At 69.7% G+C, this 53,674-nt stretch carries 43 protein-coding genes; 22 read left to right on the top strand and 21 right to left on the bottom strand.

Annotation, left to right across the window (positions count from 1 at the left end):
* Positions 1-477 precede the first annotated feature (477 nt).
* The 3 genes from ABZU75_RS20370 to ABZU75_RS20360 all read right to left on the bottom strand — a co-directional run bounded on the left by ABZU75_RS20370 (position 478) and on the right by ABZU75_RS20360 (position 3,101).
* The gene (locus ABZU75_RS20370; protein ID WP_355556213.1) at positions 478-1,179 is read right to left on the bottom strand and encodes a type II CAAX endopeptidase family protein; all 702 of its coding nucleotides are present in this window, start codon (positions 1,177-1,179) and stop codon (positions 478-480) included.
* A 121-nt stretch (positions 1,180-1,300) separates the two neighbouring features.
* Positions 1,301-1,759: a CPBP family intramembrane glutamic endopeptidase gene (locus tag ABZU75_RS20365; RefSeq protein ID WP_355556210.1), complete on the bottom strand. Its 459-nt coding sequence runs from the start codon at positions 1,757-1,759 to the stop codon at positions 1,301-1,303.
* Positions 1,760-1,868: 109 nt separating this feature from the next.
* On the bottom strand, positions 1,869-3,101 hold the full coding sequence (locus tag ABZU75_RS20360) for an MFS transporter (RefSeq protein WP_355556207.1): 1,233 nt from the start codon (positions 3,099-3,101) through the stop codon (positions 1,869-1,871).
* A 94-nt stretch (positions 3,102-3,195) separates the two neighbouring features.
* Here ABZU75_RS20360 and ABZU75_RS20355 point away from each other — a divergent pair, with 94 nt between their 5' ends.
* Complete coding sequence (locus ABZU75_RS20355) at positions 3,196-3,675, top strand: helix-turn-helix domain-containing protein (protein WP_355556204.1); 480 nt, start codon at positions 3,196-3,198, stop codon at positions 3,673-3,675.
* Positions 3,676-4,182: 507 nt separating this feature from the next.
* Here the strand turns inward: ABZU75_RS20355 and arfB are convergent.
* Complete coding sequence (gene arfB, locus ABZU75_RS20350; protein WP_350961584.1) at positions 4,183-4,605, bottom strand: alternative ribosome rescue aminoacyl-tRNA hydrolase ArfB; 423 nt, start codon at positions 4,603-4,605, stop codon at positions 4,183-4,185.
* Between the two features lie 319 nt (positions 4,606-4,924).
* Between arfB and ABZU75_RS20345 the strand changes: the two genes are divergently transcribed.
* Entirely contained in the window at positions 4,925-6,967 is a 2,043-nt protein-coding gene (locus ABZU75_RS20345) for a cellulose binding domain-containing protein (RefSeq protein ID WP_355556200.1), read from the top strand.
* A gap of 109 nt (positions 6,968-7,076) precedes the next feature.
* Here the strand turns inward: ABZU75_RS20345 and ABZU75_RS20340 are convergent, their stop codons facing one another.
* From ABZU75_RS20340 to ABZU75_RS20315, 6 genes are all read right to left on the bottom strand, one after another.
* Positions 7,077-7,697: a TetR/AcrR family transcriptional regulator gene (locus tag ABZU75_RS20340; protein ID WP_355556197.1), complete on the bottom strand. Its 621-nt coding sequence runs from the start codon at positions 7,695-7,697 to the stop codon at positions 7,077-7,079.
* Positions 7,698-7,703: 6 nt separating this feature from the next.
* Complete coding sequence (locus tag ABZU75_RS20335; RefSeq protein WP_355556194.1) at positions 7,704-8,084, bottom strand: hypothetical protein; 381 nt, start codon at positions 8,082-8,084, stop codon at positions 7,704-7,706.
* Entirely contained in the window at positions 8,081-9,046 is a 966-nt protein-coding gene (locus ABZU75_RS20330; RefSeq protein WP_355556191.1) for an ATP-binding cassette domain-containing protein, read from the bottom strand. The genes ABZU75_RS20335 and ABZU75_RS20330 overlap by 4 nt, the downstream gene beginning before the upstream one ends.
* 253 nt (positions 9,047-9,299) lie before the next feature.
* Positions 9,300-11,723, bottom strand: coding sequence for a carbohydrate-binding module family 20 domain-containing protein (locus ABZU75_RS20325; protein WP_355556188.1), 2,424 nt, complete (start codon positions 11,721-11,723; stop codon positions 9,300-9,302).
* 245 nt (positions 11,724-11,968) lie between these two features.
* The gene (locus ABZU75_RS20320; RefSeq protein WP_355556185.1) at positions 11,969-12,883 is read right to left on the bottom strand and encodes an IS982 family transposase; all 915 of its coding nucleotides are present in this window, start codon (positions 12,881-12,883) and stop codon (positions 11,969-11,971) included.
* Positions 12,884-12,953: 70 nt separating this feature from the next.
* Positions 12,954-13,949, bottom strand: a complete 996-nt coding sequence (locus ABZU75_RS20315) for a zinc-binding dehydrogenase (protein WP_355556182.1) — start codon at positions 13,947-13,949, stop codon at positions 12,954-12,956.
* 160 nt (positions 13,950-14,109) lie between these two features.
* On the opposite strand from ABZU75_RS20315, the gene ABZU75_RS20310 reads away from it, so the two are divergent.
* Complete coding sequence (locus tag ABZU75_RS20310; protein WP_355556179.1) at positions 14,110-14,739, top strand: helix-turn-helix domain-containing protein; 630 nt, start codon at positions 14,110-14,112, stop codon at positions 14,737-14,739.
* A 425-nt stretch (positions 14,740-15,164) separates the two neighbouring features.
* Here the strand turns inward: ABZU75_RS20310 and ABZU75_RS20305 are convergent, their stop codons facing one another.
* The gene (locus ABZU75_RS20305; RefSeq protein ID WP_355556176.1) at positions 15,165-17,558 is read right to left on the bottom strand and encodes a glycoside hydrolase family 3 C-terminal domain-containing protein; all 2,394 of its coding nucleotides are present in this window, start codon (positions 17,556-17,558) and stop codon (positions 15,165-15,167) included.
* A gap of 354 nt (positions 17,559-17,912) precedes the next feature.
* On the opposite strand from ABZU75_RS20305, the gene ABZU75_RS20300 reads away from it, so the two are divergent.
* The 4 genes from ABZU75_RS20300 (at position 17,913) to ABZU75_RS20285 (ending at position 21,794) form a co-directional block, all read left to right on the top strand.
* Entirely contained in the window at positions 17,913-18,506 is a 594-nt protein-coding gene (locus ABZU75_RS20300) for a TetR/AcrR family transcriptional regulator (RefSeq protein WP_350919575.1), read from the top strand.
* A 107-nt stretch (positions 18,507-18,613) separates the two neighbouring features.
* Positions 18,614-19,447, top strand: coding sequence for a hypothetical protein (locus tag ABZU75_RS20295; protein WP_355556173.1), 834 nt, complete (start codon positions 18,614-18,616; stop codon positions 19,445-19,447).
* A 225-nt stretch (positions 19,448-19,672) separates the two neighbouring features.
* On the top strand, positions 19,673-21,220 hold the full coding sequence (locus ABZU75_RS20290) for an alkaline phosphatase D family protein (protein ID WP_355556170.1): 1,548 nt from the start codon (positions 19,673-19,675) through the stop codon (positions 21,218-21,220).
* 43 nt (positions 21,221-21,263) lie between these two features.
* A complete protein-coding gene (locus ABZU75_RS20285) occupies positions 21,264-21,794 on the top strand; it encodes a hypothetical protein (protein ID WP_355556167.1) in 531 nt (176 codons plus the stop codon).
* A gap of 112 nt (positions 21,795-21,906) precedes the next feature.
* On the opposite strand, the gene ABZU75_RS20280 is transcribed toward ABZU75_RS20285, so the two are convergent.
* Together ABZU75_RS20280 and ABZU75_RS20275 are read right to left on the bottom strand one after the other, a co-directional pair.
* Positions 21,907-23,121: an ROK family transcriptional regulator gene (locus ABZU75_RS20280; protein WP_355556164.1), complete on the bottom strand. Its 1,215-nt coding sequence runs from the start codon at positions 23,119-23,121 to the stop codon at positions 21,907-21,909.
* Between the two features lie 39 nt (positions 23,122-23,160).
* Entirely contained in the window at positions 23,161-24,570 is a 1,410-nt protein-coding gene (locus ABZU75_RS20275) for an FG-GAP repeat protein (protein WP_355556161.1), read from the bottom strand.
* Positions 24,571-24,665: 95 nt separating this feature from the next.
* Here ABZU75_RS20275 and ABZU75_RS20270 point away from each other — a divergent pair, with 95 nt between their 5' ends.
* Positions 24,666-25,895, top strand: coding sequence for a cytochrome P450 (locus ABZU75_RS20270; RefSeq protein WP_355556158.1), 1,230 nt, complete (start codon positions 24,666-24,668; stop codon positions 25,893-25,895).
* A gap of 6 nt (positions 25,896-25,901) precedes the next feature.
* Here the strand turns inward: ABZU75_RS20270 and ABZU75_RS20265 are convergent, their stop codons facing one another.
* Complete coding sequence (locus ABZU75_RS20265; protein ID WP_355556155.1) at positions 25,902-27,329, bottom strand: MFS transporter; 1,428 nt, start codon at positions 27,327-27,329, stop codon at positions 25,902-25,904.
* 115 nt (positions 27,330-27,444) lie between these two features.
* Here ABZU75_RS20265 and ABZU75_RS20260 point away from each other — a divergent pair, with 115 nt between their 5' ends.
* From ABZU75_RS20260 to ABZU75_RS20240, 5 genes are read left to right on the top strand one after another with little or no spacing between them, the layout of a single operon-like run.
* Positions 27,445-28,395, top strand: a complete 951-nt coding sequence (locus ABZU75_RS20260) for an STM4015 family protein (RefSeq protein WP_355556152.1) — start codon at positions 27,445-27,447, stop codon at positions 28,393-28,395.
* Positions 28,392-29,507: an STM4014 family protein gene (locus ABZU75_RS20255; RefSeq protein ID WP_355556149.1), complete on the top strand. Its 1,116-nt coding sequence runs from the start codon at positions 28,392-28,394 to the stop codon at positions 29,505-29,507. The genes ABZU75_RS20260 and ABZU75_RS20255 overlap by 4 nt, the downstream gene beginning before the upstream one ends.
* Before the next feature lie 32 nt (positions 29,508-29,539).
* Complete coding sequence (locus ABZU75_RS20250; protein WP_355556224.1) at positions 29,540-30,346, top strand: STM4013/SEN3800 family hydrolase; 807 nt, start codon at positions 29,540-29,542, stop codon at positions 30,344-30,346.
* 29 nt (positions 30,347-30,375) lie between these two features.
* Positions 30,376-31,749, top strand: a complete 1,374-nt coding sequence (locus ABZU75_RS20245) for an STM4012 family radical SAM protein (RefSeq protein ID WP_355556221.1) — start codon at positions 30,376-30,378, stop codon at positions 31,747-31,749.
* Positions 31,750-31,805: 56 nt separating this feature from the next.
* Positions 31,806-32,693, top strand: coding sequence for an STM4011 family radical SAM protein (locus ABZU75_RS20240; RefSeq protein WP_355556217.1), 888 nt, complete (start codon positions 31,806-31,808; stop codon positions 32,691-32,693).
* 101 nt (positions 32,694-32,794) lie between these two features.
* Here ABZU75_RS20240 and ABZU75_RS20235 read toward each other — a convergent pair whose 3' ends face one another.
* The 6 genes from ABZU75_RS20235 to ABZU75_RS20210 form a co-directional block, all read right to left on the bottom strand.
* Positions 32,795-33,982, bottom strand: coding sequence for an acyltransferase (locus ABZU75_RS20235; protein ID WP_355556147.1), 1,188 nt, complete (start codon positions 33,980-33,982; stop codon positions 32,795-32,797).
* Entirely contained in the window at positions 33,975-34,715 is a 741-nt protein-coding gene (locus ABZU75_RS20230) for an alpha/beta hydrolase (protein WP_355556144.1), read from the bottom strand. Before ABZU75_RS20230 ends, ABZU75_RS20235 begins: the two co-directional genes overlap by 8 nt.
* Before the next feature lie 285 nt (positions 34,716-35,000).
* On the bottom strand, positions 35,001-35,657 hold the full coding sequence (locus ABZU75_RS20225; RefSeq protein WP_355556141.1) for a response regulator transcription factor: 657 nt from the start codon (positions 35,655-35,657) through the stop codon (positions 35,001-35,003).
* A 49-nt stretch (positions 35,658-35,706) separates the two neighbouring features.
* On the bottom strand, positions 35,707-37,020 hold the full coding sequence (locus ABZU75_RS20220; protein WP_355556138.1) for a histidine kinase: 1,314 nt from the start codon (positions 37,018-37,020) through the stop codon (positions 35,707-35,709).
* 130 nt (positions 37,021-37,150) lie between these two features.
* Positions 37,151-37,747: a TetR/AcrR family transcriptional regulator gene (locus tag ABZU75_RS20215; RefSeq protein ID WP_355556135.1), complete on the bottom strand. Its 597-nt coding sequence runs from the start codon at positions 37,745-37,747 to the stop codon at positions 37,151-37,153.
* Positions 37,748-37,808: 61 nt separating this feature from the next.
* The gene (locus ABZU75_RS20210; RefSeq protein ID WP_355556132.1) at positions 37,809-38,456 is read right to left on the bottom strand and encodes a helix-turn-helix domain-containing protein; all 648 of its coding nucleotides are present in this window, start codon (positions 38,454-38,456) and stop codon (positions 37,809-37,811) included.
* Between the two features lie 91 nt (positions 38,457-38,547).
* Here ABZU75_RS20210 and ABZU75_RS20205 point away from each other — a divergent pair, with 91 nt between their 5' ends.
* The gene (locus ABZU75_RS20205; RefSeq protein WP_355556130.1) at positions 38,548-38,922 is read left to right on the top strand and encodes a DoxX family protein; all 375 of its coding nucleotides are present in this window, start codon (positions 38,548-38,550) and stop codon (positions 38,920-38,922) included.
* A 131-nt stretch (positions 38,923-39,053) separates the two neighbouring features.
* Here ABZU75_RS20205 and ABZU75_RS20200 read toward each other — a convergent pair whose 3' ends face one another.
* Positions 39,054-39,707: a biliverdin-producing heme oxygenase gene (locus ABZU75_RS20200; protein ID WP_355556127.1), complete on the bottom strand. Its 654-nt coding sequence runs from the start codon at positions 39,705-39,707 to the stop codon at positions 39,054-39,056.
* A gap of 283 nt (positions 39,708-39,990) precedes the next feature.
* Between ABZU75_RS20200 and ABZU75_RS20195 the strand changes: the two genes are divergently transcribed.
* The 8 genes from ABZU75_RS20195 to ABZU75_RS20160 all read left to right on the top strand — a co-directional run.
* Positions 39,991-40,266, top strand: coding sequence for a hypothetical protein (locus ABZU75_RS20195; RefSeq protein WP_355556125.1), 276 nt, complete (start codon positions 39,991-39,993; stop codon positions 40,264-40,266).
* Positions 40,267-40,268: 2 nt separating this feature from the next.
* A complete protein-coding gene (locus tag ABZU75_RS20190) occupies positions 40,269-41,876 on the top strand; it encodes an iron ABC transporter permease (protein WP_355556122.1) in 1,608 nt (535 codons plus the stop codon).
* Positions 41,873-42,928, top strand: a complete 1,056-nt coding sequence (locus ABZU75_RS20185) for an ABC transporter ATP-binding protein (RefSeq protein WP_355556119.1) — start codon at positions 41,873-41,875, stop codon at positions 42,926-42,928. The genes ABZU75_RS20190 and ABZU75_RS20185 overlap by 4 nt, the downstream gene beginning before the upstream one ends.
* Before the next feature lie 264 nt (positions 42,929-43,192).
* Complete coding sequence (gene lon, locus ABZU75_RS20180; protein ID WP_355556116.1) at positions 43,193-45,562, top strand: endopeptidase La; 2,370 nt, start codon at positions 43,193-43,195, stop codon at positions 45,560-45,562.
* 177 nt (positions 45,563-45,739) lie between these two features.
* Positions 45,740-46,903, top strand: a complete 1,164-nt coding sequence (locus tag ABZU75_RS20175) for a Fic family protein (protein ID WP_355556112.1) — start codon at positions 45,740-45,742, stop codon at positions 46,901-46,903.
* Positions 46,904-47,673: 770 nt separating this feature from the next.
* Positions 47,674-49,320 carry a hemopexin repeat-containing protein gene (locus ABZU75_RS20170; RefSeq protein ID WP_355556109.1) on the top strand — a complete coding sequence of 549 codons (1,647 nt, stop codon included), beginning with the start codon at positions 47,674-47,676 and terminating at the stop codon, positions 49,318-49,320.
* 160 nt (positions 49,321-49,480) lie between these two features.
* Complete coding sequence (locus tag ABZU75_RS20165; RefSeq protein ID WP_355556106.1) at positions 49,481-52,258, top strand: DUF6603 domain-containing protein; 2,778 nt, start codon at positions 49,481-49,483, stop codon at positions 52,256-52,258.
* A 5-nt stretch (positions 52,259-52,263) separates the two neighbouring features.
* Positions 52,264-53,674, top strand: a 1,411-nt coding sequence (locus ABZU75_RS20160) for a hypothetical protein (RefSeq protein ID WP_355556104.1), incomplete at its 3' end; no start/stop codon positions are given.

Below are 53,674 nucleotides of genomic sequence, written 5' to 3'. Positions count from 1 at the left end.
CAAAGTCGGTGATATCTGAGTGGTCACCCGCCGACAGCTCGACCTGCACCCTGCCCGATCCTCTGTGGCTCTCCCATGAGGTGATGTCGCCGACCTCCGCATCGATCAGCTCGAACTTGGCGAGCGTCATCGATTCTCGGCCGCGAAGGTCGACAGCGCGAAGGTGGAAGCGAGGCTTGCGCGCGAAGCGGAAGTGAAAGCAGGGCGCGCTGGCGATGTGGCACGTGGGACGTGCGGCCCGGTGCGCGAGCAGACGGGGCAAAGCTGAGGAAGGCACAGAAGGCGCACGACGAAGCATCTGCTGCTCGGAGCGCGGCGTAAGATCGCGCGGACACCGATCGCCGCGCCGCGGAAGCAGCGCTCGGCCCGGTGACGTGCGAGAACTACGCCGCGCGGCTCGCCGCCGTACGTACCCGGCTCGAACAGATCCAGAGCGCTTCGCGAACGTCGACCCCGCCTGAAGCTTGCTCGCCAGCGTTATCCCACTGCGTAGATGAAAAGGAACGAGCTGTTGTAGACGATGTGGAGCACAACTCCTGGCCAAACCGACTTGGTGCGGCATAGCAGCCAGCCGCAGCAGAGCCCGACGACCAGCGCCGAGGGAAACACCAGATTGATGCCGTGCCATAGAGCGAAGATCAACGCACTGGCCAAGACGGCGACCCAGGTTCCCCATCGCTGAAAGAAGCGGGTGAGGATTCCTCGAAACAATAGCTCCTCGCCCAGCGGAGTCAACACCCCACCAAAGGCGATGGTGCCGACCAGGGTAGCGAGGCCACCAGCGGCTGAGGCGCGCAGCTGGCCTTGGGCATCGTCGATACCTGGAAAAAGCGTGGCGACAACCGTGTCGAATGTGAGGATCACCGCTAAGCAGCCGGCTGCGAGGGCAACGGCAATGAGCAGCCACTTCGGCTCGACGCTCCGCAGCCCGAAGGGCCGGACGTCACGAATCCGCACCAGCACCACGATGGCGAAGACGGCGAGCGGTGCCACCCCGGAGAACGCGAGCTGCACTACCCCCTCCAGTGCCGGCGTCGGCGCTGGAAACGCGACCAGCAGCGTCAGACCGCCCGCGTAGAGCACGACCGCCGCGACCAGCGCGACCACCAACTCGATCCAGCCGGGGCGAACATCCGCACCCGCCTGGCTCGCTTCCCGTCTTTCGTTCTGTTCAGTCATGACACGCATTGCACATCGTGCCCTAAGGGCACAGTCAAGCGCTTCCAGACCGGCGGCTGCGGCCTGCGGATGAGATGCGGCAGGACCACATCCACCAGCAGCGAGACCAATGCCTACGTTTCTACGCTCGGCGCGTTCGACGGGCGAGTGTGAAGCCGACGATCACGACGGTGGCGTAGGTGATCCATCCGGGCCAGCCCATGGCCGATCCGTTGACGGTGTCGATCGTCGCACCTGGGACGAGCAGTGAGGTCATGACGAGTGCAGAGGTTGCGTTGTTCACTCCGTGGGCGAGCGCTGTGGGCCACAGGGAACCGAGGCGCACGGTCAGCAAGTAGAGGAAGCCGCCCACCACGATGCAGGCCGCAACCATTGCCAGTTGTCCAGCCCAAGGTGCGACATCGGGATAGTTGTAGCCGAGGAGGATCAGCGGTGCGTGCCACAGCCCCCAGATGATGCCTCCGGCGATGATCGCGACCGGTAGCCCCCAGAGTTGGTGGATTCGCGGCATGAGGTATCCGTGCCACCCGATCTCTTCACCAAGGGCGAGGATCAGGTTGATTGCGCCGCCGAGGACCATCGCGGTCAGCAGCCTGCCCCTGAAAGCGAGCCATACCTGCGGGAGCGGAGTGTCTACTGGGAGCTCGTGATCGATCGCGGCCTGTCACCGGGAGTCGCGGCTGGCCTGTTCAGTCGGCGGCGGCCGGTGGCGGGGTACAGGGCCGGGTGCCCGCCCAGAGCAGGAGCGCGAGGCAGCTGATCGCGGTCCCCAGTGCGCACACGGCACCCCAGCCGGCCGCCGCATAGAGAGCGGTCGAGGCGATGGCTCCGAAGGCGCTGCCGAGCGAGTAGAAGACCATGTAGCCGCCGATCAGTCGGCTGCCCGCGTCCGGGCGAAGTGTGTAGATCAGGCTCTGGTTGGTGACGTGGACCGCCTGCACGGCGAGGTCGAGGACGATCACGCCGACCACCAGTGCCCATAGTGACTGTCGGGCGAAGGTCAGGGGTAGCCACGAGGCGACGAGCAGGGCCAGGCCGATGCCGGTGGTCCGCTGGGAGAGCCCGCGATCGTTTAGGCGGCCGGCTGCGGTCGCAGCCAGGGCACCTGCGGCTCCCACCAGTCCGAACGCGCCGATTGCCGTGTGGGACAGAGACAGCGGAGGCGCGCTCAGCGGCAGCGCGATGCAGCTCCACAGGGTGCTGAAGGCGGCGAAGATGAGCAGGGCGAGCAGGGCACGGAGCCGAAGGAGGCGCTCCTGCGCGAACAAGGAGAGCGTGGAGCGCAAGAGCTGTCCGTAGTGCATGGACGGTGCAGCGGGGTCACGGGGCGGCAGGACATGGTGCAGTGCCAGGGCGAGCACGCAGGTGAGGGCCGCCGAGGTGAGGTAGACGGAGCGCCAGCCGGCGAGGTCGGCCAGGAGGCCGGATACGGTGCGGGCAAGCAGGATGCCGGTGACCACACCGCTGGTCACGAGGCCGACGACGCGTCCGCGTTGCGCCGGTGGGGCGAGCGAAGCAGCGAAGGCCACCAACGTCTGAGTCACCACCGCGAGGAGTCCCACAGCGGCCATACCCGCAAGCAGGAGCGCCGCGATGGTGGCGGTGCCGACCACCATCAGCGCCGCCGCCAGCAGGAGCAGCTGCATCACGATGAGGCGCCTGCGGTCGATCAGGTCGCCCAGCGGCACGATGAAGAACAGTCCCAGCCCGTAACCAAGTTGTGTGAGGGTGACGACGGCACCGAGTGTCGCCGGGCTGATCGCGAAGTCACGGCCCAGTGTCACCAGGAGGGGCTGCGCGAAGTAGACGTTGGCCACCGCAGTCCCACAGGCGATGGCGAAGAGCAGGGTGACGCCTCGGGGTAGCGCGAAGCTGGGAGTGCCCGCGGTCCTCGGTGTCGTGGTCTCGTCGTTACTGGCCACTCGGCGCCCTTCGGAAATTGGTTTCATCTTGCTACCAGATGGACGGTAGTCGTTCTGGTAGCATGTTGCAACCAATGTAAATATGGAGGGTGCCATGGTCAGGCGGACACGTTTCAATGACAGCGACTGTCCCGTCGCTCGATCAGTCGACGCGATCGGCGACTGGTGGTCCTTGTTGATCGTGCGGGACGCGTTTGACGGCAGCCGCCGCTTCGGAGAGTTCCAACGCAGCCTCGGCGTCGCCAAGAACATCCTCACCACGCGTCTGCGCGTCTTGGTCGCCGGCGGCATCCTGGACGTCGTCCCGGCCTCCGACGGCAGTTCCTACCACGAGTACGTTCTGACGCCGAAGGGCAAAGACCTCTTCCCCGTCATCGTGGCGCTGCGGCAGTGGGGCGAAGGACACTTCTTCGAGCCCGATGAACCGCATTCGGAGATGATCGACCGCCAGCGCGGGCGGCCCCTGCGCGTACTAGAGGTCCGCTCCGCAGATGGGCGACGGCTCGACCCCGATGACACCACCGTCAACAAGGTCAATCAGCCCAGAACGCTGACCGGGACAAGGTCCGAGTAGCCTTCTGACGCAATCGTGGCGCGACGGCCTCAACCAGCTGGCCCCACTTCTTACCGCCATAACGCCGACCAAGCGGCGAGTGGACCCGAACGACCTTCGCGGATTTCGGTCAACGGAACCGATCCTCCTCGATCGACCCCACGTCGACAGTTCGGGCTCTCGTGCCCCACGCGTTTGACGAACTCCTGCCAGTCGCACGTGGACTGAGTAAGCGCACAACGGCACATCGCAGGACCCCGCACAGGAAACCCCGAACCACCCACCCGCTCTCAACCTCGCTGGAGCCTGGAAACGCTCATCGGTGAGAAAACCTCAGTGGCTACATATGCTCGCCGTGCTTCGCCGCCTATCTGGCCACGGATCCACGGCAGGTGACGTTGCGAACTATCTACGATCCCAGACTATTCGTGTCGACAGTGTTAAGGCGCCCGGGGCTCGAACCCGGAACCTACGGATTAAAAGCGCTCTTTTCGTTCCCTCTGCTCAAACGGCGTAGTGCTTGCTCGGTCAGTGGTGGTCCCGGCGCAGGCGTTTGAGGTCGGAGCGTTGCTTCTTGGCGGTGATCCGCCGTTCGATCGCGCCCCTGCTCGGTTTGGTCGGGCGACGCTTCTTGGGGGGCGGGGCGATCGCCTCGCGGAGCAGCTGGGCCAGGCGCATCTCCGCGGCCTCGCGGTTGCGCAGCTGGGAGCGGAACTCCGAGGCGGCGATGGTGATCACGCCGTTCACCAGGCGGGAGGCGAGGCGTTCGAGGGCACGGGCCTTGAGGACGTCTCCGAACGCACCGGTGGCGGCCAGGTCGAAGCTGAGCTCGACCCGGCTGTCGGTGGTGTTGACCCCCTGGCCGCCGGGGCCCGAGGAACGGGAGAACCGCCAGCCGAGCTCGGCCTCGGGGACCGAGACCGAACCGCTGATCTGGAGCGGACCGGGCATGGCGCTGACTTCCTTCTCGCAGGGGGTGTGTTCTCAGGGTACCGAGGAGTGACAAGCATGGATCAACTGGTTTTATGCCCCGTTTCTCGATGTGCGATGAGCTTTGAAGCGGTACACGGTTGATCTTCCGGCCCTTGACGCTGCTCCCGGACCGGAGAAAGCACAGGCCGCACGGGGTCGGCGATCACCATGACAGCCGTACCGGCTGAAACTTTCACCGGCGGTTGACGTGCGTGGCGCCAGCCCACAAGATCATGGTGCCTCCCTGGTCAGGAGGGGGCGTCGACTGAATTCCGCTACCTATGACTGAGGTGTGCCGATGCCCAAAGTCCCGTTACGGGTCGCGTCCGCCGTCCTGCTGACGCTGGCCGCACTGAACGTTCCCACCGCGTACGCCGCCGACGACGTCACCCCGGTCACGGTGACCGTCAACGCACGTGCCGCACTCGCCACCGTCCCCGAAACCGGTATCGGCGCCAACCATGCGATCTGGGACAGCCAGCTGGGCACCGACGAGACTGCCGACCGGCTCAAGGGCGCGGGCGTGAAGCTGCTGCGCTATCCCGGCGGCTCCTACTCCGACATCTACCACTGGGCCGACCACACCGCTCCCGGCGGCTACGTGGCTCCCAACACCGACTTCGACACCTTCATGCGCGGTGTGCGGCGCACCGGGGCGCAGGCGATGGTGACCGCCAACTACGGCACCGGCACCGCCGCCGAGGCCGCTGCCTGGGTCCGCTACGCCAACGTCACCAAGTCCTACGGCGTCAAGTACTGGGAGATCGGCAACGAGAACTACGGCAACGGCCACTACGGCGACCCCTGGGAGGCCGACGACCACGCCGACAAGAGCCCGGCCGAGTACGCCCGCCACGTCGTCGCGTACGCCGATGCGATGAAGGCGGTCGACCCGGACATCAAGATCGGTGCGGTCCTGACCACGCCCGCCAACTGGCCGGATGGACTGGTCGCCGGCGGCGACGAAGGAACCTGGAACAAGGTGGTCCTGTCGATCGCCGGACCGAAGATCGACTTTGTGATCCTGCACTGGTACCCCGGCGCCTTCGACAGGGCCGGCCAGGTCCCCGACATGATCCATCTCACCCGCCGGCAGATCACCGAGTACGCGGGACCAGGGTCGGAGCGGATCGGCATCTCGATGACCGAGTTCAACACCGGGACCAGCAGCAACGGCACGAACACCCAGCCCGGTGCGCTCGCCGCCGCCGACGCCTACGCGACGCTTCTCGCGAACGGTGTGTTCACGGTCGACTGGTGGAACACCCACAACGGCATCGGCAAGGTCACGCAGGTCGAGGGACATACCGACTACGGCGATTTCGGCCTGCTGTCGAGCGGGACGTGCACCTCCGACGGCAGCGTGTGCGAGCCGGCGATGAACACGCCCTTCGCGCCGTACTACGCGCTGCGGATGGTGAGCGCGTTCGCCCGGGCCGGCGATCGGTTCGTCGGGGCCGCCAGCGACCAGGCGAAGGTCGGCGCGCATGCCGTCCGCCGCCCCAACGGCGATCTGGCGGTCCTGTTGATCAATACCTCGTCCGACACGTCGCTCCCCGTCACGATCGACTATTCCGGCTTCAGCCCGGCCTCCGGGGCGCCGGCCGTGCTGACCCACACCAACGGCGCCACCGACCTCGCCGGCTCGACCTCGGGGAGCGCGACCAGCCGGACGCTGCCGCCGCTGTCGCTGACCACGATCGTGGTGCGTCCCGCCTCGGCCCAGACCGGGCTGCCGGGCGCGCCGGGGCAGCCGACGGTCTCGAACGTGACGGACAAGACCGCCATGATCTCCTGGCCCGCCGCCTCCGCCGGGACGCGTCCGATCGTGAAGTACGAGGTCCACCGCCACAACGGAGTGGTCGGCGAGCAGCTCGGTGAGACCGCCGGCAACTCCTTCACCGTCGGCAACCTCAAGCCGGGCACGCGCTACACGGTCAACGTGATCGCGAGGGACAGCGGCGGCGGTGTCTCGCCGGCCTCCCCACCCCTCACGTTCACGACCGGCACGCCCGCCTCCAGTTCCTGCGCGGTACGGCTGAGTGACCAGTCCGACTGGGGCAACGGCTATGTCGGCGCCATCGACATCACCAACAACGGCGCGCCGATCAACGGCTGGACCCTGAACTTCAGCTGGCCCAGGACGTGGCAGAGCCTGGGCAGCGGCTGGAGCGCCGTCTGGACGCAGAACGGCTCGAACGTCAAGGTCGTCAACGAGCCCGGCAACGGCTCGCTGCCCACCGGCGCGTCGACCATGATCGGCTTCGTCGGCAACTACAGCGGCCCGAACATCCTCCCCGCCGTCTTCACCCTCAACGGAACCGTCTGCACGACGCGGTGACACCGTCCGGGGCCGTCCCGCGTGGACGGCCCCGGACACGCCCACGGCGTGTCGCAACCCGGTGAACCTATGTGGTCAGCGCAGTGGTGAGTTTTCGAGACCGCCGCGGTCAGGTCATGGGCCGATCCGAGACGGCTGCCCCTCGCAGGAAGAGGTCGACGACTTCGTGGACCAGCTGATCGGCGGGAGGCGGAACGGGACGCTCCTGCGGGGGCATCGCCACATCGGCGGGCATGGGCTGGAGCATGCCGGCCAGTTCCATGAAAGCCATGGCCAGGAAGCTCGGATCAGCCTTCCGTAGCTCGCCCGCCTCCACTGCTTGGGCCATCAGGTCGGTGACGGGCGTGATCAGACTACGCACGTAGGCGCGCGAGATGTCGGCGCGCTGTGCGTCCTCCAGGTGGCGGGTGGCGTAGTAGATCTGGTCACCGAGAACGGAGTCGTACGTTCCCCGCGCATAGTTGTCGGCGAGGGCGAGGAGGCGGTTGCGGAGATCGCCGTCGCCTTCCAGTGCCTGTTGGAGCGCGGCGGAGGTCTCCTCGATGTAGTGGTGGGCGACTTCCATGAACAGGGCGGGCTTCCCGCCGGGGAAGTGGTGGTAGAGGCTGGCCTTCCTCACGTCCACGGTTTTGGCGATTTCATCGAGGGAGACCCCGAGGTAGCCGTGTTCGGCGAGGAGGCGGGCGAATTCATCGCGGGCGCGGACGCGGGTATCGGCTTGGCGTGGCATGGCGGTTCAGACTCCTGTACGGGTACGGCGGATAAGGGCGAGGCGGGCCGCGACAGCGCCCGCGGCAAGAATGCCAGCGGTGACGAGAGCGCCGGGGAGAAGGTTCTGCTCGCTCCAGGGTGAGGTGAGCAGGCACAGCGGCAACACCACGTCGATGTAGCGTCCGCCGGGTGTGGTCGCGGAGGCGACCGTGGAGAGCTGCGCCTCGTAGACGATCAGGAAGAACGCGCTCATGAACAGTGGTGAGTAAAGCAAAGAGGGTGTGCGGGCGCAGGCCCTGAGCGAGCGGGCGGTCAGGGCCCGGAACGCGGCGAACGATGCCGGCGCTGCGGACAGGGGCATGCGGTCGGCATCGAGGGCGGTGATGGTGGCCGGGGCGGTGTTCATGCGGCGGATTCGCCTTTCGGCGCGGTGGCGAGGCGGAGGAAGACGTCCTCCAGGCTGGGCTCGTCGACGCTTAGGGAGTCGGCGTGCAGTCCAGCGGAGGCGAGGGCGAGCAGTATCTTCCCGTCGGCGCCGGGGTGTGCAAGCCGGGCGCTCAAGGCGCGGGCATCGGGTCCGGTCAGGGTGGCCTGCTCGCCCCGGCCGGTGAGCAGCTGCAGGGCGTGGCTTGTGGTATCGGCGTCACGGAAGCGCAGGGTCAGGACGCGGTCGCCCGCCTCCGCCTTGAGGGCGTGGGGGGCGGCGGAGGTGACGAGGCGGCCTTCGCGCAGGATTCCCACGCGGTCGCAGAGCTGGTCGGCCTCCTCCAGATACTGGGTGGTCAGCAGGACGGTCACGTGGTGGCTGGCGGACAGGGTGCGGATTTCCTCCCACAGGCGGCGTCGGCTGACCGGGTCGAGGCCGGTGGTGGGTTCGTCCAGGAAGAGGACCAGGGGGCGCTGGACCAGCGCGACGGCGAGGTCGACGCGGCGGCGCTGGCCTCCGCTGAGCCGGCTGACGGGAGTGTCGGCGAACTCCTTCATGGAGAAGGACACGAGGAGTTCGGCACCGCGGTCACGGGCCTGCCGGGCGGTGAACGACTGCAGCCGACCCTGCAGGTGTAGCAGTTCGCGGGCGGACATGAGGGGGTCGAGGGCTGTTTCTTGCAGGACGATTCCGATGCGGCGGCGTACGGTCTCGGGATCGCGGGTGATGTCGGCGCCCGCGACGTGGGCGGTGCCCCGGGAAGGGCGGAGCATCGTGGTGAGCATCCGGACGGTGGTGCTCTTGCCGGAGCCGTTGGGGCCAAGCAGTCCGTAGACCTCTCCAGCGTTCACCTGAAGATCGAGCTGGTGCACCGCGGAGCGGTCTCCGAAGTCCCGGCCGAGTCCGGCTACATGAATGGCCGGTGGGGTGGTTCTGTCCATTTGCAAAACCTACCTATTGGTAGGTAGGTTTTGCAAATAGTCGCCCTGTGCCGAGGTGGACCGGCGGCCATCACCACCCGGCGAGTCGATGGCAACGGCGCAGGCGAGGTCGCGCAGCTCCGGCGTCACGCTTCGCAGGGGAAAGAACAGACCGAAGCCCGGAAACAGGCCGGCAGGTCACGGGTGATCCGTGGTGTCGACGCCGACGGCGGCCGGTCCGTGAAGGTCCGGCCGCCGTCGGTCTGACGGAGGGCTACTTCCAGGTGTCGTTGCTGGTGTGGGTGCCGGTGGCCGGGGTGGTGAGGGTCCGGTTGGCGCCGGACTCCCAGGTGACGGCGCCGTCGGGGTTCTTCTTGATGTACTTGTACTCGACGGCGGTGTTGGGGGGCAGGTTGACCGCTACCCGCCAGATCGGGTAGTCGGCCGAGGACAGGGCGATCGCCTGGCCGGGGTTCCAGCCGCCGAGGGCGGGGATGTTGCCGACGACGAAGACGTTCTGGCCGTAGTAGGTGGTGACGTTGGCGTTGAAGGAGGTGGCGATCTGCGAGGCGGTGTCGCCGCGGAAGGTCTCGGTGACGGCGTGGGTCCCGCTCGCGGGGGTGGTGAGGGTCCGGTTGGCGCCGGACTCCCAGGTGACGGCGCCGGCGGTGGTCTTCTTGATGAACTTGTACTCCACCGCGGTGGACTTGGGCAGGTCGATGACTCCGGAGTACAGGTTGTTGCCCTGCGCGGTCAGCTTGATCGCACCGGCCGGGGCCCATGAGCCGAGGGCCGGGATGCCGCCGACGACGTAGAGGTTCTGGTCGGTGGCCGCGGTGGCGGTGACGGTGAACGTGGTGGCGATCTTGTCGCTGACGGGAGCCGGCACGTAGGTGTCGGTCCGGGTGGCGGTGCCGCTCGCCGGGGTGGTGAAGGTCCGGTCGGCCACTTCGGCCTGGGCGACCGTCGCGCCTTCCTTGATCAGGTACTTGTAGGAGACGGCCGTGGAGGCGGGCAGCTGGACGACGCCGGTGTAGCCGCCGCCGGGGGCGGCGACGAGCGCGACGGAGCCGGCGTTGTCGCCGCCGCCGAGGGCCGGGATGTTCCCGACGACGTGCAGGGTCTGCCCGGCGGTGAGGTCGGCGGTGACGTTGAAGGTCGTCGCGATCTTGGTGATGTCCGCCTTGGCGTTGACGTGGATCGCGACCGCGTTGTTGGCGGGGACGGTCACGGTGGCCTGGCCGCCGGAGACCGTGATCTTCGTGCCGGTGCAGCCGGTGGTGGTGGCGGCGCCGGAGATGACGTCGCAGTACTCGCCGTCGGCCAGGCCGGTGGTGAACTGCGCGGTGGCGGCGCTGCCGGAGTCGTTGATGCCGATCCAGGCGCGGTCGCCGCGGCGGAAGCCGATGACGTTGCTGTTGACGACCTTGAAGTCCGAGACGGTCTTGACGGACCTGGCGGCGTTGGCCCAGCCGACCATGCCCTTGATCCCGGTGGACTGGGTCAGGCAGTTCCAGCTGCTGCCGCAGGAGGTGTCGGTGACGAATCCGTTGCCGTCGGAGGGCGGGGACTGGTTGCGGTTGTCGTAGGTGAAGCTGTCGTAGACCGAGGGCTTGCCGTGCGGGTAGGCCAGCACGAAGTAGTTGGCGAGGGTGTAGTCGGTGCCGTTGCGCCAGGAGAGGGTGACGCCGTCGCGTTCGAGGTCGTGGTTGGTGACCATGGCGAAGACGTTGGCGCTGGGCGCGTCCAGGTTCCAGCTCCCGATGCTCCCGAGGTTGGAGATCGCCCCCTGGAACTGGGCCTTGACGCCCTTGGCGTAGGCGAAGTCCAGGACATCGCCGTTGCCGATGAACGCCCGCGCCTTCAGCGCGTCGTTGCCGGCGCCATCGAAGATCTCCTGGGCGACGTACGGGCGCTTGTTCTCCGCGACGGTGTTGTTCAGCTTGCCGAGGATCGCCGCGAAGTCGGACTTCTGCATGTGCTTGACCGCGTCGACGCGGAACCCATCCACGCCGAGCCCGATCAGGTCGTTCAAGTAAGCCGCGATCTTGTTGCGGACAGACTCCTTCTCGGTGTACAGGTCCGACAGCGACAGCAGCTCGCAACTGGTCACCTGGGACTCGTTGTTCCAGTCGTTGATCCCGCCGCCGGTCGGGCAGTTGTCGCCCGGGTGGTGGAAGTCTCCGTACCCGTACGGGACGGCCGGGTAGCTGTAACCGGTGAAGGACGTTCCGGCGTAGCCGGTCACGCCGCCGGGGTTGTTCGTCCCCGCCATGTGGTTGACGACCGCGTCCACGTAGACGCGTACGCCCGCGTTGTGGCAGGCCGTCACCATCGAGGCGAACTGGGCCCGGTTACCGAACCGGGAGTCGAGCCTGTAGGAGACCGGCTGGTACACCTCGTACCACGGATGCACCCCGTCACTGCTGTTCGGAAGGCTCACCGACTCCTGCGGCGGCGCGACCTGGACCGCGCCGTACCCGGCCGGTCCGAGATGGTTCGTACACGCCGCGGAGACGGACTTCCAGTTCCATTCCCACAGATTGGCCGTCACCTCGCTGTCGTTCAGCGTGACGGCGGCGCTCGCGGGAGGTGCGGCGACCACGGCGGTCACCGGGGTGATGCCGAGTGCGGCGACCGCGGCGGCGAGGAGGACATGGCGGATCCTGCTGCGCAGGCGTGACCTAGCTCGTTCCATGGGGGGATGGACCTACTTCCGAGGACGAAGGTGCGCTTTGGGGCAGGGGACGGCCGTCCATCTAGCAGAACAATCTTTGATCTCTGCAAGAATTTCAAGAGCTTTCAGCAAGATTTATGAAACTTGCCGGTAATAGAGCCGTCGCTTACATTTCCACTGTCACCGGCGACCCGAGTACGGTGCCGGGGTGAGCCGGGACGCCGTCGCCTGTACCGGTCCGGCCTAGATGATCGATTCCAAGGGGTTCAGTGGTCGTAGGCGGTCAGGGCGCGCAGGACTGGCTGGTCGGTGTGGTCGTTGTGCCAGATTGCGGCGGTGAGGGCGAGGATGCGTTGCAGGACGCGGACGGCCACTCCGCCAGGAGTGCGGCCGCGGTGCCGTTCGAGGTCGAGTTGACCCTTGAAGGTTTCGTTGATCGACTCGATGACCTGTCGCAGCGGCTTGAACAGCTGCGACCCGGACCGCTCGGCCTCGCCTTTGCGGGCCGGCCGCAGCAGCCGGACACCCAGCTCGGCCAGCCGCTGTTCGAACTCGTGGCCGAAGTAGTTCTTATCGCCGATCAGCGTCTGGCCCGGGCGCTCTGTGGTGAGCTGGGACTCGGCGTCGAGCAGGTCCAGCAGGGTCTCGCGTTCGTTGGCCTTGGCTCCGGTCAGTGCGAAGGCGACGGGCAAGCCGTGCAGTGTGCAGACTAGGTGCAGCCGCAGTCCCCAGAAGTAACGTGTGTGACTGGCGCAGTACCCGTACTGGGCCCATCCGGCCAGGTCGGAGCGCTTGACGGTCTCACGGGAACGGCTGCACTCAACCGGCGTGGAGTCCACGATCCATACGTCGTCGCTCCACAGCGTGGTGTCCCGGGCCAGCATGCGGGTCACGTGGCGTACGAGGTCTGCGGACTTGCGCAGGCGCTTGTTGTAGCCGGGCTGCTTGGGCAGGTAGGGGAACAGGTACCGCAGGTGGGCATGAGCGTGCCGCAGCCACCGCGCCTCGGAGGTGAAGCCGAGCATGGCCTGCATCATCGCCAGGGTCACCAGCTCGGCATCGCTGAGCTGCGGCGCAATGCCCACAGCCGGCCGCCATGGCCCGAACTGCGGCGAACCCTTCAGCAGATCATCAGTCTTTACATAGAGCGCGGTCGCGAGGGAGTCCAACTCTGTCTTCACGCACCGACATTGGACTCTTTCGCCTCGACTGCGCAGGGGATCGTGGCAATCCCGGCGTGGATACCTTCGACTACGGTGTCAGCACGATCCTGCCGAAGACCTCGCCCGCGTCCATCTTCTGGTGCGCCAGCACGGCTTTGTCCAGTGGCAGCAGGTCGTGCACCACTGTTTCGATCTCGCCGCGACTGGCTGCGGCGAACTGCTCGCTGCGCACGGCACGCAGGTCGGCTTGGGTGACGGTGGCTGCGCTGAAAGTGGCGAAGGACATCGACTTCTGGAACGCCGCCATGACCTTCGTGCCGAAGTCCGCGGGCGGCTGACCTGCGACAGCGCCCACGGCCACCATGCGGCCGTTCGAGTTGAGCCTGTCGAAGAACGACGGCATGTCCTTGCCGGCCACAATGTCGATGATGACGTCATAGCCCGCGGGAGCCTCTTCCCCTCCGTCGCCGGAGCGGTCCAGCACGTAGGTCGCGCCGAGACGGCGCAGCCGCTCGCCGCGCTCGGCCGACGATGTCGTGACCGCCACCGCGGCGGCACCACCGCGAGCCGCGAGCTGCACTGCCATGATCCCGATGCTGCCGGCCGCGCCACGCACCAAGACCGTCTCCCCGGGAGCAAAATGGGCGTGGCGAAGCCCGAAGTGGGCCACCGCACCGGAACTGCCGAGCGTCACCGCGTCGACGGCGGACAGGCTACTGGGCAGGGGAAGGATCTCCTCGACCGGCGTGACGGCCTGTTCGACGTAGCCTCCGCCGGTGCCGGTGAAGCCCCACACCCGCCGGCCAATCCACGACGCATGGACGCCGTCACCGACCGCGGTCACGGTGCCCGCCACCTCGCCACCCGGGATGTGGCCCTCCTTGAAGCCGTAGGCGGCCAGAGCCCCGCTTCGGATCACTGTGTCGACACCACCGACGCCCACCGCCTCGGTGGCGATTAGCACCTGCCCGGCAGCAGGTGTGGGTACCGGCAGGTCGACAACAGCCAGACCTTCAGGACCTCCGTACGTCTGGATCACGATTGCCTTCAATGTCGTCTCCACGTTCTCGGACCGCTCAAGCACGGTCCTGCTCCATACCCGCCACCGATCGCCGCCCGGCGGGAAGGGGCTTCACACCGCGGCCGAGGATCGGTCCCGGTGCTGCGCGCCCCGATGATCTCGGCGAGCTTCTACACCTCGAACGGTAACGGACGCCCCCGTCCGCTTAGGTAAAGTGAGAGTGGTGACCGACCATTTGCCTCATAAGCTGCGTTCCGACGCGATGGACAACCGCGACCGCATCCTCGACGCGGCCCGAGCGCTGTTCTCGGCCGACGGCCTGGATGTGCCGATGCGGGAGATCGCGCGGCGCGCCGGGGTGGGACCTGCCACCTTGTACCGTCGCTTCCCGACTAAGCAGATGCTGGTCGCCGATGCCTTCGCGGACCAGCTGAACGCATGTCGCGCCATTGTCGACGAGGGGTGCGCAGATCCTGATCCGTGGCGTGGCCTGTGCCTGGTGATCGAGAAAATCTGTGAGCTGCACGCACGCGATCGGGGCTTCACCGAAGCCTTCCTGTCAACGCTCCCGGGGGCGCCGGATGTCGCGGGACGTGAGTACACGGTGAAAGCAGTCGCCGGACTGGCCCAGCGAGCCAAGGACGCAGGGCCCCTGAGGCCCGACTTCGTCCTGGACGACCTCATTCTCGTACTCATGGCCAACAAGGGGATCCACGCCACATCTACCGCCACCCAGGTCATGGCCTCCCGACGCTTCGCAGGGCTGGCGATCCAGGCGTTCGAAGCCTGCCCTCACCACGCACCGCTGCCACCAGCGGCACGACTGGCATCCGCAGCACCGGCCAGCGCCTGACCGTGGGCGAGCGGTATCCACGCTCGACGCGCGAACCACTGAACCCCTTGGAATAGATCGTCTAGGATCGGAGGCGGCAACGGCCCTTCCATTCAGCACGCTCAGCTTCCTGCCCGGCGAGACCGCCCGGGCGGCGGTGGAACTGCTCGTCGACCGCATCGAAGGGCGCGAGGGTGACCACGGCCGCCTCTTCTCGGCCGACTTCCAGATCCGCGCGTCTTCGGTCTTTCCCAGCCGGCGGCCCGCGGCGTCCCCACTCACTCCTGGGTGACGCTCGGGCGGAATCGGTCTCGGAACTCGCGGGGTGGGACGCCGGGCCCAGCCCCGAAGAGCTTGCTGAAACGGCTGGGCCCTGAATGCCCCAGCGGGCCGCCACCGCGTACGCGGGCAGATGGGCGGGGGCGGGAAAACCTCGCTGTGCCCTCCTACAGGGGTATGGCGGTGGTGAGGCGGATGTCGTCGAGTGAATGCCCGGTCTGGAGCACGTAGTCCCCGGAGACCAGGCGCCATCCGTGCTCGCTCCAGACCTCGGCCGCGCGGCGCGGGATCTCGACGGACACCTCGGCGGCCTCGCCGGGGTCGGCCTCGGCGACGGCGAACCCGACCAGCCAGCGGGCGGGCCGGGACTCGTCGGGCACCGCGGGTGCCAGGTAGACCTGCACCACCTCGCGGCCGGGACGGTCGCCGGTGTTGCGCACCCGGACGGTGAGCGTCCCGTCGGCGTACCCGGCGGACTCGTAGTGCCAGGTCGTGTATCCGAGACCGGCTCCGAACCCGTAGGCGGGAGCCGTCCCCGACCGCTCCCAGGCGCGGTAGCCGACGAAGACGCCCTCCTCGTACCGCAGCACACCGTCGACGGGGGTGACGTCGATGACCGGACACTCCTCGAGCACGCCGGGCCAGGTGGTCGGCAGGCGGCCGCCCGGCTCCGTACGGCCGAGCACCACGTCGGCCAGCGCGTGGCCACCCTCCTGGCCGGGGAACCAGGTGAGCAGGATGGCCGCGACCTCTTCCCGCCACGGCATCTCCACAGGGGAGCCGGCGTTGACCACGACGACCGTCCGCGGGTTGGCGGCGGCCACCCGGGACACCAGCTCGTCCTGGCGGCCGGGCAGCTTCAGCGACGTGCGGTCGAAGCCCTCGCTCTCCACCTCCTTGGTCGTGGCCACGACGACCACGGCGACGTCCGCCGCCGAGGCGACCCGCACGGCCTCCTCGATCAGCTCGTCCGAACCGGGCGACGGCTCCCGGTGACCGAGCGTGGCGCCGACGAAGGGGAACGACAGCAGGCCGGACCGGGGCAGCGTGTGCTCGAGGCGGACGTCGACCGGCTCCCCGGCGCGCAGCTCCACGTCGACGACGGTGTGCGGCGGCGCCATGAACAACGCGATCGGGTCATCGCCCGCCGGGACCATCGTCCCGTCGAAGCGGGCCTGCCCGCCGACGACGAGCCGGAAGCGGCCGACTCCCTCGATCGAGAGCCGGTGCACGCCGCCGACCGCGGGAGTGAACGTGCCGGTGATCTCGACGCTGCGCAGCTCTTGGAAGGCCACGCCTTCCGGCATCTCGCCGAACCACTGGATCACCCCCTCGGACAGCGGGAAATCGCCGAGCATCCGCCCGTCCTTCGCCCGGCAGACCGCGCGCAGCGGGAAGCGCGCCGGGTTGAACCTGCCGCTGGGGTCGGCCCCGCGGGCGTACGCCATCCGGATCCCCGCGGACGCGAGCCCGTCGTACGGTGACACGACATGGGAGGGGAAGACCTGCGCGCTGCCCCCGCCCATCACGCGGGCCTCCTTCGCCGCTCCTCCGATGAGGGCCACGCTCGTGTCCGGGCCGAACGGCAGGACGCCGTCGTTGCGCACCAGCGTGAACGACGCCGCCGCCACCTCACGGGCCAGCGCCTCCCCGTCGACGGCCGGAAGGGGTTCGGCGCGGGACGCGCCCTCCAGGGCGCCCACCCGGCGGGCCAGGGTCAGCACCCGGCGTGCGTGCTCGTCCACGATCTCCTCGTCCAGCTCTCCGGCGCGTACGGCCGCCGCGAGCGCCGGGCCGTACACGGTGCCGGGGCCGGGCATGGCGATGTCGAGCCCGCCGAGCGCGGCGCGGATCGTGTCGCGGGCGGCCGTCCAGTCGGAGACGATGACGCCGTCGAAACCCCACTCGTCGCGCAGGACCTTGTTCTGCAGCTCGTCATGTTCTGTCATGGTGGGCCCGTTGACGCTGTTGTAGGCCGCCATGACGCCGAACGGCCCCGCCTTCTTCACCACGAGCTCGAAGGGGGCCAGGTAGAGCTCGCGCAGGGCGCGCTCGCCGACCAGGACGTTGGCGGTCATCCGCTCGGTCTCGAAGTCGTTGGCCACGAAGTGCTTGACCATGGCGGCGACCCCGCCCTCCTGGACTCCGATGACGTAAGCGGCGGCGATCTCGCCGCTCAGCATCGGGTCCTCGGAGTAGCACTCGAAGTGCCGGCCGCCGAGGGGGGAGCGGTGCAGGTTGACGGTCGGTGCCAGCAGCACGTGAACGCCCTTGCGGCGGGCCTCCTGGGCCAGCAGGTTGCCGACGCGGCGGGCCAGCGCCACATCCCAGGTCGCGGCCAGGGCGGTCGGGCTCGGCAGGGCGATGGACGGGTCGTCGGCCGTCCACCTGGCGCCTCGGACGCCGATCGGCCCGTCCGACATGACGATCGCATCGAGGCCGGCGCCGGGCGCCGCGGGCAGGCTCCACATGTCCTGACCGGCCAGGATGCGCGCCTTGGTGTCCAGGTCGAGTTTGCTCAGCGCCTGTTCCACGATGTCGTCGTGCTCGATTCCCGACACGGTCAGCGAACCTCCTTGATGCGAGTGACCAGAACTGTGCCCACGATCACGCCGATCGGGGCGAAGAGGAAGAGTGCGGGCCGGTTCCTCCGGCGGTCGCGCGGAGCGTCGCCGGGGAACCGGGGCCGGCGAGGGCGAGGCGGCGCGCGAAACCAGCGGGTGCGGTGGCCGGGAGAACGCCGGGCCTCCCTGGACCGACGACGAGGGGTCCGGCCACGTGATCTCCTTGAACCTCGCTGTACGCGCTTTCCCTCGGGAGTATGCCCGCAATTACCGAATGGTCGGTAGGTCATGATATGTAATTGTTATTCTTGCTGATCACGTTAGGCTCGGCGCGACGAGAGGGGTTGACGCATGGTGCGACGCCGAGGATCACGCGAGAGCCGGCGGGAGGAGATCCTGCTGGCCGCGCTCGACGTATTCGCCGAACGCGGCTACACGGGGGCGTCGATCGCGTCGATCGCCGAGCGGGTGGGCCTCAGCCAGCAGGGGGTGCTGCATTACTTCCCGAGCAAGGATCGGCTGCTCGCCGAGGTTCTGCAGTTGCGCGACGAGCGCAACCTCGACGTGCTCGTGCTGCCCGGTGAGGGGGGAGCGATCACGCTGGACACCGTGGCCGCGCTGGTCGAGTACAACGCACAGCGCCGCGGCATCGTGCAGTCCTTCACCGTGCTCTCCGCGGAGAGCGTGATCGAGGACCACCCGGCCAGGGATTTCTTCAAGGAGCGCTACGGAACCTCCCGCGCCTGGATGGCCGAGGTGATCCGCGCCGAACTCGGCGACGAGTTGCCCGCCGGCCTCACACCCGAGCAGGCCGCGCCGCTGATGTTCGCGGTGATGGACGGACTCCAGCTCCAGTGGCTGCTCGCCCCCGACGAGATCGACATGCCGGGGCTGTTCCGCGCCTTTCTCTCCCTCCTGAAAGCCCGCCACCCGGTCTCCGAATAGCACCCCCGTGGTCTTGTGGCGCGGGGCTCGCTTCCGCCACAGTTGCTCGGGGCGGATGTCATCGACACCCGTGAAAACCGGGCATCCAACACAGGAGGCGGGGGCGGATGGACACGATCGTCGGGGTGCACGGTATCGGTAAGTACCGCTACTACCGCGACGCGGGTAACTCGGTCAGCGGCGCGGCGGTCGCGATGCGCGACAAGTGGGACCGCTACCTGCACAAGGGCCTGACCGGCGGCAAGCCGCACGCCAAGGAGCGCTACATCACCGAGATCGCCTACTACGCCCACCTGCTGGGTGAGAGCAAGGACGACTCCAGGCGCGCGGTGCGGAGCATGAACGTCGGCGCCCAGGAGGTCTTCGTCGCCTGGGCCAAGCAGCTCGACTCGGTGGGGGAGGGGCTGACCGGCGCCCTGCACCGGATGACCGGCTGGCTGCTGGACCGGTTGCAGGGCAACGCCGTCGACTTCGCCAGGTTCTTCTGTCCCGAGGTCGCCGCCTACATGATGGCCGGGAGCGAGGCGCGCGAGAAGTCGAGGGCGGCTGTGGCCGAGGTGATCAGGCGGAACCGGCCCAGGGTGGTGATCGCGCACTCGCTGGGCAGCGTGGTGACCTACGAGACGCTCTGGGCCAACCCCGACCTGGAGGTCGACCTGCTGATCACTCTGGGCAGTCCGCTCGGCATGCGCAATGTGATCTTCGAGCGCCTGATGCCCGCACCGGTCAACGGCTGGGGCGGCCGGCCTCCCAAGGTCAGGCGGTGGGTGAACATCGCCGACAAGGACGACATCGCGGCGATCCCGCCGGGGCTGCGGACCTGCTTCACCGGCGTCGACCAGGAGGCGCTGGTCAACCTCGACTGGCTCGACTTCCACACCGTGGAGAAGTACCTGGGTTGCGGCGCTCTCACCCCCCACCTCAAGCCCTACCTGGGATGACCCGCCCGCTCGGGTTCACCGCCGCGGAGGCCGTCGCCTCCTGAACCGTCACTCCGGGGCTCGGGCGCGGCCACCGCGGGGAAGCCGATCCTTCGCCTCGATGTCGCCCGCCGGTCGGCCGATGTTCAGTCACGGTGGGTAAGGCATTTGCCTGTGCAACGGCTGTTCATCCTGCCTTGATGCTCAGGCCATGGCGGGGAAAGCTGGGGCGGTTGCACTGGTGGTGTGGAGCAGAAGCTGTCACGCAGAGTGTTTCTTTCCGCCGCCGCCGGTGCGGGCGGCCTGTTGCTCACCGGGGCCGGGCACGGCCCGGCCCGGACCCTCGCCGGCGACCCGTTCAGGCTCGGCATCGCCTCCGGCGACCCGTCGGCGGACGGCGTCGTGCTGTGGACCAGGCTCGCCCTCGACCCGCTCGGCCCGGACGGCCGGGGCGGGATGCCGGCCAGGGACGTGGACGTCGAATGGCAGCTCGCCACCGACGAGCGGTTCGCCAAGGTGGTCCGCGCGGGCACCGAGACCGCGCGCCGGCAGCGGGCGCACAGCGTCCACGTCGAGGTGGACCACCTGGAGCCAGGCCGGGAGTACTTCTACCGTTTCCGGGCCGAGGGCCACCTGTCGCCGACCGGTCGCACCCGCACCGCCCCGTCCGCTGTGTCTTCATCGTCCCCGCTGACCTTCGCCATCGCCGCCTGCGCCCACTACGAGCACGGTTTCTACACGGCGTACCGGAGGCTGGCCGAGCAGGATCCCGAGCTGGTCGTCCACCTGGGCGACTACATGTACGAGTACGCGCCACGGGGGTACACGGCCCTCGCCGGGAGCGTACGGCAGCACACCTCGGGCACCTGCGCCACGCTGGCCGACTACCGGATGCGGCACGCGCAGTACAAGAGCGACGCCGACCTGCAGGCGGCGCACGCGGTCGCGCCGTGGCTGGTGACCTTCGACGACCATGAGATCGAGAACAACTGGGCGGGAGAGGTCTCCAGCTCCGGGGACCCGGCGTTCGCCCGGCGCAGGGCCAACGCCTTCCAGGCGTACTACGAGAACATGCCGCTGCGCCGGACGAGCGTGCCCGGCGGGGCGTCGATGCGGGTCCACCGCCGGGTGGACTGGGGGCCGCTGGCCCGTTTCCACCTGCTCGACACCCGGCAGTTCCGCGACGACCAGGCCTGCGAGGACGGGCTCAGGTCCGGCTGCGACGACAGGCTGGCCACCGGGCGCACCCTGCTCGGCGAGGACCAGCGGAGCTGGCTGCTCGACGGCCTCGCGAGCTCCGGCGCCCGCTGGAACCTGGTCGGCCAGCAGATCCTGATGGCCCAGCGTGACTCCAGGGTCGGGCCGGGCATCGAGGTCAACATGGACTCCTGGGACGGCTACGCCGCCGAGCGCACCCGCCTGCTGACCGGATTCCGGGACACGGGCGCGGCCAACCCGGTGGTGCTGACCGGAGACGCGCACATGCACCACGCGGCGGACCTGAGGCTCGACTTCGACGACCCGGACTCACCCCGGATCGCGGTGGAACTCGTCACCTCCTCGATCGCCAGCGACGGCGACGGTTACCGCGACGAGAGCCGGGTCGCCGCGACGATCGCCGAGAACCCGCACATCTCCTACCTCGACCAGCGGCGCGGTTACATCGTCTGCCGGGTCACGCCACAGGAGCTGCACGCCGACTTCCGCACGCTCGACTACATCAGCAGGCGCGGCGCTCCGGCGAAGACCGGTGCTCGGTTCACCATTCCGGCAGGACAGGCGGCACTGACCTAAAGCGCCAGAGGAATTCCTGAAGAGATGTTGGATGATGCCGCTTATGAGTCCCCTCACCACGAGACTCGGCGCCGTGGCTCTCGCCATGGCGCTGGGTGGCACCCTCCTCGTCCAGCCCTCCGCCTCGGCCGCCAGGTCCGCGCTACCCACCGCACCCGCCGTGTCACCCGCCGCCGCGGCGCCCACCGACTTCAGGTACGTGATCTCCTACCCCAAGCACGTCCGCCGGGGTGGATCCCTCGTCTACACGGTCAAGGTCAGTAACAGGAAGGCCCGCGGCCAGCACTACGTGGCACTCGTCGGGGACTTCCCCAACCGGTTCCGCAAGATCAAGGTGATCTCCAAGCCGCGCAGCGTCAAGTGCTCGGTCAAGCGCCGTGACCTTTCCTGCTGGATCACCTCCCTCGACAAGGGCGACTCGACGACGGTGCGGATCCGCGCCTGGGCGGGCTCGCGCCGGGGCGTCGCCACGGTCAGGTTCGGTGTGATCGTCACCGCCGACGCGAAGGCCGACATCGGTAAGCTCCGCAAGGAGATTTCCCGCCCGGTCAAGGTCAGCACGCGTATCCGTTAGCCTCCCGGCGGACCAGGGGCGTGCGGCCCGGCTCTCCGGTGTCCCGGCCGCACGGCCCGCCGCATGGGACGGGCCCTTCCCGTCCTGCTGCGGAACGAGCCGGAACGAACGGTCAGATCCCGGCGCGGTTCCGGGGACGCCTGGGAGCGCCGTTCGGCTTCGAGGTCGTGCCGGCCTGCAGGAAGTTCTCGATCACGAGGGTGGCCGCGCCCAGCGCGACGGAGTCGACGCCGAGGCGGCCCAGACCGATGGAGACCGTCTTGTACGGCTGCGCCAGGCAGTTGTCCGCGGCGACCTTCCTGATCCTCGTCAGCAGGTGCTCGCCGAGCAGCACGCCGGCCCAGCCGCCGATGATGATCCGCTCAGGGTTGAACAGGTTGATCAGGTTGGCCAGGCCGATGCCCAGATAGGTGACGGTCTCGTCGATGACGGGGGAACCGCCGGCCACCAGTTCGGCCAGCGCGGCCTGCTCGTCGACGCTCTCCGTCCAGGCCCCGGCACGTTCCAGAATGCCCCTGGCCCCCACGTACGCCTCCAGGCAGCCCTCTCCGCCGCAGCGGCACCGGTGCCCGCCGACCATGATCTTCGTATGGCCCCACTCGCCGGCGCTGCTGTTGGCCCCCAGGTACGTGGTTCCGTCGGTGATGATGCTCGCCCCGACTCCCGAGCCGATCAGCACCACCACGGCGTGCCTGGCCCTGCGCCCGACGCCGAACCACAGCTCGGCCTGCCCCATCGACTTGGCGCCGTTGTCCACGAAGAGCGGCAGGTCGGTGCCCGCCCGCAGGAGCCTGCCGAGGGGGACCGCGTCCCATCCGAAGGTCGGGGCGTGGATCAGGGCGTCGGGCCCCGTCTCGACGACGCCGGGAACGCCCACCCCCACGCCGAGCACCCGCTCGGCGGGCACGCCGCTCTCGTTCAGGACCACGTCGATGCCCTCGATGATGTGGCGGACGACCAGATCGACGTCGTGCCGGGTCGGGCGGAGCGCGTACTCGGCCTTGGCCTGGCGGTTCATGTCCAGGTCGAAGAGTTCGACGTGCACGTGCGTCTCGCCGACGTCGACGCCGATGGCGTAGCCGTGGGTGGTGTTGACCCGTAGCAACACGCGCGGCCTGCCTCCGTCGGAGTCGGCCAGGCCCGCCTCGACGATGGTCCCGCTCGCCAGCAGATCTCCCGTCACGTTGCTCACGGTGGCGGGGCTGAGCCCGATGGTCTCACTGAGCTCCTGGCGGCTGGCGGGTCCCTCGAAGTAGAGGGCGCGCAGCACTATCGCCCGGTTGCCTCGGCGTAGGTCGCGGACGGTCCTGTGCTGTGCGTCGAACATGACCATCATCTTAGGTAGCGAGTCGAAGAAAACGGTCGTCTACCGGGGTGAGGACGAGTTTGTGAGGGCGTAGCCGAACAGGGTGCCCTTGGCGGCGGTGGCCAGCGTCCTCGCCGTCGATGGGCGGATGCCGGGGTAGGGGCCCTTCCGCACGGTCCCGCGCAGCAGGGTGAGCTTGCCGTCGCCTGGGGCGGCGATGACCAGGCCGCGGCCCGCGACCATGGCCAGAGCCCCGCCGAAGTCGCCGCCCTCGCCGGTGATCAGCAGGTTGTTGTTCTTGGTGAGCCCGCCGGAGCGGGTACCCGCGAGCACCTGGACGGCGTTCTCACCCGGCACCCCGATCGCCAGTTCGTCGTCGCCGTCACCGTTGAGGTCTCCGGCGGCGAGGGCGGCGCCGAAGCGGTCGAAATAGCGCGGTTCCCCCTTCAGGGAGCGCTGCGACCAGGTTTCCGAGACCGCGGTGCGCAGCCCGGCGCGGGAGCCGTAGACGACGTGCACCGTGCCGTCGCCGTAGTCCATCGCCCGCTGGTTCTCGGTCAGGCCCTCGCCCGGTACGCCGATCGCCAGGTCGGCGTGGCCGTCGGCGTTGAAGTCACCGGATGCCAGGGCCTCGCCGAAGAAGTCCCAGGCCTCGGCGCGGCCGCTGATCCCCGGGCTGTCCTGGGTGAGCAAGGTCGCCTTCCGCCGCCGGACGTCGAGCACGGTGACCGAGCCCTGGCCGTTCTTCAGGACCGTGTCCGCGGGCGCGCCCACGGCGACCTCGGCCCGTCCGTCGCCGTCGAAGTCCCCGGTGGCGAGCACCGCGCCGAACTGGTCGGTCTCCTTCTCGGGCTGTCCCACCCATCCGGTCCGCTGCGTGATCATGTACGGCTCGCGTCCGCTGAACCCGTACACCCCGACCGCGCCGCCACCCAGCCCCGGGGCGCCGATCACCAGCTCGTCGTCCCCGTCTCCGTCCAGGTCCCCCGCCGCGAGCGCGGCCCCGAACCGGCCGGAGTCTCGCTCGTGGCCCAGGTCGCCGGCGTCGATCACCCTGCCGGGCCGCAGGCCGTCCGGCGAGCCGTGGAACAGCAGCACCACTCCGTCGCCGTCGGCTCCCGGCCGGGAGCGGTCCTTCTCGGAGACGCCCACGGCCAGGTCGGCGCAGCGGTCGCCGTCGAAGTCACCGGTCGCCAGCGCCGAGCCGAACGCGTCCCCGGTCTCGCTCTCGCCGGGCACGCCGGGGTCGTCCTGGGTCAGCCTCCGGGCGGTGCGCATGTCGTACAGGACGGTGACCGCCCCCGCGCGGGCGTGGCCGCCGGAGCGGGTGTAGGGCGCGGCGACCGCGAGATCGGCCCGTCCGTCGCCGTCGAAGTCGGAGGGTACGCCGGAGCAGGCGTTCGCCATGGAGGGGGAGGTGGAGACCAGAAGGGAGGTGAAGGCAATGGAGACGAGAAACACGGCTCTCATAGCCGTAATGGTTTCCGATAATTCGGACACGCGGCCCACAAGGATATGAAATTCACGTGGCCGGTACGGGTAAAGAACATGCCAGGATTGGAAGCATGGAAATCGACCTGGCCGACCTGGGATTCTGGCGGCGGCCGCTCAAGGAGCGGCATGAGGCGTTCGCGCGGCTTCGGGATCTCGACCGGCCGGTGTTCTTCGAGGAGAAGCGGGTGCCGTTGCTCCGCTCGGGCAAGGGTTTCTACGCGCTGGTCAGGCACGCCGACGTGGTGGAGGCCAGCCGCAACGCCAAGGTGTTCTCCAGCGAGCCCGGCGTGACCAGCCCCGAGCCGCCCGGCTGGGTCAAGCACGTGTTCGGCGAGTCCATGGTCAACATGGACGACCCCCGGCACGCCCGGCTCCGCCGGATCGTCTCCCGCGCGTTCAGCCCGAAGATGCTGAGCAACCTGCAGGGCGACATCGACGCCGCGTGCGCGCGGATCGTCGACGACGTGACGGCCTCGGGGCCCGGCGACTTCGTCACGCAGGTGGCCGCCAAACTGCCCATCCACGTCATCTGCGACATGATGGGCGTCCCGGACGACGTGCGGGCCAGGGTCCACCAGCACGTCGACATCTCCACCGCCTACTCCGGCGTGCGGCCCAGCCTGGCGCACACGGTCAGGATGGCCGCCCAGAACACGCTCGCGCTGCTCGCCCTGCAGCGCCTGGTGATCAACCTGGGCAGGGAGCGCTCGGGGGCACCGGGCAACGACCTGGTCTCCGCGCTGGTCACCGCCAACGTCGACGGTGAGAGGCTGACCGACAGGGAGCTGGGGTCGTTCTTCACGCTCCTGCTCGTGGCGGGCAACGAGACGGCCCGCAACACCATGGCGCACGGTATCAAGCTGCTGACCGACAACCCCGAGCAGCGGCGCCTGCTGGCAGACGACTTCGACGCCCACATCGGCGGCGCCATCGAGGAGATGGTCCGTTACGTCTCACCCATCATGCAGTTCCGCCGCACCGTCACCGAGGACTACGACCTGCGCGGCCTGCAGCTGAAGGCGGGCGACAAGGTGGTGCTCTTCTACGGCTCGGCCAACCGCGACGAGACGGTCTTCCCGGACGCCGACCGGTTCGACATCACCCGGGACACCAAGCCCCACGTGGGCTTCGGCGGTCCGGGGCCGCACTTCTGCCTGGGGGCCAACCTCGCCAGGCAGGAGATCAGGGCGATGTTCCGCGAGCTGTTCACCCGGCTGCCCGAGGTCCGCTCGGTCGGCGAGCCGGAGCTGCTGGTGTCCAACTTCGACAACAGCGTCCGCAGCCAGGCGTTCACCTTCTGAGGGCGGTCACCTGCCGGGCTGGGGAGCCGTCACCGGGCAGCCGGTCTTCGGCTCCGAGCGGATCAGCACGTTCCCCCGGATGGTGAGGAAGGTGAGCAGCGCCGCGAGGCCCATCATCGACGCGCTGACCAGCATGGTCGTATGGAATCCGGTGGTGAAGATCGTGGGGGAGTCGAAGGCGTCACCGGTCAGCCCGGCCAGCGGGGGGATCGCGGCCACCGCGAGCAGCCCGCCGGTCCTGGCGACGGCGTTGTTGACGCCGCTGGCCACCCCCGCGTGCCGCTCGTCGGCGCTGGCCAGCACGGTCGCGGTGAGCGGCGCGACCGCCGCCGACAGACCCAGGCCGAACAGGGTCGTCACGGGCAGAACGTCCACCACGTACGACGAGCCGGGGCCGATCCGCGACATCAGCAGCAGGGCTCCCGCGCAGACCAGGATGCCGGCCGTCATCGGCAGCCGGGGCCCGATCCGCTTGGCCAGCTCGCCCGCCGGGGCCGACAGCAGCAGCATCAGGATCGTCACCGGGATCATCGCGGACCCGGCCAGCAGCGGGGAGAATCCCGCCGACACCTGCAACTGGACCACCAGCAGGAAGAACACCACGCCCATCGCGGCGTACATGACGAACGTGACGACGTTGACCGCGGTGAACACCCTTGACGCGAAGACCTCGACCGGTACGAGCGCCCTGGGCGAGCGCCTGATCTCCAGCCAGACGAACGCGGCGCCCAGCGACACGCCTGCCAGGATCGGGACGACCTCCAGGCCGATCAGGCCGTAGGTGATCCCGGCCAGCGCCAGCGCCGCCAGCGCCGCGCCGAGCACGTCGAACCGGCCGGCGGCCTCGGCGTTCCTGCTCTCCGGGACATGCCGCAGGGCGACCAGCACGACGAGCGCCGACAGCGGCAGGTTGATCAGGAACACCCAGCGCCAGCCGGCCGTCTCCACCAGCCACCCGCCGAGCAGCGGGCCGATGGCCGAGGCCACCCCGCCCAGACCCGACCACGCCCCGATAGCCCTGGGACGGTCCTCGCGGTCGAAGGACGACTGGATGATGGCCAGGGAGCCGGGGGTCAGCAGCGCCCCGCCGATGCCCTGCAGCGCGCGGGCCGCGATCAGCGTCTGCACGTTGGGCGCCAGACCGCACAGGGCGGAGGCGAGGGCGAACCAGACGACGCCGATCAGGAAGATCCTGCGCCTGCCGTACCGGTCACCGAGCGAGCCGCCCAGCAGGATCAGACCCGCCAGGGTGAGGGTGTAGGCGTTGACGGTCCACTGCAGACCGGCCATGTCGGCGCCGAGATCGGCGCCGAGGGCGGGCAGCGCCACGTTGACCACCGTGCTGTCCAGCAGGGCGATGCCGGAACCGAGCACCGTGGTGAGCAGAACCCAGCGTCCCGCCGCAGAATTGAGACGGATGTGACCGTTGTCCATGCCGTCCATCATCGCTGACGCCCCGTGCCCACCTGACCTGCGCGCATGATTCAGAGAATGTCGGGTGACTCTGGTAGGACGGGTCCTGCCACGTTAAGCCTGACGGGAGTTTCCGATGGACTACAGCGAGTTCAACGACGACGTCGACGGTCTCCACCGTGGGGAGTACGCGGGCCTGCCCATCGTGAGCCTGCGCCCGCCGGGGGCGCCCATGCCCGCGGCGGGCGAGGCGGCGTGGCGCATCTCGGTCCGCGTCCACGACGCCAAGGAGACCTTCGAGGAGCACTTCGCGCGCTTCGTGGAGACCGTCGACACCACCGAGGTCAGGGCGATCATCGTCGGCGGCTGGGGTGAGGCCTACGAGAACGACGCCTCGGGGCCCATCCGGCTGCTGGCCGAGAACGCGGCGCGGTTTCCCGCACTGCGTTCGCTCTTCTTCGGCGCGATGTCGTCGGAGGAGTGCGAGATCTCCTGGATCGTGCAGAGCGACGTCACCCCGTTGCTGGCGGCGTTCCCGCTGCTGGAGCGCCTGGAGGTTCGGGGCGGCACCGAGCTGGAGCTGCGGCCGATCCGGCACGACAACCTCAGGATCCTCCGGTTCGAGACGGGCGGCCTGCCGCCAGCGGTGGCCAGGGCGGTCGGCGAGAGCGACTTCCCCGCGCTGGAATACCTGGAGCTCTGGCTCGGGGCGGTGGAGTACGGCGGAGACACCACGGTGGCCGATCTGGAGGGCATCCTGTCCGGCGAGCGGCTGCCCGCGCTCAAGCACCTCGGCCTGCAGGACAGCGAGATCCAGGACGAGGTCGCCACGGCCGTCGCCGCAGCCCCGGTGGTGGCCCGGCTGGAGTCGCTGGCCCTGTCGATGGGCACGCTCACCGACGCGGGTGCCGAGGCGCTGCTGGAGAGCGGGTCGCTGACTCACCTCAGGCGGCTGGACCTGCACCACCACTTCCTGGGCGACGCCATGGTCGAGCGCCTCAGGGCGGCGTTCTCCGGCGTCGAGCTCGACCTGTCCGAACAGGAGAAGCCCGACGACGACTGGTATTACGTCGCGGTCTCCGAATGACCGCGCTCGCCGTCGTCGGCACGCCGGGGGAGCGGCGGGTGACCATGTTCGCCGACGCCTGCGTCCGGCAGGGACTGCGCGAGCCCGCGGTCCTGCCGTGGACGTCCGTGCTGCGCGGCGCGGAGATCCGGATTGAGCCGGAGACGCTGGTACGGATCGACTCGCCGGGGGAGGACGCGGAGACGGACGAGCTGCTGCGCGGAGGCGGCGAGCCGTCCCGGGTCGGCGGCGGGGCCCGCTGGCACGCCGCGTTCGTCGCCGGGGCGGCGCGGGTCAGCGAGGCCGTCGGCCGGACTCCGGGGGCCGTGCTGCTCGCCGACGTCGAGGACATCTCGGTGATGTTCGACAAACGACGCTGCCACGCCAGGCTGTCGGCGGCCGGGGTGCCGGTGCCGCCCGCGCTTCCCGGACCGATCCGCGGCTATGCCGAGCTGCGCGAGCGGATGGGCGAGGCCCGCTGGGGGCGGGTGTTCGTCAAACCGGCCCATGGCTCGTCGGCCTCGGGGGTCGTCGCCCTGCACGCGTCGGGCGACCGGGTCAGGGCGGTGACCTCGGCGGAGCTGACCTCCGGGGGGCTGCGCAACTCCCTGCGGGTCAGGTGCTACGAGGACGAGTCCGACCTGGCGGCGATCGTCGAGGCGCTGGCCGGAGACGGGCTGCACGTCGAGCGATGGTTTCCCAAGGCGAGCCTCGGCGGGCGCGCGATCGATCTGAGGGTGGTCGTCGTGGACGGCACGCCCACCCACGTGGTCGTCCGCACGAGCCGGGGGCCCATAACGAACCTGCACCTCGGCGGTCTGCGCGGCGACCTCGGCGAGGTCAGGGCCGGACTCGGCGCCGAGGGATGGGAACGGGCCCTGGAGGTCTGCGCACGGGCGGCAGCCTGCTTTCCCGGGAGTCCGGCCGCCGGGGTCGACCTGATGGTCGGGGCCGACTGGCACGATCTCGCGGTGGCCGAGGTCAACGCGTTCGGCGACCTGCTGCCCCGGCTGGAGGGCCTGCCCGGTAGCGGCGCGGAGGGCCTCGACACCTACGGTGCCCAGGTCCGCGCGATCCTCGCCCGGTACTCGCCGCAGGGGGCGGGGAGAACCGCGACCCGGGCGGTCCCGTGACCTCGGGGGCGAAGGCGGGGCCGATGCGTGACATGAACGAGATCGTGGGCAGCCACGACCTGCTGCTGGTAACGCTCGACACGCTTCGGTACGACGTGGCGGAGGAACTGCTGGCGGCGGGTCGGCTGCCGAATCTCAGCAGGGCACTGCCGGGCGGCCGGTGGGAGCGGCGGCACAGTCCGGGGAGCTTTACCTACGCCGCGCACGCCGCGATCCTCGCCGGTTTCCTGCCCACCCCGATCGACCCGGGACCGCATCCCCGCCCGTTCGCCGCCGCGTTCCCCGGGAGCGAGACCACGGCCCCGGGCACCTGGGTGTTCGACGCGCCCGACCTGCCCGGCGGGCTGGCCGGGGCGGGGTACCACACGGTCTGCGTCGGCGGGGTGGGGTTCTTCAACAAGCTGACCCCGCTCGGGTCCGCGCTGCCGGCGATGTTCGCCGAGAGCCACTGGGAGCCGGGGTTCGGGGTCACCTCGCGGACCTCGTTCGAAGCGCAGATCGCATGCGCCGAGCGGGTGGTCACGGGGGTGGACGGTCCGGTGTTCCTGTTCGTCAACGTGTCGGCCCTGCACCAGCCGAACTGGTTCCACCTGCCGGGCGCCACTCGCGAGCACGGTGACAGCCGGCGGAGCCACGCCGCCGCGCTCGAATACGTCGACCGGCACATCGGCAGGCTGTTCGCGCTGATGAGCGAACGGCGCCCTGGGTTCGCGATCGTCTGTTCCGATCACGGCACCGCCTACGGTGAAGATGGATACGTCGGGCACCGGATCGGTCACGAGGTCGTCTGGACCGTGCCCTACGGTGAGTTCACGATGGAGCGGGGGGAGTGGCGTTGACTCCGAGTCCTGGCCGGACGCCAGAGGTGGTGGACGGCGAGCGGGGCGCACCCGCGCCGCCGCCGGACGCCGCCTCACCCGATGCGGGGCCGTATCAGGGGTATGTCTACGCCTACCCGCACAAGACCGCCTACCGGCCGCTCGATCCGCGTCCGCCGCTGGCGGAGGTGTGGGCCAGGGAGCCCGTCGACCACCTCTTCCTCTACCTGCACATCCCGTTCTGCGAGATGCGCTGCGGATTCTGCAACCTGTTCACCCGCACCGGCGCCCCCGAGGAGCTCGTCGACGCCTATCTCGGCGCGCTGGAACGCCAGGCGAGCGCCGTACGGGGTGCCCTGAACGGTCCCCGCTTCGTGGCGGCGGCCGTCGGCGGCGGCACGCCGACCTATCTCAAGGCCGCCGAGCTCACCAGGATGTTCGACCTCGCCGAGCAGATCATGGGCGCCGACCTGCGGACCGTCCCGATGGCCGTGGAGACCTCCCCGGCGACCGCGACGGCCGACCGGCTCGCGGTCCTCGCCGAGCGGGGCACGACCCGCATCTCGATCGGCGTGCAGAGCTTCGTCGACGCCGAGGCTCGCGCGGCGGTCAGGCCGCAGCGGCGGCAGGAGGTCGAGACGGCGCTCGGCCGGATCCGCGAGGCCGGGTTCGAGACGCTCAACCTCGACCTGATCTACGGCATCGACGGGCAGACGGAGGCGTCCTGGCGTTACTCGCTGGACGCCGCGCTCGCCTGGAAGCCCGAGGAGATCTACCTCTACCCCCTGTACGTCCGCCCGCTCACCGGTCTGGGCCGTCGCGCCCGCGACTGGGACGACCACCGGCTCACCCTCTACCGTCAGGGCCGCGACCACCTGCTCGCCGCCGGGTACGAGCAGATCTCGATGCGGATGTTCCGGCTGCCGGGGCGGTCGAGCCCCGCCGAGTACAGCTGCCAGAGCGACGGCATGGTCGGCCTCGGCTGCGGTGCCCGCTCCTACACCTCTCATCTGCACTACTCCCACGAGTACGCGGTCGGCACCGGCCAGGTGCGCGCGATCATCGACGACTACGTGCGCCTGGCTCACGGGGAGTTCGCGGTCGCCAACGTGGGTTTCCGGCTGGACGAGGAGGACCGGCGCCGTCGCCACCTCATCCAGTCGCTGCTCCAAGCCGACGGGCTCGATCCCGAGGTCTACCGTGCCCGCTTCGGAGCCGGGGCCGAGACCCACTTCGGCGAGGAGCTGGAGCGCCTGACGGCTGGGGGTCTGCTGGAGCGTGACGCGCCGCCGCCGGGCGGCGAAGGGGCGCGCCCCGGGTGGCTCCGGCTCACCGCCGAGGGTCTGGCCCGCTCCGACGCGATCGGTCCCGCGCTGTTCTCCGGCAGGGTCCGCGCGCTGATGGCCCGATACGAGGAACGGTGACAGGCTTGGCCGACTCACCCGGCGCCCCCGCCTCCGGAATCCGCCACCTGCCGCTCCTGCCGGGCAGGCCCGGTGGATCAAATGATCCGAGCGCCGACGGCGAAGGTCGCGATCACCTGACGATCCTCTACCGGGGGCCGCTGGCGAGCTGCGACTACGACTGCCCCTACTGCCCGTTCGCCAAGCGGCGCGACAGCCCGGAGCAGCTGAGCCGGGACCGGGCGGCGCTGGAGCGGTTCACCGCCTGGGTGGCGGGACGGGACCATCCGGTCTCGGTGCTGTTCACCCCGTGGGGCGAGGGCCTGGTCCGCTCGTGGTACCGCCGGGCGATGGTCGAGCTGAGCCACCTCCCGCACGTGCGGCGGGTCGCCATCCAGACCAACCTCAGCTGCCGGTCCGGCTGGCTGGCCGAGGCCGACCTGGACACGCTCGCCCTCTGGGTGACCTACCACCCCGGCCAGGTCACCCACGAGCGCTTTCTCGCCCGCTGCCGCGACCTGGTCGCGCACGGGGTCCGTTTCAGCGTCGGCGTCGTCGGGCTGCCCGAGCACCTCGGCCACGCCCGCCGCATCCGGGCCGACCTGCCCGCGGAGGTCTACGTCTGGGTGAACGCGGCGGAGGGCGCCGCCTACACCGATGACGAGGCCGCCGACTGGACGGCGATAGATCCGCTCTTCCAGCACAGCCGGACACCGCACCGGAGCGCCGGCCTGCCCTGCCGTACCGGCGACAGCGTGATCTCCGTCGACGGCGACGGCACCGTGCGGCGCTGCCACTTCGTCCCGGCCGTGCTCGGAAACCTCTACGAGGGCACGTTCAGGCCGAGGGCCACGGCGTGCCCGGCGGCGATCTGCGACTGCCACATCGGCTACGTGCACCTGGAGGCGACCGGCCTCTACGACGTCTTCGCCGGGGGAGTCCTGGAACGCATCCCCGCCCGCTGAGGTTGGATGACGAACGGCCAGGCGCGCCAGGCGGCCCGTCAGGGTGTTCCGCGACTGACATGGTGCCAGAGAAATGGCGGCGCAAGAGCTGTGCCGCCTCGTCAAGCAGATGACGGCCTCCTGTCATCAAGCCGCCTCCGGATGACTCCCGGCAACCAGGCGAGCGCGAGAACCGCCACGAACACCGGAAACCAGGCCAGCCGGTGCAGCAGCCAGACCGGCTCGTCCGGCACGGCCAGCAGGCCGGGGACGTCGCCGAGGCGCAGGGCGGCGACGGCGATCACGGCCGGCGCGCTCTGGTGCCACAGGAAGAGCGTCATCGCCGACAGGTTGGCCAGCGCGACCGTGGCCCACAGCCGGGGACGCCGCATCAACCGGGCCAGCGGAGCGCGCGCCAGCAGCGCCACCCCCACCTGGGCGAGCCCGAAGCAGACCGCCGCCAGGGTGGGCGGCCCCAGGTTGGAGACCGCGGCCCCGGTCACCCCCACCATGCTCGCCGGATACCCGAATCCGGCGACCAGCAGCGCCGCCCCGACCGCCCCGCCGGCCAGCAGACCCACCGCCACCCGGCGTGAGCCGAGCAGGCCACTCGCCCAGGCGATCCCCAGCGCGTACGGCACCAGCCAGCCGGCCACCAGGTTCGCCCATCCCAGCCAGGCGGGACCGCCGAGCCAGAACCTGGCCAGGTCCACCCCGAGCACCACCGCGAACGCCACGGCGGCCGTGACAGCCGGATGCGCCCGCAGGAGCAGGGGAGTGGCCGCGGTCAGCGCGGCGAAGACGGCCAGGAACCACAGCGGCCCCACCGCCGGGAACACCATCGACCTGATCAGCCCCACCGGAGCCCCGCGCAGCGCCATCCCCGTTGCGATTCCCGTCCAGACCAGGGCGAGCGGCACCACCGGCCCCAGCAGCCTCCCCATCCTGGCCCGCACCCACGCCCCCGCCGGATACGCCTCGCGGGCAACCCCCGCTGGAGCGCGCGATGCGGTGGGGGCCGCGGAGTCCGGCCCGAGGGCCGCCGCCGGGCGGAGGCCGCGCGCCGCCGCGTAGCCGCCGACGAAGAAGAACACCGCCAGTGTCTGGAACACCCAGGACAGCGGTGTCAACGCCGGCAGGTGGCTGAGCGGGCTGGCCATGTACACCGCCCCCGCCGGGCCCGGCGCCCACGCCGTCACCAGCCAGTGCCCCAGCACCACGCCCAGGATCGCCAGCGCCCGCAGCGTGTCCACCCCCCTGTCCCTGCCGACCGGGGTGGCCGCCTCGATCCTGGCCGTGAGGCTAACCACCGGACACCTCGCCGCCTCGGCCGAGGGCGATCAGGGTCAGGTTGCGCAGCGACTCGCTGCCCGGCTTGAGATAGTCGTCGTGCCCGGCGGCTTCGGTCCCGAACGGGTGGGCGCCGAAGGCCGGGGCGGCGGGATCGGGGCCGAAGCCGAACGGGCCGATCCGGAGTTTGGGCACCTCGCGCATCCAGTCGAGGGCGCCGCTGCCCACCCACAGACGGGTGCCGCCCAGCTCGGCAGCCGAGGAGACGCCCAGTCCCGGGCTGCCGAAGACGGCCGTGTCGGCGACGCCGGAGGCGGGTACGGCCCCGGCGCACACCACCGAGCCGTAGCTGTGGCACAGCAGGCTGACCCGCTTGCCTCCCAGGGCCCCGGTGACGTAGCGCCGCAACTCCACCGCGCCCCGCTCGGCGGCCCCGCCGGTCATCACGCGAAGGCTGAGCATCGCCGGGCTGTCGTAGCCGAGCCAGGCGACCACCGCCAGCCTCGCCCCCGGATCCAGCGCCCAGGCCTCGGCCAGCACCGCCCGCGCCCCTCCCCCCGGCGTGTTGTACCGCTTGGCCCTGCCGCCGTCGAAGGTGGCGGCCGTGGTGTCGGCCCCGGGGACGATGACCGCGACGTACTCGGCCGCGGCGAGATCGCCGTAGACCCGGATCACCCGGTCGCCCACGGGCGGCGGGACCGTCAGGTAGGCGAGCGCCGTGGCGACGGCCACGATGAGCGTGCGGCGGAACATGCGAGCCTCCTGTCCGGCCTGCGGGATTGGACAGGAGGCTAGGAACCGCGGCCCGTCGATCGCATCACCCCGGGGAGGTGTCTTCGCGATCCCTCTCGGGGGTGATGCGGGCTCACCCGGCGAGCGAGGCCGGCGCCACCAGGACCCTCAGGGCGGAGGTGAGAGCCCGGCCGGGGCGCGAGTGTCCGGTGACCGGTCGCGTCACCGCGCGAACCGTTCGTCGTCCGGTGCGGTGTCCGGCGGGCGGGGGGAAGATGACTCCGCAGGCCCCGAGGCGCCGCGGACTCATTCGCCTGGGCGGACCAGGCCCGTCTCGTAGGCGTGCACGATCGCCTGGGCGCGGTCGCGCAGGTTCAGCTTCGCGAGGATCCGGCCCACGTGGGTCTTGACGGTCTGCTCCGACAGGATCAGCTCCTCGGCGATCTCCTGGTTGGACCTGCCCCGCGCGATGAGCGCGAGCACCTCGGTCTCGCGCTCGGTGATGTCGTCCAGGCGCCCGCGCGGGCGGTGCGGGCCGACGCGGGCGAACTCCGCGATCAGCCGCCGGGTCACCGAGGGCGCCAGCAGCGCCTCCCCGGCCGCCAGCACCCGTACCGCCTCGGCCAGCTGCTGCGCCGAGGCGTCCTTGAGCAGGAACCCGCTCGCCCCGGCCCGCAGCGCCTCGTAGACGTAGTCGTCGAGGTCGAACGTGGTCAGAATCAGGATCCTCGGGGTGGGGCCGGTGGACTCCATGATCTCCCGTGTCGCCGCGAGGCCGTCCATGACCGGCATCCGCACGTCCATCAGCACGACGTCGGGCCGCAGCTCGGCCGTCCGGGTCACGGCCTCGCGCCCGTCGGCGGCCTCGCCCACGACCTCGATGTCCGGCTGCGAGCTCAGGAAAACGGTGAAGCCGGTCCGTACCATGCCCTGGTCATCGGCTATGAGCACCCGGATCGTCATCGAATCTCCTTGAGCGTGGAGACCCCGGGTTTCGGCCCGGGGCAGGAGGTCAAACGTTCTCCGTGATCGGCAGTATGGCGGTGACCGCGAAGCCCGTCCCGACCGGCCCGGCCCACAGGCTTCCGCCGAGCACGGACACCCGTTCCCGCATTCCGATCAGGCCGTGCCCCATGCGCTGGGGTTCCCCGGGGGAACGGTGCCCGGCGTTGTTCGTCACCTGGACGTGCAGCTCGGCGCCGTACCGGGCGATCCTCATCGAGACGGCCGAACCGGGTGCGTGCCGCATGGCGTTGCTGAGCGACTCCTGGGCGATCCGGTAGGCGGACAGGCTCACCGCCGTGGGCAGCCCCGTCAGGTCGCCGCCCACCTTGAGTGTCACGGTGAGCCCTGCGGAGCGCGCGGTGTCGACGAGTTCCTCCAGGCGGCCGAGGCCCGGCTGCGGCGCGATGTCCGCGTGCCCGTCGTCCTCCCTCAGCACGCCCAGTACGCGGCGCATCTCGGTCATGGCCGCGAGCGACAGCGCGCGGATCTCTCTCAGCCCTTCCTCCAGGCGCTCCGTGTCTCCGGCCGCTCGCAGCGGAACGGCCTCCGCCTGGATGGCGATCACCGACATGTGGTGGGCGACGACGTCGTGCAGTTCCCTGGCGATCCTGGCCCGCTCCTCCAGCACCGCCTGTCCGGCCAGTGCCTGCCGGCTGCGCCGTTCCTCCTGGGCCAGCAGGCCGATGGCCAGCCGCCGGGCGCGCACGTTGTGGCCGAACAGGACGGTCGCCGTGACGATGCCGGTGACGACGGTCAGCGAACCGGGGTAGATCATCCAGGTGACGAGGACCGAGACGATCCACACGCCCACGGTGATGTGCCGCTCGGAGCGGACCGCGACCGCGTAGACCACGAGCGCGTACATGATCGCGGTGTCCACGTTGTACGGGGGGTCGATCAACTGCCGTGAGACGACCGTACCCAGGGGGACCAGCACGACCGCTGCCCGCCAGGCGGCCAGTGGCCACCGGCTACGGAGCGCGAGCGGCAGGGAGAAGGCCAGGGCCGTGAGCGTGAGCCAGTCCGGATCGAGCGGGGAGTTCACCCGGGCCGCCGTCTCCTGGAGCATGGAGAGGCAGGCTTTGAACAGTATGAAGGTCAGCGCCAGGTCGGCCAGCAGGACCAGGTCGATCGTCCGGAACGGCAGCAGCCCCAGCGCCCTTGGCATGCGGGGGCGGAGGCGGCGTGACCGGGGGCGGCCGGCAGGATCGGCCGCCCCGGTCACCAGCGCCTCGACGAGGGGGTGGGCCAGTCGCGCGGCGGCCTCCCGTACCGGCCGCGCGTGCCGTGCGAGGGCCTGCCGCGCGGAGCTGGGGATCACCCGGATCAGCCTAGGCGGCGCGGCCGTGGTCCGTGTCCCACCAGGGGGTGATCTTCAGTGTCACCCCCTGGTGGGCCGCGGGGCACGGCCGGGACGTCCACCGTGACGGAACCCGCACCATCCGGTGGGCTCAGGCCGGGCTCAGGCCGCGCAGCACGAAGCCGGAGACCATCTCCGCGGCCTCCTCGGGCGTCACCGCGCCGCTGAGCAGCGGGACCCGCTCGGCGCCGATGACGGCGAGGATGAAGCGGGCGGCGACTTCCACGTCGGGGGCGTGGAAGTCGCCCGAGGCCACGCCGCTGTCGATGATGCCGGTCAGGATGCGCTGCATCGGCTCGACATGGTCGGCCAGGCGCTGGTAGGCGTCGGGGCCCAGCGCCGCGGACAGGTCGGCGGGGCCGGGATGGGGATGGGCGAGCAGCCCGTCGAGCTGGAGCCTGACGAAGACCCGCAGCCGCTCGGCGGGCAAGGCCCGCTCGGGCAGCTCCCGCTCGTAGCTGTCGATGAAGTAGTGCGTCACCCGCTCGGTGAAGGCCAGCAGCAGCGCGGCCTTGTCGGGGAAGTAGTTGTACAGCACGGTGCGGGTGATCTCGGCCTCGCTCGCCACCTCGGTCATGGAGATGGCGTCGATGCCCTGCTCCCGGGAGAGACGCGAGACCGCCCGCAGGATGCGGTCCTGTGTCTGGGCGCGGTGCTCGCCGATGGTCGCGGCCGAAATCCGGGGCATGGCCCCATGGTCGCACAGTGCCGTCGCCGACTGTCAGGTCGTTTGGGGTCCGGCCGCGAGGTCAGCGCTGGGGGCGGGCCGAACTCATGGCGGCCTGCAGGTCCTTGGTGCTGGGGGCCGGGGGGAGCGGAGGGCCGACGCGGTCGGCGCGGCAGGCGTCGAGGATCAGGCCGATCAGTCGCCGCCACGCCTGAGGGGCGGTGCAGCGGGTGGAGCCGAGCACCCCGGCGTTGGCCATCATGATCAGTATAAGGTCCTGACCGGTGAAGTCGGCGCGCAGCGTCCCCGCGCGGCGGGCCCGCTCGATCACCCGGTCGACCGCCGCCATCGCCCGTGCTCTCGGCGCCTCCAGCGCCGCGGTGGGGAAACAGGTGGTGAGGGCCTCGGTCACCCCCTGGTCGGCGGCCTGCATCCCGCAGACGTGTTCGACCAGCCCGGCGAACGCCTCCCAGGGGTCGTCGGCGAGCTCCGCCGCCTCGGCGGCCTCGACGAAATCGGCCATGTGGTCGGCCAGGATCGCCTCGATGAGCGCCTCGCGGTCGGGGAAGCGCCGGTAGAGCGTGGCGATGTTCACCTCGGCCCGGCGGGCGATCTCCTCCAGGGGCACGTCGAGCCCGCGCTCGCGGAACGCGACGCGCGCCGCCGTCATGATCCGTTCCCGGTTGATCTCGGCGTCCCTGCGCAACCTCCGCCGTTTGCACGCTTCCATGAGCCGATTCTACAAAGTGAAGGCTTCCCTGCGGTTATGCTACGGTGGCGACAAACGAAGGTGTGCCTTCACTTATTTTTCGGAGTGCCTGATGAACGTTGTCCTCTGGATCGGGCAGAGCCTGCTCGCCGCGATGTTCCTCATCGCGGGTCTCACCAAGTCCACCCAGCCGCGCGAGAACCTGATCGCCAACTTGGGGGGATGGGTGGAGGATTTCTCCGGCGGACAGGTCAAGGCCATCGGCATCCTTGAGGTGCTGGCCGGGATCGGGCTGATCCTGCCCGCTCTCACCGGCATCCTGCCTGTGCTGACCCCGCTCGCCGCCGCCGGCCTGGTGATCACGATGATCGGCGCCATCATCGTGCACGTCCGGCGCAAGGAGTATTCGGCACTCGTGATGAACCTGGTACTCCTCGCGCTGGCCGCCTTCGTGGCCTGGGGCCGTTTCGGGCCGTACGCCTTCTGAGCACCGTATGTCTTTTGAGGCCTTTGCCGGGACCGTGCGATTTCCGAAGCCTGGAGGGCGCCGGACAGGTGAACGCTCCGGTACGGAGAATCCGTGCCGGAGCGTTCTCTCGTGCTGTGGGACGACCGGGTTCAGGCGGCGACCTCGGACCGGGCCACCCGGCCGAGCTCGCCCAGGACCTCGGTGTTGAGCAGGTAGGCGAGCTTGGTCTCGCGGATCAGCCGCTGCTTCTCGGCCTCGTCCAGGGGTAGTGCGTCCAGCCGGGCCCGGTACTCGTTCTTGAAACGGGGCAGGCTGCCGATCCCGTCGAACAGGTAGAAGTCGATGCCGCCGCCCGGCTGGTAGCCGTAGATCTTCTGCAGCTCCATCCGGATGAACTGCCCGCCGGACAGGTCGCCCATGTAGCGGGTGTAGTGGTGGGCGATGTAGCCGGCCGGCCAGGTGGCGACCTGGTTGATGCGGGCGACCAGGGTCAGGGTCGGCTTGGAGGGCTCGATCCTGGACCGCCAGCCGGACCCGTAGATCGTCTCCAGGTCGCGGACCAGGGCCTCCTCCCGGTAGAGCTCGGGAAGGACGAACGGTGCCGCGACGGGGTCCTCGGTGAGCGACCGTGCGGCGCCGTCCAGGGCCACGTAGGCGAAGTAGTGCTGGGCGACCATCTCGCCGTACGCCTCGGGGGTGAGGCTGCCCGCCATCAGGGCCTTGAGGTAGCTCTCGTCCTCGGCGGATTCGTGGTCGCCCCAGGTGGCGTTCCTGAGGACTTCGGAGAACGGCGGCTCACTCATGATCACTCCGCGGCGAGGAAACTTTTCATGACGCAGTGTCACAAAAATCGCACCCTCCCGTCAAGCTGATGACGACACCTCGTCATTAAACCGGCCACCCTCCGCGTCGAGTTTCGGGTGGGACGTGCGGGGACGGGGTTCTCGGGGCGAGCGGGTGGTGCCGTGGCTTCCGAGGGGGGTGCCTTCGCCGCCAATCTACCCTTAGGTTAGGCTCGGCTAACTTTTACAGCGTTGTCGAAGCCGTGATCGGACTCCTCTCGATCGACAGAAGGAAAACACCGCCATGCCCGCTGAACCCCCCAAAGCCGTGCTCGCACCGGCAGCGGGTGCCCTGCTGTTCGGGCCCGTCGCCTGCGGAAACGATTCCGGGAGCGGTTCCGCAGGCGGCGGTACCGCCGCCCTGGCCGACCGGCTCCTCGAAGAGGGGGGTCGGTCCCCGGCGGACGCGTTCTTCGCCCGGGAGGCCGGCGCGCTCCAGGTTCCCGCGGTGGAGGTCAACGATCTCGGTCGGCCTGGGGCCACGATCGCGTTGATCAGGGAATCAGGACTCGTCTTCTGACCATGCGACCGAATCTCGCCAAGCGGGTCCGCCACGACGGACCCACCTCATGGTCGTTCGGGCGTGTCCTGCCGGTGGCCGGACGTCCTCGCAGGCCGCTACTGCTCGCCCTGTCGGTACTGGCCGTCGCGGTGGCCCTCATCCCGGTGCTCTATCTCGGCGTGCGGACGGCCGAAGCGGGCTGGGAGCGTATCGCCGAGGAGGTGTTCACCCCGCGAGTCGCGCTACTCGCGCTCCGTACCCTCGGCCTGGCGGTGGTGGTGAGCGCCGGTTGCCTCGTGCTGGGGGTCGGCTCGGCGTTCCTGGTCGTACGGACAGATCTGCCCGCCAGGCGCGCGTTCGCGGTTCTGGCGGCTCTGCCGCTCGCGGTGCCGACCTATATCGCGGCATTCGCATGGAGATCGACCGTGGACGGGTTCGAGGGCTTCTGGGCGGCGGCGCTGGTGCTGACGCTTTGCTCCTATCCCTACGTCTTCCTGCCCGTCGCCGCGGCGCTCAAGGGCGCCGACCCGGCCCAGGAGGAGGTGTCTCGGTCGCTGGGCAGAAACGCCTGGCGCACCTTCACCGGCGTGACACTGCGGCAGGTCCGTCCCGCGGTCGCGGGCGGCGCGCTTTTGGTGGCACTGTACGTTCTGTCGGATTTCGGCGCGGTGTCGATCGTACGGGCCGACACCTTCACCCGGGCCATCTTCGTCGCCTTCGATCTGGGCTTCGACCGGACCGGGGCGCTGGTGTTGTCAAGCGTGCTGGTCCTCCTGACGATGCTCATACTCGCGGGTGAGACGGCGAGCCGCCATCGCGGTGCCCGGTACGCTCATCTGGGCGCCGCCCGCCGGGCCCCGGCCCGGTTCCGCCTCGCCCGGACGCGGTGGCCCGCCACCTTCGTGCTGCTCGCTCTCGCCGGGCTCTCCCTCGGTGTCACCGTGGTGAGCCTCGGCCACCGGATGATCGAGGGTGTCTCGCGGCCGGGGGCCTGGTCCGAGGTGGCCGCCGCCGCGGGCAACTCGCTCTGGCTCTCCTTCGCGGGCACCGTGCTCACCGTGCTGCTCGCGCTGCCGCTGGGCGTGCTCACCGCCAAGGCGCCAAGCCCGCTGACCACACTGCTCGATCGTCTCGGCTACCTCAGCCACGCCCTGCCGGGTCTGGTCATCGGCCTCTCCCTGGTCTCCTTCGGAATCAGCCTCGCCTATCCGATCTACCAGACGACCTGGCTGCTCGCGCTCGGCTACGCCGCCCTGTTCCTTCCGCTGGCGGTGGCCGCGGTCACCGCGGCGGCGGCCCAGGCACCGCCCGTCCTGGAAGACGTCGCCCGATCACTGGGCCGAAGACCGCCGGCCGTGCTGCGCACGGTGACCCTGCCCCTCACCCTGCCCGGGATCGGCGCCGGCGCCGCGCTGGCCTTCCTGGCCTGCATGAAGGAACTGCCCGCTACGCTCCTGTTGCGCCCGACGGGTGTCGACACCCTCGCCACCGAACTGTGGACGCACACCACCGTGGCGGCCTACGCCGCCGCCGCCCCCTACGCGGCGTTGCTCGTGCTGCTGTCATCGGTGCCCGCGTGGCTGCTCACCTCGCGCACCGGCATCCTCACCAGGGAGTCCACCAGATGAGCCGGCTGGAACTGAGTGGCATCGCCAAGAGGTACGGCGCGATGACCGCGCTCGCCGGAGTCGACCTCACCGTGCCGAGCGGCACCCTGACCGCCGTACTCGGCCCTTCGGGGTGCGGCAAGACGACCCTGCTGCGCTGTGTGGCGGGTTTCGAACGGCTCGATGCCGGTGAGATCGCCATTGACGGGCGGATCGTCGCGGGTCCGGGGACGCACACCTCCCCGGAACGCCGCCATGTCGTCACCGTCCCGCAGGAGGGCGCGCTCTTCCCGCACCTGTCGGTGGGCGACAACGTCGGGTACGGCCTGAACCGGGAGGAACGGCGTTCGGGCCGCGTCGAGGAAGTGCTCACCCTGGTGGGCCTGTCCGGACAGGGCGAGCGGATGCCGCATCACCTGTCCGGCGGGCAGCAGCAGCGCGTGGCGGTCGCCAGGGCGCTGGCACCGCGTCCCTCCCTCATCCTGCTCGACGAGCCGTTCAGCGCGCTGGACGCCGGACTCCGCGCCGACCTGCGGCGCGATGTGCGCGCCGCGCTACGGGCCGACGGGGCGACCGCCATCCTCGTCACCCACGACCAGGGCGAGGCCCTCTCCAGCGCCGATCAGGTCGCGGTGATGCGCGACGGCCTGGTCATCCAGAGCGGACCGGCGGTCGATGTCTACCGGGAACCGGTGGACCCATGGGTGGCGGCGTTCGTGGGTGACGCGGTGTTCCTGCCCGCCGGAACCGATATCGGCCCAGGCGCGGGTGGCACCGTGCTGTCCACGGCACTCGGTCACATCCCGGTGGGCGGGATACCGGCGGGGGCCGGGAGCCTCACCGCCATGGTGCGCCCCGAACAGATCCGCCTCACCACGGCGTCGACCGGCCCGGCGGTGACCGCGACCGTGACCGGTTACGACTTTCACGGCCATGACGCGATCGTCACGCTCCGGCTCGCCGACGACACCCAGATCATCGCGCGAGTACCCGGCCACACGGCCCCGGTGACGGCGGGATCCGCTGTCGGGGTGCTCGTGGAGGGCGTCTGCCAGGCCTGGCGCGAGATCTAGGGGAGAGCGCTCACGCCGGTTGTCCGTGAGCGGGCACGCGGCGCGTGAGACCGGGCTCTGGCCCCGGCGTATCACCTGGGTGATACGCCGGGGCCAGAGCATCTTGATGTCGCACGCGGGGGGCTTGACGAGTCCCACCGTGGAGAGGGCGGCCGATGGTTCCAATTACACAATTACGATCGCTCACAGCGAACACGCTCAACCTCGGGAACATTCTCGGGCTCCCATTAATTGAGTGAGTACAACTCAACCCTTGGAGTTCACATGAGTGAGAGCTTGATCCTCCCGGTCCTGCCGCTCGACGACGAGGTCGTGCTGCCGGGCATGGTGGTCCCGCTTGACCTGTCGGAGACCGAGGTCCGGGCCGCGATCGACGCGGCACAGGCTCTCGCTGACAACAAGCCCGAAGTCCTGCTCGTTCCCCGGATCGACGGAAGATACGGCTCGGTGGGCGTGCGGGCGATCGTCGAGCAGGTGGGCAGGCTGCCCGGCGGCGAGCCCGCCGCCGTGCTGCGCGGCGTCGACCGGGTCCGAGTGGGCACCGGCACGACCGGTCCGGGCGCGGCCCTGTGGGTGCAGGCCACCCGCATTCCCGTGGTCGCGGCGGACGAGCGCGCCCACGAGCTGGCGAAGGCGTACAAGGCGCTGGCCACCACGATCCTGCAGAAGCGGGGCGCCTGGCAGGTCGTCGACGCGGTCAACCAGATGGACGATCCCTCGGTCCTGGCCGACAACTCCGGCTACGCCCCCTGGCTGAGCACCTCGCGCAAGGCGGAGATCCTGGAGACCGCCGACCCGGCGGACCGGTTGGAGAAGCTGGTCGAGTGGTCGCGCGAGCACCTGGCCGAGATCGACGTGGCCGAGACGATCCGCAAGGACGTCCAGGAGGGCATGGAGAAGCAGCAGCGCGAGTTCCTGCTCCGCCAGCAGCTCGCGGCGGTCCGCAAGGAGCTCGCCGAGCTGAACGGCGACACCTCCGCCTCCGAGGAGGAGGACTACCGGTCCCGCGTCGAGGCCGCCGACCTGCCCGAGAAGGTGCGCCAGGCCGCGCTCAAGGAGGTCGACAAGCTGGAGCGGACCTCCGACCAGTCTCCCGAGACCGGCTGGATCCGTACCTGGCTCGACACCGTCCTCGACATCCCGTGGAACGAGCGGACCGAGGACTCGTACGACATCGCCGCGGCCCGCGCCGTCCTCGACGCCGACCACACCGGTCTCGACGACGTCAAGGACCGCATCATCGAATACCTCGCGGTCCGCGGGCGCAGGGCGGAGAAGGGGCTCGGCGTGGTCGGCGGCCGCCGCAGCGGCGCCGTGCTCGCGCTGGCCGGCCCTCCCGGGGTCGGTAAGACCTCCCTCGGCGAGTCCGTCGCCCGCGCGATGGGCCGCAAGTTCGTCCGCGTCGCCCTCGGCGGTGTCCGGGACGAGGCCGAGATCCGCGGTCACCGGCGCACCTACGTCGGTGCCCAGTCGGGCCGGATCGTCAGGGCCATCCGCGAGGCCGGCTCGATGAACCCGGTCGTGCTGCTCGACGAGGTCGACAAGGTCGGCTCCGACTACCGGGGCGACCCGACGGCGGCGCTGCTCGAGGTGCTCGACCCCGCGCAGAACCACACCTTCCGCGACCACTACCTGGAGGTGGAGCTCGACCTCAGCGACGTGCTCTTCCTGGCGACCGCCAACGTGCTCGAGGCCATCCCCGGCCCGCTGCTGGACCGCATGGAGATCGTGACGCTCGACGGCTACACCGAGGACGAGAAGGTCGCCATCGCCCGGGACCACCTGCTCCCGCGTCAGCTCGACAAGGCCGGCCTCACCGCCGAGGACGTCACGGTCGACGAGGACGCGCTGCGCAGGCTCGCGAGTGAGTACACCAGGGAGGCCGGGGTCCGGTCCCTGGAGCGCTCGATCGCCAGGATCCTGCGCAAGGTGACGGCCAACGTCGCGCTCGGCGAGGGCGAGCTGCCCGTGGTGGTGGGGGATCTGGTCCCCTATCTGGGCCGCCCGCGCAACGTGCCGGAGTCCTCGCTTCCCGAGTCCAGCCAGCGCACGGCGGTGCCCGGTGTGGCGACCGGCCTGGCGGTCACCGGGGCGGGCGGTGACGTGCTCTACGTGGAGGCGTCCCTGGCCGACCCCGAGACCGGCGACACCGGCCTGACCCTGACCGGCCAGCTCGGCGACGTGATGAAGGAGTCGGCCAGGATCGCGCTCTCCTACCTGCGCTCGCGGGGTGCGGAGCTGGAGCTGCCCGTCGGTTCCCTCAAGGACCGCTCGGTGCACGTCCACTTCCCGGCCGGGGCCGTTCCCAAGGACGGCCCGTCCGCGGGCGTCACCCTGATCACGGCTCTGGCCTCGCTGCTGTCGGGTCGTCAGGTCCGCGCCGACGTGGCCATGACCGGCGAGGTCTCCCTCACCGGCCGGGTGCTCCCGATCGGCGGGGTCAAGCAGAAGCTGCTGGCCGCCCACCGGGCGGGCATCACGACGGTGCTGATCCCGGCGCGCAACGAGCCCGACCTGGACGACGTCCCGCAGGCCGTCCGCGACGAGCTCACCGTCCACGCGGTGAGCGACGTGCGCGAGGTCCTGGACATCGCGCTCACCCCGGCCAAGGTGGCCGAACACGCCGCCGCCTGAGCGGCGATCCTCACGACGGCCCGCCCTCTCACCAGAGGGGGTGGGCCGTCCGGCTGCCCGGTGGATGCCGGATCGGCCAAGCTCCGGCAATCCGCGTGTCACGGGACGGAACGGGCCCGTCGGATATAAATGGACGAATCATAAAGTTAATTGACCGAATGATTCGGTCATGGTGACATGGAATCCATGCTGTACGGAACGCCTTCTCTGGAGGCCATCGACGAAGCGGTTCTCGGCGAGATCGAGGAGATGCGCCGCGACCTGAAATACCGCCTCGCGGAGACCCACCGCTGGGACGGCCAGCTCAGGCGCCAGCTCCAGGCGCGGGCCATCCAGGGTTCCAACTCGATCGAGGGCTACCGGGCCAGCGTCGAGGACATCGAGTCGATCATGGCCGGTGAGGAGCCCCTGGAGACCTCCAGGGCGGTCGCCAGGGAGATCTCCGGCTACCAGCAGGCGCTCACCTACATCCAGATGCTCTCCCGCGCCCCGGTGTTCGCGTTCGACGCGGGCCTGCTCCACGCGCTCAATTTCATGATGATCGGTCATCACCATGGCAAGACCCCGGGCACGGTGCGGCCCGGTGGCACCTACGTCCGCAACTCCACCACCGGAGAGGTCGTCTACGAGGGCCCGGACGCCGAGCGGGTGCCGGAGCTGCTGGCCGAGCTGGTCGCCTGGCTCAACGAGGGCGACCTGAAGGCGCCGAGCTACGTGCGGGCGGCGATGGCCCACTTCAACCTGGTGAGCATCCACCCCTGGCGGGACGGGAACGGCCGCATGTCGCGGGCGATCCAGACGCTGGTGCTCGGCAGGGAGCGGATCACCACCCCGGAGTTCTCCTCCATCGAGGAGTGGCTCGGACAGGCCAGAAACACCTACGACTACTACGACGGCTTGGCGGCGATACAAGGCGGCCGTTGGAACCCGCATGGGGACACGCTGCACTGGGTGCGCTTCTGCCTGCGCGCCCACCACCTCCAGGCCCAGCAGGTCCGGCGCAGGCTTTCCGAGGCGGGGGAGGTGTGGATGCTCCTGGAGGAGCAGATCGACGCCGACGGGCTCAACACCCGAACCGTCTCGGCGCTCTACGAGGTGTTCGTCAACCGGCGGCTGCGCCGGAGCAGGTACCAGCTGGACGAGTCACTCAGCCAGGGGCAGGCGGCCAGGGACCTGCGCGACCTGGCGGCCAAGGGCTGGCTTGCCCCGTACGGGGAGACCAAGGGCCGCTTCTACGCGCCGGGGGCGAGAATGCGGGCGATCAAGGACGACTTCGAGCGGAGGGTCGTCCCGCTGCGGGATCCGTACCGGCATGACCAGCGCTTCGATGTCTTGAAGTAGGCAGGTAAAACGACGTCGGCGGTGAGGCTCGGGAACTGGGCGGCCCCGGATCCAAGGGCGGGCGTGTGTGTTGAGCCGGGCGGTGACGAGATGTACATCGGGTGCTCACTCAGCGGGTCTTCGATCCAGAAATCATTGGTGTCGAGAAGGTGTGTCTGCGGGTTATGGACACCTACGCTCATCCGTAAAACATTTATGACACCAACCGGATCATCCGAGGCCGGTGAGTATGGATCGGGCCACCGACATTCCTCTCCCAGTTCTACCTCGTTTCCCGGTCGGCGCGCCACACGCAGGACAATGTATCTCTCTGACCTCCTAGAACAGGGGGGGCGTGACTCGCTGTCTCGTCCTTTTGCTTTCTTTGGACACTCGTCGGGGGCCGCCGAGCGCCGTCGGCTGGAGGGCTTCAGCGGCTCGTTGTCCCACAGGTAGCGCTCATGCGGGCGCCGGGGTTTTCAATCTGCGCAGTTCGCTACGGCGGTGCTTGGCGATCAGAGTCGAGGCGATGCCCTGCAACCCGCGGCCTGACTTCCAGCCTTCTCAGGACGTATCGCCTGGTGTCAGGCTTGGTTTTCGGCGGTCAATTCGCGCTTTTCGGATACCTCACCACTTCGACATATCAGACATGCAGCTATTTTGCCACTATAAATGACATTTGCTGATCTAGCTCCCCACCTTCATTCCCGGTGTTGACAGTAATCACGACGTCTTTCATAGTCGACAAGGGGATTCCCGCTCTTTCGATTCTTTTCAGCGAAAGGATTTTTGTGCCTGCGGAATTGGTGGACGCGTTTTTCTCGGTAACAGACTCCGGCGCCAAGGTCGGGTTCGTGGTCCAGGGCGGGCAGGCGGCTCGCTTCGGGTGGGCCGAAGGGCGGATGCTCGATCACTACGCGCCCTTACTGGGGAAACGGTGGCCGGCGCTCCCGGCGGCCTTCGCCGGCGGATTCGACGCCGCGCTCGCCGTGCCCGCGGACGACCCGTGGACGATGGTGTTTCGCGGAGGCCAGTGCCTGCGGCTGCACCCGGTGGACGGGTCTGTCGGTCAGGTCGGCTCGATCGACGGCCAGTACCCGGGGCTGCCGGCCGCATTCCGTACCGGGATCGACGCGGCGCTGCCGTCGGCCACCTCCGGAGAGGCGTACTTCTTCAAGGGCGGCCAGTGCGTGCGCTACGACCTGCGCTCGGAGATGCCAGTGGAGACCAAGTCGCTGGCCGACACCTGGCAGGGGCTGAGCGCCAAGGCCCCCACGTTCGTCAACGGGATCAGCGCCGCCGTCCTCAACCCCGTGACGGGTAAGGCCTTCTTCTTCAAGGGCTCTGAGTTCGTGCGGGTCGCGTTGAGCACCCGGACCGTCGAGACGGCTGCGGCCCCGGTCGACGAGGGCAGCTGGCCGGGGTTGCGGCGCACCTTCAGCCCTGGCCGCGTGTACGTGGTGCAGATAACGGAGGAATTTCGCGCCATGGTGGCTGTGGTGGACCTGGCGACGCGCACCGTGACCGGGAGGCTCGACGTGCCCCTCGACACCAATCTGACCATCAGCCCCACCCCGGACGGCCGGTTCCTCTACGTGCCGATCTCGAACGACAACTGCATCTGCGTGGACGCGGCGAACGAGCGGGTCGTGGCGACCTTCCCCGGGTGGGTCACCTCTGGCCCGCCCAACGCCTACAGCCCTGACGGGGCGTACCACCACTTCACCTCCTACGTCCAAAACTGCTATTTGGAGACGGTGCAGGTCGGCACGTTCAACGAGGTGAGCCGGATCGAGCTCAAGGCAACGGTTTTCGCCGGGGCCACGACGACGGAGAACTCCAACCGGGCACCGGTCATCCTCGTGGGGCCAACTGCGATCGCGCCGCACCGGGATGGGCGCCTCGTCTACGTCAGCGGGAGGGGGGAGGGCCACGGCCCGATGGTGGCCGAGGTCGACCTGGAGCAGAAGCTGGTCCGCCAGCTCTTCCCACTGCCTGGAGGGAGAACGCCTAACGACCTGGCGCTCTCCCCGGACGGCTTGGTCGCCCACGTCACCTCCGACGACCGCACGCTGGCGTTCAGCACGCGCACCGGAGAGATCCTCCGTGAGAACGTCCTGCCCGGGTGCAAAGAACTCGTGCTCACCCCGGACGGCAGCACCTTGCTCTGCCTGCCCAAAGCGAATGGTGAGGGTGTCCTGGTCGCCGACCCGGCCACGCATCAGCTGCAAGACCGCATTCCGATCGGGGCGAACGGCGGGCGCGGCACCGGTGCGAGTCTCTCCCTCAGCCACGGCGGCGCGCTGGCCTACGTCGCCGAGGTCTCCGAGGAGGCCGGTTACTCGCTTGCCGTGATCGATGTCGAGGCGCGCCAGAAGATCGCTTCCATTCCTCTGGCCGCAAAGTATGTGCGCTGGGCGGTCTTCGCCCCATTCTGACCCGGGCGGTCCGGCGCCGCCCTTGGCGATCGCCAGGCGGATGGAGCCGCCATGGGCCGCGGACCTGATCACCGGCGGTCGCCTTACGTGCCCTTCCCCTCGTTCGCTGCGCGGCCTGAGGCGGCATGCGGCCCTCGATCGCGTGAAAAAGGAGAGCCTGATGTCCCTGCCTGAGCGCATGTCGCTCGTCGAGTTGATCAACGAGTTCTTCGGTGAGCCGATCGAGTTGCCGGCCGCGCTGGTGCCGATCCTGGACAACGTCCACGAGTACCAGAACCTGCCGCCCGGGGAACGGCTGGTCACCGCACGCTCCCCAGGGTATGACGATCCGGCCCAAGGCAGCCCGGTGGACGCGGTGTTCATCCAGACGAAAAAGGTCGGCGGCTCGGGTGCCATCGGGCTGCTGCTGGATGTGCAGCTGCGCTTCGACGGCTCACGCCTGGCCCTGGTGGGGGAGGTGGTGCCCGAGGGCGCGATCGTCTTCCCCAGCCTCAAGATCCTGTGCCTGGACCGGACGCTGAACGTGGGCGAGGTCAATCAGCTCAACGGCCTGCTCGCCGGCTACGGTGTGGCGGCGCGCTTCCCGGTGCCGAACGCGATGAGCGCCGACGTGTGGCCGAAGTACTTCGCCGCCGCGATCACCTGGCAGCTGCAGGGCGGCGAGATGCCCGCCCTGGCCATCGTCCTCAACGACAAGGACGACAAGGACAAGCCGAAGAAGGAGGAGGAGGAGATCTCCTTCCCCGGGCTGCCGGCGACCTTCGGGCCGCTGACAATCTCGGGGGTCAAGCGCGGCTGGAGCAAGGCCAAGGACTACCTGCAAGTGCTGCTGGTGGCCGAGCTGAAGGTCGGCGGGCAGGTGTTGCAGCTCGACGGGCTGGGCTTCATGATCCCGACGTCGGCGAAGGGGTTCGTGGCCAGGCCCGAGCTGATCGGGGCCGGGCTCAGCATTCGCCGGGATACGCCGCCGCTGACGATCGACGCGGCGCTGCGCTACACCGGCCTCGGCGATGATGCGATCTCCTATGGGCTGGCCGGGCTGGTGCGGGTGGAGACCGCGGCGCTGTCGGTCATGGGGGCCGGAGCCTGGTCACGCACCGCCGACGGCCATCAGATGATCTTCCTGTACGCGGAGGCGCTGCTCACCTCGGGCGCGTCGTTGTTCGGGCCGCCGCCGTTCACCGTGACCGGGCTGGCGGCCGGGTTCGGCGTCAACAGCAGGATGCGCCCGCCGGAGGTGGCCCAGCTTCCCAGCTTCCCGCTGCTGGCCCGGCTGGAGGAGGCCCCGAAGGTCCCCGGCGAGCCGCCGCCCCCGCCGCCAGAGCCGCTGGAGGTGCTCAACGACCTGACCAGCAGAACCGGCTGGGTGAGGCCGGAGGCGGGCTCGTATTGGATCGCGGCCGGGCTGACGTTCACCTCGTTTAGGTTCATCGAGACCCGCGCGCTGGCGGTGATCGAGTTCGGCAACCGGCTGAACGTGATGCTGCTGGGCCGCACCTCGATCACGCTGCCGAAGAACGCCAACGCATCGGGCAAGGTGCACGCCCGGCTCAACATCGACCTGCGGCTGGCGTTCCTGTCCGAGGAGCACAAGCTCAGCCTGGAGGCCGCCGTCGGCCCCGGCTCGTTCGTCTTCACCCAGTCGGCCGAGCTGACCGGCGGCCTGGCGTTTTGCGTGTGGACGGGCGGCGGCCGCGGCGGCGACTTCGTGATCACCCTCGGCGGCTACCACCCGCAGTTCAACGCGGTCAAACCGGCCTACTATCCGAATCCGGCGCGGCTGGGGTTTCGCTGGCTGCCGTGCAGCCGCGTCGTGGTGCAGGCGTCCGGATACACCGCGCTCACCCCGGGCGCGATCATGTTCGGCGCCGCGCTCGCCGCCCGGTACGAAAAGGGCGTGCTGAGCGCCTGGTTCACCGCGCACGTGGACGCGCTGATCCAGTGGAAGCCGTTCTACCTCGACCTGGCGCTGGGCATCTCGATCGGCGTCGCCGCCACCGTCAAGATCGCTTTCATCAAGGTGCGGGTCTCCATCGAGGTCGGCATCACCTTGCAGTTCTGGACGCCGCCGACCGGCGGCCGGGTCTCGGTGAAGGTCTGGTTCATCGGGTTCAGCTTCGACTTCGGCGCAGGCCGGGCCGGGGCCCCGCCGGTGCCGTGGAGCGAGTTCCAGATGCAGCTGCCGTCGCCGCTACGCACCACCCCCGTCAAGGGCCTGCTGCCGGATGTGGACAAGGGCGAGGAGGATGCACGGGCCGCCCGCGAAGCCCCGCTGCTGGTCTCCACCGACGGGTTCGTCTTCGAGACCGAGGCGGTCATGCCCTCCTCGGAGATCTCGATCAACGGCGACGTCTACGCCACCGGGCCGACGGTGACCATCCGCCCGATGCGGCTGACGAACGTCACCTCCAAACACATCGTGACCCTCACCCGGTTCGAAAACGGCGCCGAGACCGAATTCGACCCCGGCGCCAACGACTGGCTCCTGGAGGAGATCTACCGTGACGTGCCCCGGTCGATGTGGGGGCGGGTGCTCGACAAGCCGGGCGACGCGGCGACCGAGCCGGGCCTGGAGCCGGACCGCCTCAGCGGCGTGCGCTTCACGGTCTCGCGGCCCGAACTGGGCGCTGGCGTCGGCCCCATCAGCTCCCGCGTGTTCAGATACGAGCCGCTGCAGGACGGTGACATGCCGCTGCGCGACGGTGCGGCCGCCGGCCCGGCCCCGCGCCCGGACGAGGCCAGCATCACTACGATCACCCGGACGCTCGCGGCGCCGGCGACCGCGCAGCGGCGCACCGCCGTCCACGACGCGCTGGCCCGGCTCGGGGCGGCCCCGGGTAAGGACACCGACGGCCTGCTCGGCCACTACGCCGAACTGGTCGGCCGCAGCATGACCAGCTCGCCGCTCGTCACTGACGCCCCCGCCCCCGCGAGGTGAAATCCATGACCGAGGATAACTCCCCCGAACTGCACCTCACTTTCAACGACCACTTCACCCCGCACGCCACGGCCGGAATCTACACCGTGCGCGCCCGGCAGGAGTTGTATAAGGAAAACGGCGAGCGCATCGACACCGGCGAACAGGCGCTGCCGGAGTCTGCGCAGCGGTTCGAGATCCGCCCGGTCCGGTTCGTGCTCAAAAGCGGATCCCTGCACGCCCTCTACCCTCCGGCGGGTAGCGCCGGCCGCTACGACACCGTGCTGCCGCACATCACGCTGACTCGCGCCGTCCTACCGTGGGAGCGGGAGCTGACCGGCACCCGGGCACGCGAGCACGCACCCTGGCTGGCGCTGCTGGTATTCGCCGAGGGTGAGCTGCCCGGCGACGAGAGCGCCATGGGCCAGACCGCCCGCCACACCGTCGCCGAGCTGATCGACCCCGCCGAAGCCGGGGTGATCGGCCCGAATCTGAGCGGCCCGTCCCTCACCCCGGAGGTGCTGAGCAGCAAGTGCGAGACGATCGACGTGCCGGCCGAGGTGTTTCGCGCGGTCGTCCCCTACCAGGACGAGCTGTACTACCTGGCGCACGTGCGCGACGTGACCGTCCCGACCCTTCGCCAGCGCGGCGAGGACATCGTCGAGGGCCGTTATGCGGTGATCACCGCCAACCGGTTCGCCCGCGTGCCCGGCCGCTACGCCGTCCACCTGGTGTCGCTGGAGGGCTATGAGCCGCACGCCGCGCCGAACCCGCCCACCGGCCACGACGCCGTACGGCTGTGCGCCCTGTGGTCATGGTCGTTCCACCACGCCCCCGACAACGTCCTCGACATCCCCGGCCTGATCGACAACCTGGTCGCCCCCAGCCGCACCGACCGCGAAAACCTCGCCTTGCGCGTCAACGTCCCCGCGCCGGAGGGCACAGCGGATCCGGCCGAGACCTACGCGCGGGAACGGCTGCGGCTGGGGTATACGCCGGTGCCGTTCCGGACGTTGTCGGGCGAGGCGACCTACGCCTGGTACCGGGGACCGTTCACCCCGGTCACCGCGCCACCGGTGCCGGATCCCGGCCTCGCGCCCGGCCACACGACGGCCGACCACGCCCTGATCTACGAACAAGAGCACGGCCTGTTCGACGTCAGCTACGCCGCCGCGTGGACGCTCGGCCGTACCCTCGCTCTGGCCGATCCGGACTACGCGGCGCAGATGACGCGGGCCCGCCGCGAGATCGCCAACCGGGCCGCGGTGCTGCGCAAGATCGCCGCCGACCCGGCCCGCGCCGGGCGTTCCTTGGAGACCGGGCGGAGCCTGCGGGCGCTACGGGAGCTGGCCGAGACGGCCAACGGCCAAGCGCTCGCCGAGGTGCTGGCCGCCCCGCAGGCTGCCGAGCCGCTGCCGCCCCGGCCGCGCCGCCGAT

The organism is Streptosporangium sp. NPDC005286, assembly GCF_040607515.1.
In the GTDB taxonomy this organism is placed as follows: domain Bacteria; phylum Actinomycetota; class Actinomycetes; order Streptosporangiales; family Streptosporangiaceae; genus Streptosporangium.
The sequence above is the reverse complement of the archived record's forward strand: the minus strand, read 5'-3'. Positions and strand labels throughout refer to the sequence as shown.

What these genes read in the sequence shown, in the direction of transcription:
- ABZU75_RS20370 (WP_355556213.1), bottom strand. Translation starts at nt 1,179, where the DNA reads ATGACTGAACAGAACGAAAGACGGGAAGCGAGCCAGGCGGGTGCGGAT.
- ABZU75_RS20365 (WP_355556210.1), bottom strand. Translation starts at nt 1,759, where the DNA reads ATGGTCCTCGGCGGCGCAATCAACCTGATCCTCGCCCTTGGTGAAGAG.
- ABZU75_RS20355 (WP_355556204.1), top strand. Translation starts at nt 3,196, where the DNA reads ATGGTCAGGCGGACACGTTTCAATGACAGCGACTGTCCCGTCGCTCGA.
- arfB (WP_350961584.1), bottom strand. Translation starts at nt 4,605, where the DNA reads ATGCCCGGTCCGCTCCAGATCAGCGGTTCGGTCTCGGTCCCCGAGGCC.
- ABZU75_RS20345 (WP_355556200.1), top strand. Translation starts at nt 4,925, where the DNA reads ATGCCCAAAGTCCCGTTACGGGTCGCGTCCGCCGTCCTGCTGACGCTG.
- ABZU75_RS20340 (WP_355556197.1), bottom strand. Translation starts at nt 7,697, where the DNA reads ATGCCACGCCAAGCCGATACCCGCGTCCGCGCCCGCGATGAATTCGCC.
- ABZU75_RS20335 (WP_355556194.1), bottom strand. Translation starts at nt 8,084, where the DNA reads ATGAACACCGCCCCGGCCACCATCACCGCCCTCGATGCCGACCGCATG.
- ABZU75_RS20330 (WP_355556191.1), bottom strand. Translation starts at nt 9,046, where the DNA reads ATGGACAGAACCACCCCACCGGCCATTCATGTAGCCGGACTCGGCCGG.
- ABZU75_RS20325 (WP_355556188.1), bottom strand. Translation starts at nt 11,723, where the DNA reads ATGGAACGAGCTAGGTCACGCCTGCGCAGCAGGATCCGCCATGTCCTC.
- ABZU75_RS20300 (WP_350919575.1), top strand. Translation starts at nt 17,913, where the DNA reads ATGGTGCGACGCCGAGGATCACGCGAGAGCCGGCGGGAGGAGATCCTG.
- ABZU75_RS20295 (WP_355556173.1), top strand. Translation starts at nt 18,614, where the DNA reads ATGGACACGATCGTCGGGGTGCACGGTATCGGTAAGTACCGCTACTAC.
- ABZU75_RS20285 (WP_355556167.1), top strand. Translation starts at nt 21,264, where the DNA reads ATGAGTCCCCTCACCACGAGACTCGGCGCCGTGGCTCTCGCCATGGCG.
- ABZU75_RS20280 (WP_355556164.1), bottom strand. Translation starts at nt 23,121, where the DNA reads ATGTTCGACGCACAGCACAGGACCGTCCGCGACCTACGCCGAGGCAAC.
- ABZU75_RS20275 (WP_355556161.1), bottom strand. Translation starts at nt 24,570, where the DNA reads ATGAGAGCCGTGTTTCTCGTCTCCATTGCCTTCACCTCCCTTCTGGTC.
- ABZU75_RS20270 (WP_355556158.1), top strand. Translation starts at nt 24,666, where the DNA reads ATGGAAATCGACCTGGCCGACCTGGGATTCTGGCGGCGGCCGCTCAAG.
- ABZU75_RS20265 (WP_355556155.1), bottom strand. Translation starts at nt 27,329, where the DNA reads ATGGACAACGGTCACATCCGTCTCAATTCTGCGGCGGGACGCTGGGTT.
- ABZU75_RS20260 (WP_355556152.1), top strand. Translation starts at nt 27,445, where the DNA reads ATGGACTACAGCGAGTTCAACGACGACGTCGACGGTCTCCACCGTGGG.
- ABZU75_RS20255 (WP_355556149.1), top strand. Translation starts at nt 28,392, where the DNA reads ATGACCGCGCTCGCCGTCGTCGGCACGCCGGGGGAGCGGCGGGTGACC.
- ABZU75_RS20250 (WP_355556224.1), top strand. Translation starts at nt 29,540, where the DNA reads ATGAACGAGATCGTGGGCAGCCACGACCTGCTGCTGGTAACGCTCGAC.
- ABZU75_RS20230 (WP_355556144.1), bottom strand. Translation starts at nt 34,715, where the DNA reads ATGTTCCGCCGCACGCTCATCGTGGCCGTCGCCACGGCGCTCGCCTAC.
- ABZU75_RS20225 (WP_355556141.1), bottom strand. Translation starts at nt 35,657, where the DNA reads ATGACGATCCGGGTGCTCATAGCCGATGACCAGGGCATGGTACGGACC.
- ABZU75_RS20215 (WP_355556135.1), bottom strand. Translation starts at nt 37,747, where the DNA reads ATGCCCCGGATTTCGGCCGCGACCATCGGCGAGCACCGCGCCCAGACA.
- ABZU75_RS20210 (WP_355556132.1), bottom strand. Translation starts at nt 38,456, where the DNA reads ATGGAAGCGTGCAAACGGCGGAGGTTGCGCAGGGACGCCGAGATCAAC.
- ABZU75_RS20205 (WP_355556130.1), top strand. Translation starts at nt 38,548, where the DNA reads ATGAACGTTGTCCTCTGGATCGGGCAGAGCCTGCTCGCCGCGATGTTC.
- ABZU75_RS20200 (WP_355556127.1), bottom strand. Translation starts at nt 39,707, where the DNA reads ATGAGTGAGCCGCCGTTCTCCGAAGTCCTCAGGAACGCCACCTGGGGC.
- ABZU75_RS20195 (WP_355556125.1), top strand. Translation starts at nt 39,991, where the DNA reads ATGCCCGCTGAACCCCCCAAAGCCGTGCTCGCACCGGCAGCGGGTGCC.
- ABZU75_RS20190 (WP_355556122.1), top strand. Translation starts at nt 40,269, where the DNA reads ATGCGACCGAATCTCGCCAAGCGGGTCCGCCACGACGGACCCACCTCA.
- ABZU75_RS20185 (WP_355556119.1), top strand. Translation starts at nt 41,873, where the DNA reads ATGAGCCGGCTGGAACTGAGTGGCATCGCCAAGAGGTACGGCGCGATG.
- lon (WP_355556116.1), top strand. Translation starts at nt 43,193, where the DNA reads ATGAGTGAGAGCTTGATCCTCCCGGTCCTGCCGCTCGACGACGAGGTC.
- ABZU75_RS20175 (WP_355556112.1), top strand. Translation starts at nt 45,740, where the DNA reads ATGGAATCCATGCTGTACGGAACGCCTTCTCTGGAGGCCATCGACGAA.
- ABZU75_RS20165 (WP_355556106.1), top strand. Translation starts at nt 49,481, where the DNA reads ATGTCCCTGCCTGAGCGCATGTCGCTCGTCGAGTTGATCAACGAGTTC.